Genomic DNA, 57,671 nt, shown 5'->3' on the forward strand with positions numbered 1-57,671 from the left:
TACAGCCACACAGCGTGCGCGATGATTTGAGGAGGAAATCGGTGGCGCTTGTAGCAGATTGATGATGACTTCATCGATCTCACCCAGGTCCAAATGCGTGCAAGAGCAACCGAAGGACAGTTAACGTGACAGCACCATCTCAACACCCTGAAAATGCCGCTCACTACTGGTTTTATTCTTCTGACATCAGCCGATCTGTCACAAGAGAAACCAACTCAAACATTACAGCCATTGCGACGAAAGACGTCACTTTATTTCTGTTGTCTTTGGAGGGGATTAAGCAAACGACATCGCCCCCAATCACATTCATACCACGCATTGACTGAAGAATGGTAACGACCTCTGTCATGCTCATCCCGGATTGTGTGACTTCCAGATTTGATGCTGCGGGCGCAATAGAAGGATCTAAAACATCCAAATCAAACGTAACATAGACCGGAGCATCTCCTGCACGTTCACGGATGAGGTCGATTGTACCTTGTACACCAAGTTCTCGAAATCGTTTGATGGGAACAATTTCATACCCATGCTCTTTACTCGCCTCATACCAGTCAAGAGTACCTGTGTGACCTCGCAAACCAATTTGAAGGCTTTTGGAAGGGTCGACATGACCCTCTGCCGCCAAATATCCTCCCCAATGAGCTGCTGATCGGCGAACGCCCAGCCAATGCGGCAAGTGGTCGTAAGAATCAGTGTGAGCATCAAAGTGAATCAATGCAGCTTTCTGGCCTCCGGTTGTTTTGGCATCCCGCCCGGCGATTGCTTTTAATATCGGTCCGGTAATTGAATGGTCGCCACCCATCGAAACCGGGCGCGCGCCACTTTTATCAATGCGTTTGTAAAAGGCTTCGATATGCTCAACGCAAACGTCATTTACCATTGCTTCTGGCAATGGCACATCGCCGAGGTCAACGATACGTTTTTCATTCCACGGATTAATACCGAAGTCTGTGTGTACACGCCGATAGAGGCCTGAAACATTTCTGACAGCTTGTGGTCCAAGATGTTGGTCGCGCTCTGTTGAGCCGTTTCCGGAACTATGAGGGACACCAACCAGAACAACATCCGCGCCTGAAGGATTCTCATCGTGAGGACACTTGAAGAAGGTTGGAATTCCCCACCAGTACCATTTACTGGTATCCTGCTTCGCGCGAGCCAAGTCTCCGTCATCGCTCAAATCATAAGACATCGGATTTCCCTTCTATTTACATCCATTTTCAATTTTCGAACTGCCAGAGGTGCAGATGCATAAGTGTCTGCGGCACGATACCAAAGTGTGCTATTTGCCCCCGGATAGCGGTACAAATTTCCACTGGCATCTCGCCCCTAACCAGGCCACAGATCGGCTCTTGCAAACGTTCCATCTTCTCGACTTCGTGGATTTGCTGGCGTCTTGTTGGCGCGCTTGAAAAGCTACTTTCAGGATTGATATACTAGTCGTGGGTGCAGCGTTACTGATGTCTCTTCACGTCTTTTGTTAGGATTCCTCATGAACACCAGTGTTGGCCGCCAAAGGCTGCCGTCCTTGAATGCGCTACGTGTATTTGAGGCTGCGGCAAGGCACTTGAATTTGACAAGAGCCGCAGAAGAATTGTGCGTGTCGCAAAGTGCTGTCAGCCACCAGATCAGCAATCTCGAAGCGGATCTAAACGCCAAACTATTAATTAGAACGACAAGAAAACTTGAGTTAACCACAACAGGGAAGGCTCTTGCGAGCTCTCTTGCGACAGCCTTTGACACTATAGCAATTGCTTGGGACCGCGCAAACCAAGAGCCTTCCGATCTTTCAGTTCTATCCGCGCCAACAATTGGTTTGCGTGTTCTGTTGCCGCCACTTGAACAGAAGGGCTACTGTGTCGACAGCATAAATATAAAAGTTACTTGCTCACTCGGATATCAATCGTTGGGCGCAGGCGGATTTGATGTTGGGATTTGTTTTGGCGACGATTCCACATGGCAGAATGAGCATGCCGAGTTGCTGCTTTCTGAATGGCTGATGCCATTGTGCTCTTCCGTTTACAAAGAGAAGCATGGGATACAGGGCGTCCAAGACTTTAATGGCGCAACTCTTTTGCACAGTTCCGAAGACCAGCGCGACTGGCAGATTTGGGCGGAAGCGGCAGATCTAAATTTGAGCGAAGCTACTGACCATCTTGCCTTCGAAACTTTGGACGTGGCCTTTCGGGCCGCGAATGAGGGGTACGGAATCTTGGTTGGCGACGCCTCCTTATTGGCTACCCAAGCACACAAAACTAATCTGGTTCCTGCAGTTGATTTGAAAGTTCCAAGCGGAAAGGGATATTATTTTGTATGCCACCCAGACCGCCTCAATGAACCAGCTATTGAAAAGTTTAGGAACTGGCTCATTGAACTGTTGTCAGGCGCAACGAAGAGCAACTTTGCGCCTTCCAAGCCTACAAGGACTGCCATCTAATTCAGCTGTAAACTCGGTTACTCAGGAACATATCTGTTTTTCTGTCAGTTAAGAATAAATTTGGAAAGATCGGTGGCAAATTGCTTTGGTAATTCCCACTGCAAACCGTGCCCTGCCTTCGAATATAGTACCAGCTGCGACCCCGAGATAGCCTTGTTAAGCTCGTGCTGTTCCGACAAAGGGAAATAGATGTCGTCATCGCCGCATTGGATCAAAGTGGGGACATTAATTTCCGCCAAACGATCAACGTGGTTTTCTTGCTGCATGCCAATCCAGCTCTCTACCCAAACTGATCTTGGAGACTTCAGGCTTTCGTAAACTATGGTATCTATCCAGCTGGCATCCGGCGCGAGGCGCATTCCGTCGGATTGCGCCCTAAGTACGAATTCCGAGGTTAGCGGCTCTGGAAAATTCTCAATGCCAATAGCCTCTTCATGGAAGGCAGGTTTTTTGTAGCCCGTCGTCCCCGTACCGATAAGGACCAGGTGTGACAGACGATCAGGATTTTCGACAGCAAACTGGTGCGCGATGAAACCACCCATGGAGTGACCGCCAAGAACAAACTTGTCCAAGCCAATCAGGTCAACGAATGCACGACAATCGCTGACGAAGTCTTTCATGGCATAGCCGTCGTGTGGTTTTGTCGAGTCTCCAAACCCTCTTAGAGAAGGGCAAATAATGCGTAAGCGGTCTGAGAAATAGGGGAAGGATCTTTCCCAGATCCTCCAGGAATCAGTCCATCCATGAAGCAAAACGACAGGAATTTTGTCGCTCGCGCCATGCTCAAAATAATCAATGGTTACGCCGGTAGAAAGTTTGACTCGTGGCATCGTTCAGTATTCCTTTTCTGGGTTCAGCCGGGATGCTGGCCAGCGACCACTCTCCTGGGTCGCCTACACTGTTATTTGCCCGGTTCAATTTTCATACAGAACCTTGGCCAGCTTTTTATTGTCGATGATGCCGAGAACCCTGTCATCGCCAGCCCCTTTAACACCCACAGGCCCGTCACTTGAAAGTACAGTATTTGCTGCAACATCAAGAGTATCTGTCTCCATGACAAATTGTGTTGGATGGAACGATGCTGGCGCTGGCATCAATACTTTCTGAACTGTCAATACTCGTTCTCTTGATATGCCTTGAGTGAACTCCACAACATAGTCATTGGCTGGAGATGTGAGAATATCCTCCGCTTTGCCAATCTGGACGACCTCTCCTTCATTCATGATCGCAATGCGGTCTCCTATTCTGATCGCTTCATCGAAATCATGTGTGATAAATATGATTGTTTTGTTGAGCAGAGACTGCAGCCTCAAAAACTCATCCTGCATTTCTCGACGGATCAAGGGATCAAGAGCTGAGAATGGCTCATCAAGGAACCAAAGATCTGGCCCTACCGTCAATGACCGTGCGATTCCTACCCTTTGTTGCTGCCCGCCGGACAACTCGGCTGGAAAGTACTCTTCCCGACCGGCCAGCCCGACAAGTTCGACCATTTGTGCGGCCCGCTCTGTCCTCTCTTGCTTCGAGATTCCCTGTATCTCCAATGGGAACGCTACGTTGTCAATCACAGTCCGGTGTGGCAACAGGGCAAAATGCTGAAACACCATGCCCATTTTGTGACGGCGCACATCCTGTAGTTCTCGCCGGGACATCGCCAGAAGGTCCTGCCCTTCAAAGAAGATTTCACCAATTGTTGGTCGGACCAATAGCGAAAGGCAGCGGACGAGCGTCGATTTGCCTGATCCGCTTAGGCCCATGACGACAAGTATTTCCCCTTTGTTGACCTCAAGGGACACATCACGAACTGCTCCGATGCAACCCGCTGCACGGATAATTTCCGGATCAAGCTTTCCGTTACTTTGCCGTAAAAGCGTTTCTGGAGATCCGCCGTATAGCTTCCAGAGGTTCTGGCACGACAAGACCGGCGCGCCAAATTCCAACCCTCGTTTTGTGGTGACTGACGCCATGGGACTCATTTTTTGTGTACTCATTTTGTTATCTCTCGCTCGTCATAACGGTGGAGTCGTTGTCAGCCTTCGCTTTATCCCAACCCCCATATGTCCGGGTAATAGGCGAGTCAGGTACTGGTGGAGCCGCCGTTGACTGTTTTGGGTTTGACCACGATAGGTGTAACCCGCGTGATCTACTGATCCTTCACCGCCTCCCCAATACTGGATGTTCCTATTTCTCAGACGGAACATTTTTCTAACCCACATTTGCTAGTTTGGACGTTGGGTGAGCTTGTAGAAACCGCTACTCGCTCTTTTGGCCGGACATTCGGCGGCGCATCCGATCTGCACTGGCTTTGATCAAACGGTCAGCAATGATCGCAATAAATGCCACGCAAAGACCAGCCACGAGACCACGTCCCGGATCCGCCTTTTGCAAGGCATTTAAGACTTCTTGTCCAAGGTCGCGGGTTCCCACCAGAGCAGTAATGATCAGCATGCTGAGCGCCATCATGATAGTTTGATTTACCCCGAGCATGATCTCAGGAAACGCCAAGGGCAGTTTGACTTTCAGAAATGCCTGCCAGCGCGTGCAACCCATCATGTCCGATGCTTCTACAAGATCCTTCGAGACCGAGCGAATTCCAAACTCTGTATACCGAATGGAGGGAACGATAGCGTAGGCGACAATGGCAATCAGAGCCGCGAAGTCCCCGTTTTCAAAGAGCATAACCACAGGAATTAGGTATACAAACGATGGAAGAGTCTGCAGGGTATCGATTGCCACTAGAATTGCGCCGCGAGCACGCTCCGAATAGACCGCAACAAGGCCGACCGGAAACCCCAACACAAAGGAAAGAACTACACCTACCGATACAAGGTAGACGGTTGTCATGGACTTTTCCCAATTCCCCGTCATCGCGAGGAAGAAAACAAGAGCGGCCACTGTCAGACCCAACCGCCAGCCGCTTAGGATAAATCCAAGAGCTCCAACAAAAAGAACGACCCCGCTCCAAGGCAACGAATGCATGAATTGCTTCACTGGCAGCATAACATTGATCAGGAAGCCATATTTGATTGTGCTCAGAGTGTCATAAAGGTTGATGTTGATCCAGGTGACGGCATCATCCCAAAACCTTGCAGTCGATAAGATCAATTCTTCCGGGTAGGCGGCAAAAATCGCTATCCAGTTACTGAGTATTGTTGGTAGCAGAAGAGCCGCCAAAATCGCCCAACCTGTGACCCAGATGGGCAAGCGTGGGTTTTCGTGCCGTTTGACTTGAGATTTTTGTGCCGCCGCTTGGCTAAACCGGTCCATCACGATGGCCATTAGCGTGATGGCGAGACCGGCTTCGAGCCCCTGACCAATGGAAAGCCTACGCAAGGCGGTTAACACATCATAACCCAACCCCCCGGCGCCTATCATCGACGCGATGATAACAACCGTAAGTGACAACATGATGACTTGATTGACGCCCACGAGAAGCGAAGGCAATGCAGACGGCAGCAGGACTTTCCGCAGCATCTGAGCCTCTGTGCAACCAGCCATTGTGCCGGCTTCAGATATTTCTTTGGGTACCTGCTCTAAGGCAATCCGAGTAATACGCACCATTGGCGGTAGTGCATAGACAATGGTTGCAGTCAGTGCGGCAACGGGACCAAAACCGAAAAAAAACAGAACCGGAACCAGATACGCAAATATCGGCATTGTTTGCATGATATCCAATATCGGGTTTAGGATTTTCGCAAACACCCCGTTGCGGTGGGCCAAGACGCCGATTGCAAGACCTCCAAAAACACCAAGAGGAACAGCCACGGACACCGATGCCAACGTTGTCATGGCGCTTTCCCACAATCCGAAAACAGCCATATAGAGCAGGCTCAAACCTACGCCCAAAGCTAAACCAGGTGTGCCGATCCGTAAGGCTAGCAACACACAAAAAAGCAAAACACCCATCCATGAGAGCGGTGGAACAACGACATTCTCAGAACCAAATGAAAACCCGCTAACAAGAATACCTTCGGCAAGAATAAATGGCCGGGTCAGCAACCATGAAATCCCACGGGTGAACTCCTTAAACGTGAAGAGCCCCAGGTCAAAGTCATTGACCAGCCAGTATATCCCGTTACTCGTCCATTCATTTAATGGGACGATCCACGTCGCAGGATATTCTACCAGGTTTGAAGTTGCAGCACCGAACCAACCTGGAACAAACAGCAGTGAGATTAATATAACCGAAAGTAGAATCTTCTTTGTACCAAGAGGTAAGTTTGCGCGGTAAAAGGTGTTACTTTCGGCTTTATTTGTTGATTGTGTCAGCGACATCTCTCTGGATTTCTATCTTTCGGGTTGGCATTTGTGATTTGAACCAGCCAGCCTTCACCGCCAGTTTTGAAGTAAACTTGTACCCACTAGGGCAGCCAAGCCCTCCAACGGTCTTCATTGGCGGCAATCCATTCTGCCACAACGTCGTCTGCATCCCGCCCGTCAAGATCAACGGCACCAATCATGTCGCCAATTTCGGCGTTGTTTAGTTCCATTTCCGAAATGATTGTGTGGGCATCTGGCCAGCTTTGCTTCAGCCCAGACCATGCAACCTTCCAAATTGGACCGCTTGGCTTGGCACAATCATAGGCCATGTCTGGGTTCGATCCCCAGGATGGATCGTCGTAGCAGGCGTCAGAGTAGGGCGGCAGATCGATCCAGTCACCATCAAACCTCTGTGGAGCCCAATGCGGTTCATAGAACCACGCTAGGATCGGCGCATCTCGCCGGATCGCCGACTGGACCTCCGCGTAAAGCGCCGCTTCCGATCCTGCCCGCACAATCTCGTAATTTAGTTTGAGAGCTTCAACACGTTCGTCGTCAAACCCGCCCCAAGCAGCAGGGAACAGCAGCAGTCGGCCTTTCGGGGCGGTCAATGGCGTAGAAAATAGTTCAGCGCAATCGTTTAAAGCTTGCCAGTCAGGTAAGCCAGGGCAACTCTCCTGAACATATTTTGGATACCACCATCGGTCTAATCCGGTGAGGCCAATTTCACCAAGGTTTTCTGTCTGACCGGTGGCGACAGATGCTTCCATCAGTTCGCCCGCAGATGTAGACCAAATTTCAACAGCGAGGTGAATGTCGCCGCTCTCCAGACCTGGCCACATGCCCATATATTCGGCCTGGAGCAATTCAACATTGTACCCCGCTTCCTCAAGAATAGCCTTGGCAATACCTGTAGTTACGAGATTGCCAGACCAATCATGGCGGGCTATTTTGATTGGTTCCTTAGACTTCTGCTGTTCAGCTGGGACATTCGTTCCCGCCAGTGACACAACTGCTGCTGCCATCCCTACAAATAAATGCCTACCGATCTTCATTGCGACCTCCCCTTAGTTATTTCTATATTCGCGGCGGCTTAACCATCGCGAATTGGATCGAAATGGCTTCGGGAAACACACCAGTTTCAAACGGTCTCGAGATATCGGGTTAGACCACAGCCAAATTCAAGACGAGGCTACAGGCTCTCAGAATTATTCAAAAATGACGTTTACTCAGCACAGTCATTAGGCAGTCTCACGAATGCAATAGCCAGTTTCGTTGCGCTAGCGTTATCTGAGAAGTTCAGATCCTCTGTTACGGCATGGTCAGGTTGTTGAAGACAGGATCAGATGAACGGCGCGATGGTATCCTGAACAACGGCGCTCAAATCACGCTGCCGGAGAACCCGGATGTCGGGATTCCAATCCTGGGTGCCTTAAAAACGCGCGGCGGCGACAGGACCATCTTTCTTATGGCCCTCAAAACCGTCGCCATCACTGAAGCGCCACTCTCCGCCCGAAGTGCGTGGCAGTTATGTTCGCTTGGGGTCTTCTTCGGTCTTCCCGAAAACTCGAAAAAGGCCGTCTGCAAAGACGGCCCTTCAAATCTATATTTCGATAGCTTCGGCTATGGAAAGCGCGTCTTCCAACCCAACGCCAAGGTATCGTACGGTGCTATCCATCTTTACATGCCCTAGTAGAAGCTGCACAGCACGCAAGTTCCCGTTTTTCCTGTAGATCTGCGTGACTTTGGTTCGCCACATCGAATGCGTACCATAAGGGCTCAAACTACCTGGCCTGTGCTCGCGGCCGAGAGGCCGAAACCCCATCAGGATCATGAGATCCCCTGCCCTGCGGAAATTTTCGCCTGATCAACCAGAAAGACCGGTCTGGAAGCCCTAGTCTTCAACTCAGTGCGGGTCGCGGAATACCTCTGCCAGAGACCCGGCATCCAGCACCCGGTCGGTCCAGCGGTCCAGATCTTCGGGGGTTGCGTTTTGGACCCGCTCGGACAAACCCTCCGGCAACATCCCGAAGCGGTGGGCCAGTACATGCAGAAAGCTGCGGGCCGCCCCTTCCTTGAGGCCGATCTCTTCGTCGTGCAATTCGCTCTGAGAAATGAGTGCCTCCATCGCGGCTGGCGCAGGATATCAGGATTGCCGAACCTGTGTTTGACCCCAGGTCTTAAGGTGTATCCCGAAACACCGCAGCAACTGAGCTTGCGTCAAGTACACGATCGGTCCAGCGGTCCAGATCCGCAGCCGAGGCGTTCTGAAGCCGGATGCTGACATCTTGCGGCAAATCCCCAAAGCGGCGGACCAGAAGCCGGTGCAGACTTTCGCGTTTGCCCCTGGCTTCGCCCCGCGCTTCGCCTTCGGCGATCCCGGCCTGCTTGCCCTCGGCGATCAATGTCTCTGCGATGGTGCCCACAAGTGTCTCCAATGTGCTGTGGCGCGTCTTGCGCAATTCAGCCTGCAAGGCATCCAGATCGAGGTCCGGATATGTCCTGAGAATATATTCGAACACCTGTTTTTGCAATGTGACGTCATCACCCAGCCCGCTGATCACGGCCTCCAGCAATGCCAGGGCCTCACGGCGCAATGTTATAAAACCCGCCTTCAGCGCCGCATCCCGGGACAGGTCCTCAACCGAAAGTGCCCCGAGATCGCGCAGGATGTAACGCTCACCCGGCAGGAAGATCATCTCCGGATCCGCGGGCGCGATCATATCCGCCAACCCCCCGGGAACAGTCCACCTGCGTTCCCCGTGATAGCAGACCATCGGAATAATCGGTGGGAGGGCGCGCAGACGGGACGCCCTGCCCTGCGCGTAGCGGGTCCAGATGCGCAGCATGTAACCGGCCAGTTGAAGCGGTGCGGCCGGATCGGGGACACTCTTGTGTTCCGCCAGAACGTAGAGGTAGGCCGGCGCACCGGATGTCAGCCGAACCTCGAAGAGAAGATCGGACTGGGAGCTGCGCAGCGCCTCGTCCACAAAAGTGCCATCCATCAATTTTGGCGGGGTGGCCGCAAGCCGCCCGGCAATGGCGTTGGGCAGGTGATCGCGCAGGAAAGCCGCGGCGCGATCCGGGTCCGACAACAGCGCCCGGAACAGGACGTCATGCGGTGTCGGCACATCGGATTTTGCCATCGGGAGCCTCAATACCTTGGTGTCAGACGGCGGCTGCGTGAGGCCGCCGACCGCCATCTTGTTGCCAGTTACCGGAGGCCCGGAACCAGATCAAATCTTACCTGCGGGATCTTAAAAACAGTTGCAACGAATCACAACCTATGCGGGAGTCCTCCGAATGAGTTGGGTGGGCCTGAATGACAAAGCGGCATCTCTTTTGGGATGGCCCGTGTTTTCAGGAGCGACAAACGGAAACGAGCAGGGGGTATGGATGTTGTACGATGACCCCAACGGTTCTCAACCGTCGAGCCTCACGGCTGCGCAACAGCAATAAGAACAAGGGTGGCCTGCTGCGCCCGCCCGGGCCCGGCAGACTATCTGCGGCCGGATGTTCAGGCGCTTTTTCGACGGCATTGACCGGGCTTGGAAAGAGCCCGTGTTCGCAACCCGCAACCGCGGCTCATGCTGGTGCAGGTCTTGAGCGGCCCGCAGACACTGATGTGACGGATCACACCGGGGTCTCGCTCAGGTTGTGTTCTTCGGTGCCGCCTGCGTCGCTCAAGGGTCAGGGCGTGCGGGCGGCTCTCCGTGCCACGCCATCATATTGGACTGACCTCACCGGCGGGCCCATTCCGTATACCTGCATCAAGACCATTAAAGCCACGGCGAGAGTCGGGTTGCCCTGGTCAATGAGTTTCCGGGAGCAGGATCGGTTTCAGGGGTGCAGACCGATGTTTTCGGAAAGGTCACGCAGATCCAAATCTCACAAACCCAAGATCCTGCCGGACAATCAACATAGGAGAATGACATGACCTTTAGATTCACGGATAGCTACTTTGACCCCATTGGTCTATCAGCCTCCTCACACCTTTATTCGATCTTGTTTCAGGTCGCGCCGCATAGAACCTATGACGAGGACAACAGGGTTTGGACCTTGTCATACGTTGCTGACCGGGATGGTAACCCCGAAGTTACGGAGGCCAGGACCTATGACACCGCCGGTCGGACCATGAAAGAAGTTCACCAAGACGGCTCGCTGAAATACTCAGAAACCCAACGCCTTGAAAACGGCCTTCCGCAGAGAGCAACAGTCGATAGTAACGGGGACAGTATCAATGACCGCACCGGCACTTTAACCTATGACGCCAACGACAATGTGCTGACCGAAACATGGGATCTTAGCTCAACCGATGGCCTCGACACTATTATCGCAAGGGGTGTTGTCAGACCTTGCCATGCGTTTGCTTCGGCGACTGATCCAACCCTCAAAACAACAATGGAAAAATTTAAAAGGGCGGGGGTTTCTTGGCCATTGCGCCACCCAAAAAAACCGACAAAATGGTCGCAGGAAAACTTCCTTTGAAGGATTAAAGAATGCCCTTCGCCAAACACGGTCGCTTTGTTCCGTGCGTCACTCTTTGTTTTGTCGCATCGGCCTTTATACTTACGGCTTCTGTTCAGGCGCAGACGCAGGAAGCCCAGAAACCGTCTGTCGTTGTCGCCGAGGCAACGCTCGAGGCCGTCACCTACAGCGACACCTATCTGGGCCGCGTCGAGGCAATAGCTTCGGTCGATGTCATTTCCCGGGTCGCTGGGTTCATCGAAAAAATCAATTTCCAAGACGGTGCGAAAGTGACGTCGGGCGATGTTCTGATCGAAATTGAATCCGACACCTACAAGGCGGACATAACGCAGATACAAGGTCAGATTGAATCGGCAAAAGCCGAAAAAAAGATTGCTGACATCGAGTTGGATCGTCAGCAAAAGCTGTTTGAGCGCGGCGATGCGGCAGAAGCGGTTGTACAAAGGGCACAGGCCCAAAAGGGGCAGGCCGATGGTTTGATCACGCAGTTGCAAGGCAGTTTGCAAAATGCTCAGATTCAGCTTTCGTACACCAAGATCATGGCGCCATTCGAGGGTCGGATCGGCCTGACCAATCTCAGCAAAGGTGCGTTTGTTGACCAGCAAACCGGCGCTCTTCTGACCCTAACCAGCATTGACCCTATTTATGTGACCTTTCCGGTTGCCAACGCGCAGCTCCTCGATTTTCAGAAACAGGGCGAAGACCTCGAAAGCGGTCAGGTTGCGCTGCAGCTGACGCTCGCAAATGGCGAAGTCTACAAGGAGAACGGCAAAGTCGCCGTCATCGATACCACTGTTCAGGAAAATACCGACACTGTTCTGGTCCGGGGCGTTTTCCCAAACCCCGACGGTGCCCTTTTGAACAATCAACTGGCCAAAGTTGCCGTGATCGACAAGCCGGACCAGAAGTTTCTGACCATCCCGGCTGACGCATTGCAAAGCGATCAGGACGGTTATTTTGTTCTGACTGTCGGGAGCGATGGAAAAGTTGCCAAAGCCCCGATCAAAACGCGCGAGGTGACCGGTACGCAAGCCGTGGTCACCGAAGGGCTGAAAGCAGGTGACAAAGTGATCACACAAGGCGCGCAAAAGGTACGTGTGGGCATGGAAGTCAATGCCGAACCTGCGGACGCCTCCAATCAACCGGCCAAGGAATAAGCGGATGATCTCTCGCCTTTTTATTCGCAGGCCCCGTTTTGCGATCGTCATTTCTGTACTGTTTACACTCGCCGGGCTGATCTCGCTGACGCAATTGCCTGTGCAGCAATTGCCCGACATTGTCCCTCCCACGGTTCAGGTGACCGCCTATTATCCGGGTGCCAGTGCCGAGGTTGTGGAAACCACCATTGCCCAGCCCATCGAAGAGCAGATCATCGGCGTCAGCGATATGCTCTATATGAAATCCACCAGCGGCGGCAGCGGCAGCTATACCCTGCAGGTCACGTTCGAACCGGGCACCGATCCCGATATCAATGCGGTGAACGTGCAGAACCGCGTCGCTCTGGCGACGGCATCTCTGCCGGATGAAGTGGTGCGCGCAGGTGTGGTCACGCAAAAGCAATCCACCGCGTTGCTGCAAGCGATTGCGATCACCTCTGACAACCCGGAACATGATACGCTCTACCTGTCCAACTTCGCGACCATCAATCTGCTGGACAGTATCAAGCGTTCACCAGGGGTCGGCGACGCGACCATTTTCGGCGCGCAGAACTATTCAATGCGGATCTGGCTGGATGTCGACACCATGACCGGGCTGAACGTAGCCGTGTCGGACGTCATCAACGCATTGAATTCGCAGAACGTACAGGCTGCCGTCGGTCGTGTCGGCGCGCAGCCGATGACCGATGATCCGACCTTTCAGCTGAGCATTCAGACCCAGGGGCGTTTGAGCACCGTCGAGGAGTTTGAAAGCATCGTGGTGCGTGCGCAACCCGATGGCTCTTTCATATATGTGCGCGATATCGGGCGGGTGGATCTGGGGGCTCAATCGCAGGATTCCTTTGCCCAGTTCAATGGCAGCGCGACTGCGATGATCGGTGTGTATCTGGCGCCCGGTGCCAACGCATTGGCCACAGCCGAAGACGTGCGCAAAGCGATCAAGCAGCTGGAGCCTTCGTTTCCCGACGGCGTGAAGTGGCAGATCCCTTATGACTCGGTCTATTTCGTCGAGGCCAGTATCGACGAGGTGGTCAAGACTCTGATCGAGGCCTTCGCGCTGGTCGTCATCGTGGTGTTCCTGTTCCTGGGCAGCCTGCGGATGGCGCTGATCCCGTTGATCGCCGTTCCGGTGTCGCTGATCGGCGCTCTGGCCTTCATGCTGGCATTAGGGTTTTCGATCAACACCGTAACCCTGCTGGCGCTGGTGCTGGCAATCGGGATCGTTGTGGACGACGCGATCGTTGTGCTCGAGAACGTTGAAAAGGTGATGTCAGAGCGACCAGAGCTGTCAGTGGCCGATGCTACGGCCGAAGCGATGGAACAGATTACCGCCCCCATACTGGCAATCACATTCGTGTTGCTCTCGGTCTTTGTCCCGGTCGCGTTCGTACCGGGCATTACCGGCGCGATGTTCCAGCAGTTCGCGGTGGCGGTGTCATTTTCGATGCTGATTTCCGCGCTGAACGCCCTGACGCTCAGCCCAGCCTTGTGCGCGATCCTGTTGAAGCGGCGCACCGAGCCCAAAAAGGGGCCGCTGGCCTGGTTCTCGCGCCGGATCGACAATGCCCGCGACGGCTACGCCGTTGTCGCCGGTATGTTCGCCCGGCGCGCCGTTCTGGGGCTGGTCTTTCTGGCAGCAGCGGTGTTTGGAGCCGGAACCCTGTTCAAAATCGCACCGTCCGGATTCCTGCCCACCGAAGACCAGGGGGCCTATTTTGTCGAAATCCAGCTGCCACAGGGCGCATCGGTCAATCGCACCGCCAAGGTCATGGACGAGGCTTACGAAATCCTGCTGAAAGCACCGGGTGTCGAGGATGTCATGACCGTCACCGGCTATAGCATTCTGGATGGCCTGACAGAATCGAATGCAGGTTTCATGATTGCCATCATGAAGCCATTCGAAGAGCGCACGGACCCGGCCCTGTCGGTGGATGCGTCGATTGCCCATACAAGACAGCACCTGGCCGCATTGAAATCGGCAATCGGCATCCCCTTCAACCTGCCCCCGATTTCCGGGCTGGGCACCGGTGCCGGGTTTGAATTCCAGCTTCTTGATCTGCAGGGCGGCAGCCCGGTCGAACTGGGCGCTGCGGCTAAGGGTCTGATCACGGAAGCCAACAGCGACCCGCAACTGACGGGTGTCTACACCACCTTCTCGGCCAACACGCCGAAACTGGATCTGAAACTGGACCGCGAAAGGCTTCAGACTCTGGGTGTTGATGTGAGCACCCTGTTCCAGGCCATGCAGGTGACGATGGGCGGATATTATGTCAACGACATGAACCTGTTCGGCCGAACCTGGCAAGTGAACCTTGAAGCCGAAGAGAAATACCGCCAGTCCATCGGTGACGTCAGCCGCATTCAGGTCCGCAACGACAAGGGAGAGATGGTTCCCGTCCGCGCCGTTGCGACAACTGAACTGACGACCGGCCCCGAAAAGCTGGTGCGATACAACAACTATAAATCCGTCACGATTTCGGGCACCCCTGCCCCGGGTGTATCTTCGGGTGAATCGATCGCAGCGATGCAGCAGATCGCCGCCAAATCATTGTCGAAAGGGTATAGCTACGACTGGACAGGAACCGCACAGCAGGAGATCGCGGCGGCGGGCAAAACCCCCATTGTTCTGGGGCTGGCCGTCCTGTTTGCCTACCTGTTCCTGGTGGCGCTGTATGAAAGCTGGACGATCCCCCTGATCGTGCTGCTCTCTGTGTCCTTCGCGGTCTGCGGGGCCCTTACCGCCTTGCTGATCGCCGGACTGGCCAACAACCTCTATGCGCAGATCGGGCTTGTGGTTCTGATTGCCCTTGCGGCCAAGAACGCGATCCTGATCGTGGAATTCGCCATGGACCGGCGCGCAAAAGGTGTGAGCATCGTTGAGGCCGCCATCGACGGCGGGCGCTTGCGGTTCCGAGCCGTGATGATGACCAGCTTTGCGTTTATTGCCGGCCTCTTCCCGCTGGTCGTTGCCACCGGGGCGTCAATGCTGGCGCGTCAAGGGGTTGGAACCCCGGTTTTCGGCGGGATGATCGCGGCCTCGTTTGTTGGGGTTTTCTTCATTCCTGCGCTTTACGTGGCCGCGCAATGGTTCCGGGAAAAGGTGCATGGCAGCCCCGAGCAACCCGCCCCGGGACACAGCCCCGAATAGGGTGTTGCCACGTTAACATCCAGTCCACAAAGAAGTGCTGATGCAGAGATTTGAGCCGAAAGTTTGCGACACATCTGCCGCCATATCCGTGACAAGCATCACATTTCGAGCGCCATCGATATAGCCCGATTACGGAATTCGCCTGTCATCTCTTCTAAATGCCTGCGCCCGAGTGATCTGGTTTCAATAATTGTAGTAGATTGACTGAGTCCCGGAGGGATGACAACCTCAGGTTGTAAAATTCAAAGGTTTTCCTGGTTGAGTAGTTTCAAGATTCTAGCAAAACTCTAGCGCGTCAAAACCATCTCACATTTGACCGCGCGACGGACCGAGGAGTGAATTTATGGATTTGATTATCGAACAGCTTCGAACTTACCCCATTATGGCGTTGTTTTTGTGCCTAGGCCTTGGATACGGCGCCGGAAAGTTCAAAGTCGGAAAATTCGAACTGGGTGGAATTGCGGGAACTTTGATCGTCGCTGTGATTGTCGGTCAGGTGGGCGGCATAAATCTAAGTACCGACGTACAAAACGTTTTCTTTTCTTTGTTCATTTTTATGGTCGGGTACAACGGAGGGCCGCAATTCTTCGCGGCTTTGAACCGGACCGCGCTAACAAAACTTCTAGCGGCCGTCATGATGACGTTATGGGGTTTGTTCTTTGTTGTAATTGTTGCCACGTGGGCCGGTTTCGACAAGGGCCTGGCCGCAGGATTGGCGGCCGGAGGGTTGACTCAATCAGCGATCATTGGAACGGCCGGAAATGCTATAGATTTGCTGGGGCTCGCGTCCGAGGAAGCTGAAAAGCTAAAAACCAACATAGCTGTAGGTTACTCTGTTACCTACATCTTTGGCTCAATTGGCCCAATTTTGGCTGTCAGTGTAATCCCAATCCTCATGCGCTGGGATTTGCGAAAGGAGGCGATTAAGCTTGCTCAAAAACTCAGCGGGGGTGAACACATACTCGCTGAAGGAGAATTCATACCGCTGAATCGGTTCGACGCCCGTGCTTATGAGGTTCAGAACGGAGCCAAAGTAGCTGGTCAGTCCATAAAAGAAACTGAGGAAGGATTCGACGGTGATGTGTTGGTTGAGCGCATATTGCGAAACGGGGCACCTTTGGAAGCGAAACCGGATATTGTTATCGAAGACGGTGACGTAGTTGTTGTCTCAGGGCTAGTTTCCGCTCTAGCACGTTTTGAGGAGTTTTCTGGGAGCGAAGTGGGAGAGTACCCGTCGGAGCTTACCATCGTGGAAGAACGCCGAAATGTCGTGATCACCAACCCCAAACTGGCAGGAAATACGTTGGCGGAGTTGCGTGTAGCTCTCACGCCGGATCAGCGTCGAGGCATTCACGTTTCAAAGATAACCCGCATGGGACACGATATACCGGTATTGCGTAATACTGAAATTCTCGCTGGAGATGAGGTGAGTATTGTCGGGCACAAATCTGACTTGGACCGTATTGCGAAAGTCGCTGGTTACGTGCCTCCGTCCGCTTCGGTCACAAACTTCATAGCCTTGGGTATTGGCATCGCGATCGGCTACCTGATCGGAGAAATCAGCTTTGTCATTGCTGGAACAAAGGTTGCACTAGGTTCTGGTTTGGGGTGCCTCGTGATGGGCTTGATTATCGGTTTTCTGCGCACTCGCCGCCCAAAAATCGGAGGGATTAACCGAGGGGCAGCCAATTTCCTACAGAGCTTCGGTCTGGCTGTATTCGTCGGTGTAGTCGGGCTTAACGCCGGACAACCCGCGTTAGAAGCAATCCAAGAACACGGGATCACCTTGCTACTCCTGGGAGTGGTCGTAACATTGATGCCAATGATTGTGCAGTTCCCAATCAACTACTTCGCGCTGCGCATTCGGAACCCGATTGAAGCTTGCGCGGTCGTTACCGGATCGCGTTCGGGCAACCCAGGGTTTGTGACACTGCTGGAAAAAGCAGGCAATTCAACACCCACGCCGGCATTCACCATGACATACGCTGTCGCGAATATATTCCTGACCTTGTGGGGGCCACTGGTTGTCGCTTTCGTTCCGTTGAGTTTTTAAACCAAAACTAGCACAACCACCGAGCCCCAAAGGGCGAGCAGGACGTTTCCAACTGCATAACCCAACCCGTAGCCAAGTGTCGGTATCTGGCTCTGTGCCGCCTCTTGAACGGCGGCCAGAGCGGGTGCGGACGTCCCTGCCCCACAACACGTACCGGCCAGGACACCTTCGTTGATCTTAAACACTTTGCGACCCACAAAGACTGCTGAACCATGAGCTAGAAAAACGATCGCCAGCGCACCAAAAATTAGGGACGGGCCGCTTTCCAGTACACCGGCCACAAAACTTGTTCCCGACGTGATCCCCACGCAGGCCACGAAAACGCACAGACCGACGGAATCGAATATCCATAACGTCGCTTCGGGAACAAATCCGAATGTGCGACGAACCGAACGCAACCAGCCGGCAACAAGCCCTCCCAAAAGCACGCCCACCGAAGTGCCCAGACCAAGCTCCACTGCGCCATAGTGCAGGGCTGGAATCCCAATCAAGCCTCCTACCAGGATGAAAAACGCAACAAAAACCATATCCGTCTTACTTGTTTCCCGGTCCAGGTAGCCCAATTTGCTTGCCGCGTCCTGGATATGGCTGCGCGTACCGGAGACCGTTATTACATCGCCCATGTGCAATGCGACACCGCGAAAAACCGGCAGTCGTTCGCCGCTTCGCATTATCCCACGTAGAAAGATAGTTCGGGCTTCAGGGCGGGCGGAAAGTTCACCAAGGGTTTTGTTGACCAGTTCCTTGTTCGTCACAACGATGTCGCTGGTTTCAACAGGAAGATCCAAGAGCTCGGGATCTTCGACTTCTTCGCCTAGCACGTCGCCATGGTCAATGAGATAAGACCGCATTCCGGCGATTGCCGCGATGTCCCCCTGCTGCAAAATCATATCCCGTGACGTTGGCAAGATTTTATTGCCTCGGCGTATGCGGTCAAAATAAGCCCGCACGTGTCTTGGCACACGTGCCTCCAATTCGGCGACGGTATGCCCCGCAAATTCCGGGTTTATGCGATATGCCCGAGCTTCGAAGTCGCGATGCTCCGAAGCCAATGGAGCATCGTCATCTTGCAGTTCCGACTCATATTCAGCACAGGCTTCTCGCAGGGATCGTCCGTAAAAGCGCGGCGCAAATTGGGTGTGGAACACGATCGTCGCGATGACACCAACAAAATACGCAACCGCAAACCCTGTCGCAATCTCGGCTTCAAATATCTGCTGGCTTGCTGTGTCAGCACCCGTTTTTGCAAAGGCATCAATAGCTACGCCCAAAGTTGCACTTTCGGTCGCCCCGCCAGCCAAAAGCCCTGCTGCAACACCGACAGACAGCCCCATCAGCGGTGCCAGTAAAACCACAACAAGCAATGCGACTCCGCATAAGAGAACGGTAATCCCGATCTGAGGCAACGCACCAAGGTTCAGAGACCGAAAGAACTGAGGTCCGGTGCGATATCCTATTGAAAACAGAAACAGCAAGAAAAACGCCTGCTTGAGATCATCCGACACGACCACTCCGGTCTGCCCTACCAAAACACCAGCAAGCAGGCATCCAGCAACTGAACCTACAGTGAAAGAACCGATCGAGATTTTTCCAATCGCATAGCCAAGCGCTAGGCTGCAAAACAGCGCCAACTCAGGGTGAGTTTTGAAGATCGAGACGATTATTTCCATGAAAACAGCAGTCTCTCGAACCTATCCAGCGTTGTTAGTTCAACCGTGAATCGGCAAACCTTTTGAAGCGCGGTACGATTGCACGTATCCCATCGCAACCGCGCGCACCGCACGTCCGATCTGCCGATACGCATCATCATCAAGATTTGCGAATGACACACGCGCTGACCAGTTGGGCGCGTCAAAACCAGACCCATTCAAAAGGACAATCCCATGATCCTGTGCAAGTTTGAACGAAATATCGAGTGGGTGGACGTTCTCCTTAATCCAACCCACGACCTCTTCGCCTACATATTTCCGAAGCCAGAACTCAAAATCGATAATTCCGTAGTATCGGTCATACAAGGGATTTTCAGGTACTTCGATTCCCATACCTTCAACCAATTCTGTAAAGCGATGCTCCAGGATGCTTCTGCATAGGGCTTGATACGCCTTTTCTTCATCCATCATCTCGACAAGGGAGAATAAGGTCATCATCACTTGCTGAGGAAGTGAAAGGCCAGCCGTGTGATTCAGGGCGACATCCCTGCTGTCTGCAACAATTCTATCGATGAACTTCAAGGCGGAAGGATCGGGCGTCAGGGTTTTGTAGCGCGCTTCGACGACCGCTTTTGTCTCGGCAGGTGCCTCGCTAATCATTTTGTCGAAAATGTTGTTCTCGGCCACGAGAATGGTGCCCAATCTCCAGCCTGTGCAGCCGAAATACTTGGAATACGAGTAGACCCCGATTGTGTTTTCAGGCAGGTGAGCCATCACAGATTCAAAGTTAGGCACGAAGGTCCCGTACACGTCATCCGTCAAAATGATCAGGTCTGGCCGCCGGGTTTTTACAAAACTGACCAATCGCTTCAATACGTCAGGGCTTATTGCGACTGACGAAGGATTTCCGGGGTTTACCAGAAACAGCGCTTTGACCTCCGGGTCTGCCAATGCCTCCAGATCTTCATCAGTCAACTGAAAATGGTCTTCCTCCTCGGATGAGACATGCACTACATTCAATGCGTAGTCTTCAAGCTCTGGCATTTCGAGGTAGGGTGTAAATATTGGTGTCCCTAACGCGATCGTATCGCCCGCGTTCAAAAGGCGTTGGTTCTTCAATGCTTTGAAGATGTAACACATTGCGGCGGTTCCACCTTCGACCGCATAGATGTCAAACTTGGCATCGGGGCGATGGCCCGCGCACATTGCCCACATCAAGTATTCATGAACAATTTGTTCATTGTGAACGAGACAACGGTCCGGCATAGGATAGTGATCGCCAATGATGCCGTCGGTCAGTTCCAGAACAAAGTCATCCGCATTAAAATCGAACTTCTGAATTGCAAAGTCCACGACGCTAGCCAGGGTAGCTGCAGCAGGATTGGTACTTTCCGCATTGGTGCAATATGCCATCAAACGATTATATGACCCCGGCCCTTGTGGCATTCCGGCCAAACCAACTTGTGGTTCATTCCGGTCGCGCTGCGCCTCGGTGATCGCGAATTGCCCCAAAAAGAAAAAGACTTCTCTCGCTTTGGTTGCAATCCAATTCGGGTTTCCCCGACCGGCATTCAGATACGGTAGGGTCGAGGCACGTGACTCTTTCTGAGCCAATTTGATGAGCTCATCTTTGATCTCAAATGGGCTAAGATCTTCGAACTTGTGTAAGTCGAGAGTTTCGGACATTGGTTCTTATCCACGCTTAATGATTTCAGTAAATGCCATTCGATAGTAAAATCGGATCGCAGCATCTGTAAACAAAAACTCTAAAACGATAGTCACTTACGTTCGGCATTCAGAGCTGGGGAGGCTTGATTTCCAAAGCGTTATATGGTGCAAACCCCGCAATTGGTCTAAGCCGCTCAGATGAACATTAGACGCATCCCTCTCGTCGCATAAACAAAAGAGGGGCGACAAATCTCGTTTGAACTCAAAATTTAATCGGTGGCGCATGTCCAAGCTGGAATAGATCAAATTCAGGCCACGTGTCAAAATCGCTAAGGTCAAGTTATCCCGCAAAGCAAAGTAACCGTAGCGGTGTTTGGTAAATTTAAACCCGTTCCTATTCTCGAAATCTGCAAGAAAGTCTTTCCAGTTCTCACTGCCAAACAGTTCGAGTTTTTCCACTTAAACGAGTATTTCTCCCTAATGTGAAACTACCCAATGGACAAAGTATGCTGCGACCATTGAGCTGATCAGAATCCCAACCGCTAATATTGACCAATCACCACCGCCCATATTGCGGCAAACCTGCCGACCGGCAATCACCGCTTCGGGCTCATTCCACCTCGCCTGTGGTCGCGGCCGAGAGGCCGAAACCCCATCGGGATCATGAGATCCCCTGCCCTGCGGAAATTTTATTCTGATCAACCGGAGGTTTGTTGAAATCACAGATTGCGCAACACAATGGCCATTTGCACTCACATCTTTATGCCTGTGTCGTAAGCCTTAGCCCAACTGCACCAATCAAAATCAGAAGGATGAAACCATATTGGTATGCAGCCAGTCTGTCTCCAAATAAAAAGACCCCAAGAGCACTTGCTCCGATGATCCCGACACCGGCCCAAATTGCATAAACCACCCCTACAGGTAAGTCCTTGAGTGCTGGTGCAAGCGCCCAGAAAAACAAAGAATAACACAGTATCGAAAGTGAACCCCACTGCCACTTAGCAAACCCATCTGATAGTTTTAGCAAGTAGGTCCCCGCAATCTCAAGACTGATCGCGACCAAAAGATAGCCCCATGCGTTCAATCGAAAACCCTCCGGGCGGTGCGCCACTGCTTTGTTGCCAGTTTCCGGAGGCCCGGAACCAGATCAAATCTTACCTGCGGGATCTTAAAAACAGTTGCAACGAATCACAACCTATGCGGGAATTCGCTGAATGGGAAAAGGGACCTGGATGACAATGCGGGATTTCATTTGGGATGTCGCATTGTCAGGAGCGACGAACGGAAACGAGCAGGGGGTATGGATGATGTCCGATGACCCCAACGGTTCTCAACCGTCAAGCCTCACGGTTGCACAATAGCAATAAGCACAGTGGTGGCCTGCTGCGCCCGCCCGGGCTCGTCAGGCTATCTGCGACCGGATGTTCAGGCGCTTTTTCGACGGCATTGACCGGGCTTGGAAAGAGCCCGTGTTCGCAACCCGCAACCGCAGCTCATGCTGGTGCAGGCCTGAAACCACCCGTAGATACTGATGTGACGGATCACACCGGGGTCTCTCCCAGGTTGTGTTTTCCGGTGCCGCCTGCATCTCACGGGGACCACGGCGAGGGTCGGGTTGCGCCGGTCAATGAGTTTCCGGGCTGCAGACCCAAGCTTTCGGAAAGGTCACCAGATCCAAGTCTCACAAACCCAAGGTCCTGCCGGACAATCAACATAGGAGAATGACATGACCGCTGCAAATTCCAATCGCACCATCACTCGCATTGATCCTGACACGGGGGCCAGGATTACAGAAACCTATGACGCCAATGGCTATGTGCAGACCGAAGCATGGGATTTTGATTGGGATGAGAAGCCCGACGAAATCTTCACTTTTACCCATGATGCCAACGGCAATCTGCTGAATTCGGCACACGATAGTAACGGGGACGGCAAACCCGAACACATCTCCACTATTGCCTATGATGCCCGCGGCAACCTGCAGACCGGGAAACTAGATAATAACGGGAATGGCGAAACCGACGAAATCTTAACTTTTACCCTTGGCCCCGCCTACAACCAACTAACCGCAGCGTTGGATAGTGACGCAGATGGCAATCCTGACCAGAAAGAGATCTGGACCTTTGACGCGGGGGGCGAGAATAAAATCAGTGAAGTCATTTTGAGAGATACTGATGATGACGGCACATTCGACCGAGTCGAGTACCGCAACTTTGACACTGAAGTTGATACCATAGAGCCTACAGCGCAGAGCGCACAGGATCTGGCAGGCGTGCAAACGATTACTCTTTCCGATGGTGCAACGAACCTGGTCATCAGTGATTCAGTTTTGAGTGTACTTGCGGGTGGTGATGACAGTTATCGGGTTCAGATCGAAGGTGATGAGCACGACAGCGTTCACTTGGGTCAAGGTATCCGGGACTCCGGACAAGACGTAGAGATCAATGGTGAGCAGTACGATCTCTACACGGGAACGGCCGGAAGCGTCCTCGTCGATCCCGATGTGGCGGTTGAACTCGCTGTTGCCTGAAACAAGGGCTGGCCTGAACGATGCGCCGTTCAGGCCAGCTATGCCACACGTGGTTGGTGCGGCATCCAGTACCTGCCACTGTTTCTGCTGAAGCTCCCGTCCGGCCAACGGGTCAGACGAGATGTATCTCAGGGTTCTGCCGGGGCAGGGCGAACGCCCCTGCCCTGCCCCGCGGGACTTCGGGATCGCCGCGATCGACAGGCTTGTGCCGCTCGGCATCCATCCCTCGGCCTGGGGAGACGCCGTAGACCAGATGGGAGACTTCGCAGCCGCCCTGTGCGTCCTCATCATCGACAACAATGTCGATCACCCCGATACCCCCATCCAATCCCCCGGCGGGGTCCTGCGCGCCATGACCGCGCGGCATCAAGCCGGACAGCTCAGGCTCAACCAAAGCCTCATCGCCATCAGGAAAAGGAAGAGAAAACGGGTTGAGTAAACCAAGATGGCGCCGCCGATCACCCAGATACGTGGGTTCGCAATAGGTCGACCCTGTCATCCTTTGTATTCGCAGGCGGCTGCAAGTTTCGGAAGAACGCCACATTGCCGCCGTTCGCTGCGGATGCAGCCTAGCCAACCCAACCTGTCCGTTTTGCGCAGGTTTGTGACCTTTGCAACATCCTCCCAGCGGCCTTGTTGGACTGCTGCATACGGTGCAGCAGCACAGCTTGGCCTTCCGCCGAACCGACGGCCAGTACGGCGGCAATTTCAAATATTATCGCATAAATGACGAAATTACGTTGAAAACGGAAAAATAGGCAGTATCTTTACTTTGAATTGGAGTGTTTCATGCTGTTCAAGGTAGAAATAGAGAATTTCCTATCAATTGCGGAGCCTGTTTCAATTGATCTTCGAGCCAGAAAGGGTGTCGATGACGTTCTCGGGCGGCTTTCACCCATCTATGAAGGATCTGAGGAACGATCCCCAAATGTCGTAGCGTTATTTGGACCCAACGCTGCTGGCAAAACAAATGTTCTCCGGTCGATTACGTTCGCCGCTTGGTTCACAACCAGCAGCTTCGATTGGAGGCCCGATCTCCCGCTGCCCTACGAAAAGTTTGGGTCGAACGAGAAGATTGGGCAACCAACCCGTTTGGCGTTCAGCTTCGCTGGACTTGTTGATTTCTTAAGGCCAACGGAAGGTGGGGCTCAATGCCCATTTACCTACGAACTAGTTTTAGGACCTCGTAGGACACGGGGCGGTGATGGACACGAAGATGTCGTTCTAGTTGAAAAGATCAGTTATCAGCCCAAAGGCCGCGGCAAGCCGACAACGATATTAGAGCGGAACGGCCGTGACTTAATTAAGTCTGCTCCGGGGCTCATCGATAAAGGCACACGGACTGCTCTCGAGTCAGTGTTACATCCGAGAGCGAGCATAATCTCAACGCTTGCAAGACTGAACAATCCTGTGGCGAACAATTTCGTCGCATCAGTTTCGACAATCTACTCGGATATTTTCATCGACAAAGTGCTGATCGACGACAAAGAAGTTGCGAAGTTTTACCAGCAGAAACCGGGAGCGTTCGACCTACTGAAAGACATTTCGGGACGGATAGATTTGGGCATCGAAGACATCAAGGTGGTAGAATATCCTGATGACCTGTCTCTTCACTTTCAGCATTCTGGCCTAAACCAAATCATCCCCCTGCGTCGGGAGAGCGAGGGGACAAAGAACTTTGTCAAGGTGTTCCCACATATTTTTCAGGCTCTAACTGTTGGCGGCATCGCCATTGTCGACGAACTCGACACAACAATTCACCCGATGTTGTTGCCAGAGATCTTGCGTTGGTTCGGAGATGACAAACGGAACCCGCATGGCGCTCAGCTGTGGATGACTTGCCACTCGGCAAGTCTGCTCTCGGAGCTTACCAAGGAAGAAGTCTTATTCTGCGAAAAGGATCGGGCGGGAACCACAACCGTGTTCAAATTGTCAGATATCGACGGCGTTCGTAGGACTGAGAATTTCTATGGGAAATACATGAGTGGCGAGTATGGAGCCGTTCCCGTGATTGGATGATGGACCATGGCAATTAGGGGACGTCGGAAATCAATATTTATCGCCTGCGAGGGCGAAAGCGAGCAAGGTTACGCGGCGATGTTGCAAAGCTTCGCAAATGACGTTGGCCTGCGTGTTCACCTCGACTTGAAGGTGCCCGGGAAGACGGGCAGTGCGCAGAAACTTGTATCAAAGTCCATCGCAATCGCTCAGGCGAAACAGCGGGGCAGCGGCAATAAGTACGCGTCGAAATACATAATTCTCGACACTGATTGGTTGAGTCCTGTCAGAGCAGAAAACACGAGGGTGAAACAGCAGGCCGAGCGGGCCGGGTTCATACTCGTTTTCCAGGATTGCTGTTTTGAAGCGTTTCTGCTTCGGCACTTTGAGGCATCCAGAAACGCCACACCTCCTAATGCCGACGATGCACTCAGACAATTGTCCAGAGTCTGGGAAGGCTATCGAAAGGGTTTGGCGGCCAAGCATCTACTGAAAAAACTCAGTTCCGACATGGTAAGAGCAGCCGCCATGAGGCCGCAAAACCAAGATTTCGAAGAGCTTTTGCGCGATATTGGCCTCCTGTAAACGAAGGGCATACCGCCTCGGCAAAGTGTTAAAACCACACTAGTGCGCCCGCCGCTACCGGATCACTCGGCAATGACCAGTCAGGGCTCTCAGCCCCAACCGGTGCAAACCGAAGGGAATGTTCTGATCGAGCCCAAAGTGACGGATGCTGTGATCAGCACAGATGGCTGCAAAGCCAAGCAAAATGGAGGTGAAACTGATGAATGATTTTGCGGTTGGGATTTCCTATCAAGACGACTTTCCCAACGAACTTATCGCGGAATTGGAGATACAACTAAAGCGAACTGGGTTGACAGTTGAGGTGCGCCCTCGTGAAGGTACCATTTTTGCATCCCTTGAATGGACTGTTCCCACTCTTATCGTTGCTTACCTGGCCAAACCCTATTTCGAAGCATTTCTCAGTGAAGCGGGAAAAGATCATTACATTTCGCTAAAATCGGGGCTCTTGAAACTTGTCTCGCATTTGTTCGGGGAGCAACCAGAAAACCGCGAGCGACGCCGCTCACTATTGTTTTCACTCGTGACTACCGACAAATCCGGTCAATCGATAAAGTGCATCTTCCCAGAAGGCGCAAGCATGGAGCAGTACGATCTAATGATTGAAAAAATACACGAATTGCTGATTGAAGATTTGGTGACCAGCGAGCAGAGCGAGTTGTCAACGATCTTAGGTTCTGTGGCGCCCACAGGTGGTACACAGTACATTGAATACTCAATTGACGATGAAAGCTGGTTGGTAATTGATCTCCACAAGGAGATCTCGGCTCAGGCCGTTCGATCGAGCAAAAAAAATGAAACACAGTGAAATTGCGAGACCACTTGCGAAGGCCGATCGTAGCGCCGCTGCGAGTATCGGCTCTCGTCATACCGGGTTCATCAACGTTGCTCAAAGGGGCAATGATTGCTCTTGGAGCCAATTTGCAAACTGTTCTTCGGAAACATCCCCGGTGGCCAACTCTTCCATCATTCTGACACCCTGAACAGGGTCTGGGTGGAAAGAGAACCCGTTCAGGCGCAGAAATGTAGCTGCGGTTACAAAGGCAGTACGTTTGTTTCCGTCCACAAAAGCGTGCGCTTTCGCAATTCCAAACGCGTAAGCGGCAGCAATATCTGACAGGTCCGCATCAGTGTATGCGGCCAAGTTCATCGCTCGAGCGCAACCCATTTCGAGAAGAGCTACGTCTCGTAATCCTGGTGCTCCACCATGCCGCGCGATTTGACGGTCGTGGATTACGTTTATTGCGGCGAGCGGGACCCAGTTTAGGTTCTTCACGCAAGTGCCTTCAAAAGATCTCTGTTTTCATCCATGACTATCTCTGCGGCAGCAAGCGCTTGAGCGACAGAGGGATCATGTGCCATGATTTTTAACGCGCCATCGTCGCTTCGCACCACGAAAAGAGAGTCGCCCTCCTTGACGTCCAAAATAGTCAACATTTCAGTTGTCAATGTCATGACCGCTGAATTGCCTACTTTACGAATCTTGGTTTCAATCATGGCAGGTCTCTCCGTATATTCATATGTATATACCACAAGACTTGATCATTCAAGCTTTGCCGCGTTCAAAAATTGCTAACCTCGGCTTTCGCAAACAACTTACAGTGGTTTAAAGTTTCTGATGAATACTGACGGGATGAAATAGAGGTACGGGTGAACTGTATGGCGCTGGCCACAGGCTATTGAACTTCAAAAGGTTGGACGTCCAGCGAGACAGAGAAAAGGTCTATCTTAAGTGTATGCTCCAAACAATGAAGGCAAGGTATGCGATGCCGTAGTCAGAGTTCTTGAAAGATGGACGCAAGAGACGCGAGCGGATGTCCGATATCCTGACAAGCAGGGCGGCATCCCTCCTGTTGACATGCGCTTTCAACTTGGCACCCAAGAATATGCAATTGAACACACGAGAATTGAATCTGTTACAAACCAGATCAAGAGCGTCACGGAAGCAAACCGAATAGTCAAACACGTCAAAAAAGCCTTCCCGGACCCTTTCCCAGGCGTTGCTTATTATGAATTGCATTTTCCTTCAGACGTTTGCGTGCCGAAAGGCAGAAGCCGACTTGCGCTTTCATCTCTTGTCGAATGGACCCGCGCAAGACCTCAGTTATGGAGAAGAATTCCTCTAAACTGCGTCTATGGTTAGCCTGAACGGGGCTTTGGTGAATCCTTTCGCCACGGACCTTTTTCTTGGTTTCTTAAGCAACTCGGGATTGGCAATGCTCCGTTGGGAACGTCCGGTTTGGGCCAAGACTGTTCAAAAACAACCATTTAACCTACGGCAACTTTGTCCGCATTGTGGCCACTGATGCACTGCGCAGCGAACGACTGCTTCGAGCCCACTTTGACCGATGCAGCGCGATGCCCCAATCGCAGCAGTGCGCAGAAAAGTGACTTTGCAATGTCTTGGGTACAGGTCGTAACAGAAGTCTATTTTTTTCAGTATTCCAGGCCTAGCCGTCTTCAACCCAACCGTTTCTTGAATCTTAGAGTCGCCGCCAGCAACCCGAATGCCGCAAATCCGATCATCCAGAGAATTCCCCAGCGCAACTCGTATAGCGAGGCGTCACGCAGGACCACGCCGCGGATCATGTCCATGAAGTGGGTTGCCGGCAGGACCTGTGCGATCATTTGGACGGGTTGTGGCATACCGTCGAAGGGGAACATGAAGCCCGACATTAGGATCGAGGGCAGCAGGACAAAGATTGTCATTTGCATCGACTGCAATTGGTTCTGCGCAAGCGTGGAAATCACCAGCCCAAGCGACAGGCTGGCGATGATGAACAACAAGGTCACCACAAGCAAAGTGCCCAATCCGCCGTTTATCGGGACATCGAACAGAACGTGCCCGAGGCCGAGGATGATCGCGACCTGTATTAGGCCCAGAAAAATGTAGGGGATGATCTTGCCGATCATCAGTTCGATCGATTTGATCGGGGTGTTGATCAGCATCTCCATATTGCCCCGCTCGCGTTCGCGAACGATGGCGGCTGAGGTGAACAGGATCATCGTCATGGTCAGGATAACGCCGACAAGACCCGGCACGATATTGACCGCCGACCGCTGCTCGGGGTTGAAGTAAAGCGTCACCTCGAACGTCGGCACCTGCCGGTTTGGTGCTTGTTTCAGCAGTTCTGTTAAAGGCATCGTGCGCAGGGATTTGATTGCGCTGGCCACCATCGTGTCCGAGCCATCGACGATCCAATGTGCAACCGGTCGGCTGCTTGTTTGGTCGGTTGTGTTGGCCAAGCCCAGCCCGACGGACGGGCTGCGGGCAAGGCGTTGGCTGACGTCCCTAGGGATGATCAGCGCGGCACGCACGCGGGACTCGGTGATCGCGCGCTCGGCCTCCTGCGGGGTGGTCAGCTCTTCGGTGATGGTAACAACCTGTGTGGCTTGAACGATCTGTGCCAGCGTACGCGACAGCTCGGTTCTGGACTGATCCACCAGCGCGACGGGCACGTGTCGCAGGTTTGTGTTGATCGCGTAACCAAACAGCAACAGCTGGATCAGCGGGATCATTATGACCATGGCAAAGGTCATCCTGTCCCGCCGCAGTTGGAGCAGCTCTTTCTTCAGGACAGCAGCGATGCGGCGTGGCGAGATCACTGTTCTGGCCCCCGAGTGGCGCTGACGAACACGTCTTCCAGATTTGGCCGCTGCGGAGTCAGGGACAGGTCGGCAAACGCAGCAAGTTGGCCGCGCAACATGTCCACCGGTTGAGGTTCGGATTTGTCCACCAGCACACGCAGCCGCGACCCGACTTGCGCGGTCGACAGGATCTTGGGCTGGCCGTCCAACGCGTGTTTGACCTTGCGCAAGTCCGGGCCTTCAACCTCGACAACATCGGCTTGTAAATCATCCATCAACTGGCGCGGAGACCCGTCTGCCTTTTTCACACCGTGTTGTAGGATCGCCAGTCGGTGACAGCGCTCGGCCTCGTCCATGAAATGGGTCGACACGATCATTGTTGCACCCTGATCTACGAGATCAAACAGCTGCTCCCAGAACGTTCGACGGGTTTCGGGATCTACAGCCGAGGTCGGTTCGTCCAGAAACAGCAGTTTCGGCCGGTGCAGGACCGTCGCCGCAAGGGCGAGTTTTTGTCGTTGTCCGCCGCTCATGCTGCCACTGAGCTGATGCACGTTGGCCGTCAGGTCGTAAGTATGAAGCAGCTCGTCGATCCGGCCTGCTGCCGATTTCGCTGGAATGCCATAGATATCCGCCGCGAACCGGAGGTTTTCCAGCACTGTCAGGTCGCGGTAGTACGAGAAGATTTGAGTCATATACCCGATCTCGTTCTTTAGCGGCTCAGCCGCCTCGGGCATCGACCGATCCAAAACCGTGATCGCTCCGCTGCTGGGGGTCAGCAGGCCGGTCAGCATGCGCATGGTCGTTGTCTTGCCGCAGCCGTTGGGGCCGAGAAACCCGTAAATCTGGCCCGTTCTGATCTCAAGGTCCAAATTGTTGACGGCGGTGTTTTCTCCGAACCGGCGGGTCAGACCCTGCGTCGAGACGACGATATCACTCATGGCATGGGGACCTGCACGGGTACTCCGGCGGGCAGGTCCGGGGACGCGGTGGGCAGGTCAATCTCAGCCAAGTAGACAAGCCGGGTTCGGTCGTCCTTGTTCAGCCCGTAATAGGGGGTGAAGGACGAGTCGTCGCTGATCCACCGGATCACGCCGTCCAACGGATCGGCCAGCCCATCAACGCGCACTTCCAGCGTGTCGCCGGGCTTCAGATTGACGCGATGCGGCTCAGGCACATAGACGCGCGCGTAAGGCGTCTGGCCCGTGACCATCACGGCAACCGGGCTGCCGGATGTTACTCGTTCACCCAAATTCCACGGCAGGGAATCCAGCACGCCGTCGCGGGTGGCCGTAACCGTCAAGTCGTCCAAAACGGTTTGCTCCGCGGAAACCAACGCTTCGGCGGCCCGTACGTTGGCTTCGGCAACCGCAAGGTCTTCGGGGCGGGTTCCGTTTTGCAGTTCTTTTAATGACTCTTTAGCGCTGGCCAACTCGGCACGCGCAGAATCGCGCAAGGCCAGGTCATTCGCCACCTGAGCTTCGGCGACGACTGAGTTCTCGACCAGTCTGGCGTTTCGGTCATAGATGGCTTCGGCGTCAGCCAGCCGGGCAACAGCACCTGCGACCTTGGCCTCGGCAATCGCGATCTCTTCCTCTCGCGGTCCCACCTGCAGTTTCAGAAGCGTGGCCTGCGCCTTTTCCAGTTCAGCCTGCGCCAGTGCCAGCTTTGCGCTTTGCAGAGTGGGATCAAGCTGAACCAGCGTGTCGCCTGCCTTGATCACGGTGCCTTCGGCAATCGGTAGATCGACAACGATTTCGCTGGCCGTCGCGGTCAAGGCTACCCGGTCGCGCGCCAATACGCCCAAAGCGACGCTGGTATCGGACCCAGAGCACCGGTCCAGAAAGGCGGGCAGCACAGCCGCCAGGATCAAAGGTATTGGGATCGTCAGATTCAACAGGGCCTCCTGCCGGTGATTGGTCTTTAAACGCGTTGGATAATAGTCAAAGCATACAATCAGGAAATCTGATTTATGTATACGGCTCATCCGTTACACGTGGCAGCACGGGTTCATGCAGGCAGTCGCCCCAACCACTCCTCCAGCTTTTCTCCGATCAGATGGGGATTATCTTCCTGCAGGAAATGAATGCCTTTGCCGATATCCACCACTTCGAGGTTCTGGATGGTCTGATGGCACCAGGCGACCTCTTTCGGCCCGATGGTGCCTCCGGGCGTGGCGTAGAACATCAGCATCGGGGTTTGTGATTTTCCCAGCCAACGGCTGTAGGTGCTGACGATCTCATGAACGTCCGAAGGTGTGCCGTCGATCGGTATTTCACAAGGCCACACCCGAACTGGCTTGCGACTTCGCGCTGTGGGAAAGGGCGCACGATACTGCGACATTTCTTGCGGGGTCAAATCACGCACTATGGCATTTGGCAGGATTTTTTCGACGAACATATTCAGCCCCGAGATCATCATCCACCCCAGACCGGGTGTTCGCATCATGCGAAACCCGGCGCGGAAATCCGGTGGAAATCCAGCCCAGATCATTGGACGCACGACACCTTCCATAAATGCGATGCCTCGTATGTTCTTAGGATGCCGGTACGCATAGTGGAACCCCAATGCGGAGCCCCAATCATGAATGACCAGTGTCACGTCCTCTAACCCCAGCGCCTTGATAAAGCCGTCAACATAGGGAACATGGTCGACAAAGCGGTAGGGAATATCCGGCTTATCCGACTTGCCCATACCGATCAGATCCATTGCGATAGCGCGGTTCTGCCGGGCAGCATAGGGGATGATGTTGCGCCAAAGATAGGATGAGGTCGGATTGCCGTGGAGAAACAAAACCGGCGCGCCTTCGCCTTCGTCGACATAGTGGATGCGCTGCCCATTCACCTCGACATACTTCGAGTCAAACGGGAAGTCGGGTGAGATCTCTTGTTCGGTGCTCATTGTGCCGCCCTTTCAGCTTTGTGCGTTTCTTCGATCAAACCCAGCGCCTCATCATACCATGCGGGGCGGGACGGCCAGCCGACAATCGCGTTAACGGGTTGGGGCGGCGGGCGTGATAGGCTGCCAACGGGGACAACCAGAAACTTGCCGTTCCGTGTCTCGAATGGCAGCGTCGTCCCGCAGTTTTGGCAAAACACCCGACGAACTTGGGAATTGGGCACGTCAAAGGTGGTCAGCATGTCTTTGCCTTTCAGCCACTCGATCTGATCGGGCGTGGTGAACGCATTCGCAACATGGGCCGAGCCCGAGGCCCTTTGGCAAAAGCTGCAATAGCAGAGTTTGAAGGCAGCCATGTTGTCCTGCACCCGATAGCGCACTGCGCCGCAGATACATTGCTCCTCGATCTTGTTCGGGTGAACCATCGGAGCGCTCATCTTAGCCGCGATGCGCAAAATACGCGCGGACAGATGTGGTGAAGGTCAGGCCCATGCTGATGATCGCGATGACAAATCCGATGACCGCGGTGGCCGGGATCGAGACCAGAAAATCAATGGCAATCGCAGCGCGGATACCGATCAGGCTGCGTTTGAGGATGGACGCAACGATGCAGGAAAACGTCACCATATACCCCAGCATCGTATAGAGCATCAGGTTGGCGGCCTGCGGGCCGACCAGCTCTCCGACCTGTAGCCCGTAGAACTTGAACGCGGCGAAGAAGCCAAAGGCCAGCAGGATCTTCAACGCGTTCAGAATGAAGATCACGCGCAGAGTGATGGGCTTTGAGGCCCCGGTTGTTGGGTCTATGGCGGTCATATCTGGTCTCCGTTTCAGTTGGGCCAAGCGGCGTTTGCAGCCGCGCGCCCACAATGCTATCCATGTGGATAGGAATTTATTACTATCCATGCGGATAGAAAATGCAAGGAGAAGTCTGTGGCGCGAAAACGCAAGACGGATCACGACAGTGCCGTGGCAGGTGCGCTGGACCTGTTCTGGCGGCGCGGATACCACGGTGCCAGCACGCGGGAGCTTGAGCAGGAGACGGGGCTGACCCGGTTTACATTGCAAACCACCTATGGCGGGAAAGAAAAGTTTTTCCTAAAGACTTTGGATACTTATCTGGACAATGCCGAGGCCCGACACTTTCCCGACCCCGACACCTATTCGCTGGATGATCTGGCTGGTTGGTTCCTGGGTATCGCGTCAACAGAGCGGATGCCAAAGATTGAGGATGCTGGTTGTCTTGCCTTTAATTCGATTAGTTCATTCGACCGCTCTGATCCCGAGGTTAACGCACGAATCGAGCGGTACCTGACCGCACTGGAGGGGCGGTTTGCGGCGATACTGAGCCGGGCAAAGGATGACGGGGCGATCCGTTCCGAGGCCGATCCGGATGAGGCCGCACGGGTGCTGATCGGTTTTTTGCTGGGTCTTCATACGATCATGAAAGCTCGAACTTCAGATCAGTTTCCGCGGAGCTACGCCGAGGCGGCGGTCGGGCTGATTGAAGGATGGAAAAACCAGTAAGTTATCCAACGTACAGGCGCGCCTAACCTCTTGCAGCGTAAGAACTGCGCGCCTGCAGCGAATTTCTGGATGGTGGACTGCCCCTGCTGTATTCCGGTTGGCTGTTGAGTGACCGCTTTGGTGAAGCCGTAGTGCAGCGCGCGCAGCTTGCTCAACGGCAGGTTTGGGCCGTCATCACAAAAAATCTAACGAACTGACTTATCGGAAGCTTTGTCCCGCGTTGCTGCCATTGGTGAAGATAGGTGCTGCGCTCGCAGCGAAGGTCTGCTTGTGGCCCCTTTTAAACCTAACAGATCTTTCAAAGACCGAGAAGCTCTGGGCATGCCAGCTTGAACCCAACTACCAGAATCGCGGATCTTCAGGTATGGAGTCTCATGTTGATTTCTTTTTTGAGGTATTGCCATGACTATTGTCCGCACTCTGACCGAGTACCGCGCTGCGCTCCGTGAGATTGAGTACCTATGGGGATCTGAGCCGAACACGGAAGAGGGTCGGAAACTGGAAGAATACCTGTCGGCGGTCGATCAATACGAGCAGCTGTCAAATGTAGCGCCTGAGACACTGACACATGTTTGACTCTTCGGCGTTGTGCATGCGTGGAGGCTGCCAACCGTCTTGGGAGAACGGGAATGAATAGAAACTTTATGGTAATCGCTGCGGTGCTGGTTGTTTTACTTTTGGGCCTCACAATGATGACGTCAGTTGAGGAGGGTGTGGGAAGTGAAGAAACCGCCCCAGCTGCAGAAACGGAAGCAACAACTGCTACGGAATAAGCTCCCCTCTGGACCTTAAAGGCGTGTAACGGCGTAGCGAGCGTCCGAACCAGACCAATGTGTCAATAGTAGTAGTGACGATAGAAAAAGGGGGCCTGCGGGAAGTCAGCGTATTGGCCGGTTTCTCGAAGGTCTTTTGCGACTTGGGCATCGACCTCCCTTTGCTTCTTACGCGCGTGTTCCTTTCTTTTACGTCTCGCAAGCCTTCTTTCTGGCGAGGCGAAGAGGGCGCGCAGAAAGCTCATGCGAGTTTCCTTGTCTGTAAAAGCCATTTTAGTTCCTCCCGCGGTCCGCAGTGAATCCATGACTTTTAACTGGTACCTAAAAGTTGGTTGTTCTCTTCTAAATCATTAAGAAAAGTACATCGAACAAACCGCTTTGGGATCATTTCGGTAAGGCCGGGTTTTCAGATGCATCACTTCGCAGATAACTTCGAAAGTCTTGTTGAGAACTACGGACTTTTCGTACTTTTCCCCACGATTTTTTTTGAGACCTTTGGACTACCTCTTCCTGGAGAAAGCGCCTTAGTGGCTACATCGGTGCTTGCAGCAAAAGGAACTCTGAACATTTTCGCGGTTGCAGCAGTTGCCAGTCTTGCAGCTATAGCTGGCGACAATGTTGCATACCTGATTGGGCGAAGGTATGGCCGCGCTATCATCCTGGCGTATGGTTCGCGTTTCGGCATTACCGAGACGAAGTACAAAGCTGTAGAACGCGCAACAAACAAGTATGGTGCCTATGTAGTGGTCTGGGCGCGCTTTTTTGTATTGCTGCGGCAGTTAAACGGTTTGGTCGCCGGATCAGCTAATATGCCATGGGTAAAGTTCTTTTTGGCAAATGTTGCGGGCTCTGTGCTGTGGGTGGTGTTCTGGACATCTATTGCATACCAGTTCGGACATCGCGTCTCGCTATTACCCGATGTCCTGCATCATGTTTTACCGATGGGTGCCGTCTTGGCTCCTATAGCCTTGGTGCTGGTGTTTGTGTTTGGCCGTAGGGCTCTACTAAAACGAAAAGCGGTGGCAAAGAAACGACCCGGCGCAAGTTGAGCACAGCTTGCTCGTGGCATTGTCTTTGGCTTGAAGCGGCAACATGTCCCGCTTTTCGGACCTCCGTCCGTCTTCCAGCTTCGCTCGCGCAGCGAATGTCTCCTTTGACGGGCCGCGCCGCAGCGACGAAACCCACCGATCAACGGCAGCTAAGGGCCGCCAAAGAAAGCGGCCCTAGTAATCAGATTTCAGTGTTATGATGCCGACTGGTTCCGAGGGGCGTTGAAAGACAAAAGGATGCGCGTCTGCATATCCAAGCTAGCTTTTGATTTACTACCTAGGATTGTTCAAAAAGAAATACTTTCAATCAAAAATATCAATTTATGCTAGTTTGTTTGGCGTTAAGCAAAGAATTTTGGGAGAAAGAAAATGAAATACAGAATTAAATCCTGTATCGCGGCAGCCCTGTTTGCCGCAACGGCTACAGCCGTTTACGCGCAAGATGAGCCGCCTATGAACTTCCTGATTATTTGGGGGGATGACATCGGTTATTGGAACATTAGTGCCTACAACCACGGCATGATGGGCTACCAGACACCCAATATCGACCGCATAGCTAAAGAAGGTGCGCTTTTTACTGATTGGTACGGGGAGCAGTCTTGCACTGCCGGTCGCGCAGCTTTCATCACAGGACAATCACCCATCCGTACGGGACTGACAAAAGTCGGCCTGCCGGGTGCGCCAGAGGGCATGCCCGTTGAAGATCCCACCATCGCCGGGCTTTTGAAAAACCACGGCTACATGACGGGCCAATTTGGTAAAAACCATCTGGGTGACCGGGACGAGCACCTACCCACAAATCACGGTTTCGATGAGTTTTTTGGAAACCTCTACCACCTCAACGCAGAAGAAGAGCCCGAAAACCCGGATTATCCGAAGGATGAAACCTTTAGGAAGAATTTCGGCCCGCGTGGGGTCATCAAATCGACCGCAGATGGCTCGATTGAGGACACTGGGCCGCTTACAAAAAAGCGCATGGAAACTGTTGATGAGGAAGTCACAGCAAGCGCTCTGGACTTCATGGATAGAGCTGTCGAACAGGACAAGCCTTTCTTCCTTTGGTGGAATTCCACGCGCATGCACATTTTTACGCATCTTAAAGAGGAATCTGATGGGGTAACCGGCCTTGGGGTCTATCCCGATGGCATGGTGGAGCATGATAGGCATGTTGGTGTGCTCCTTGATAAACTTGATGAACTCGGAATCTCCGAAAATACCGTTGTTATGTATTCCACGGACAACGGTGCCGAAACGTTCACCTGGCCAGATGGCGGTACAACGCCTTTCCGCGGCGAGAAGAACACCCAATGGGAAGGTGGCTATCGTGTCCCAACAGTTATCAAATGGCCGGGCGTTATTGAGCCAGGTTCCAAGATCAATGGTGCGGCATCGCATACGGACATGTTGCCAACAATAATGGCTTCTGTTGGTGAACCCGATATCAAGCAGAAGCTTCTAGCAGGTGATGTTGACGCCATCGGCCGTCAATACAAGGCACATCTGGACGGCTACAACCTTCTTCCGTCTTTCTCAGGTGAAACCGATGAGTGGCCGCGCAGTGAATTCATCTATTGGACCGACGATGGCAGTGTCGCCGCCCTGCGCTACGAACAATACAAGGTGACATTCCTCAAGCAGAACGCGCATGGTCTTGATGTCTGGCTATCGCCTTTCGAAGTTCTGCGCGCTCCAATGCTTTCGAATTTGCGCAGCGACCCGTTTGAAAGGGCCGAAGAAGAAAACGCGATGGGCTATCAACGCTGGTTCCTGGAGCATATGTTCGCCATAGCCCCAGCCGCCGCATATGTTGGGCAGTGGTTGCAAAGTTTCGAAGAGTTTCCACCACGGCAAAAACCGGGCAGCTTTAACCTCGACAACGTTATGGAAGAGCTCACCACCCGTGCGGGCAACCAATAGCTCTTTTGGAACGGAGAAAGGAGAGTTTGGCAGTTTGAACGCGACGATACTAATCTTTCAAAACAAGACTTTCCCCCTTGGAATGAAAATCAAGTCAATTCAAGGGGGAGCAAGATGACTGCTTGGTCCGTTTGCCTGCCAATTGCCATCTGGTGTTGAACGTCAGGAATGTGCAGTTCGCGACGTGCCGCACAAAGCACAAAAGCTTGGTTGACGGCAGCTGACCGCTTCGTAGAGCTTCCCTGCCTTTCCAGAGTGGCATGTCCCCCTGATGTGCTGGCAGATTTGACTATTAGGCAGATGAAACCCTGACGTTCTTCAGATGACCGGGTATTCGCGGTCTGCGATTTCGTCGAATTGTAACCGCCACTGATGGGCCAGTGCCGCACCACCGCCGGTCTTGATACGCCGCAATGCATCGGCAACACCTAACACAGATGACTGCACGTCCGGCTCTTTTCGGGTTTTCGCCCAGGCGGACAAAATGCTCAACAGAACTTCAGCCCGCTCGACATCTCCGCGTCCTGCAGCAGAAACCAGCATCATCCAGGCGTGATGGGACTGGTTGTTTTCGATAAACCGGAGCCAGGCAGCTTGCGGAATGGTCAACTCTGAATACTGCACTTTGGATCTCCGTTGTGACGAAAGCCGTTAAGCCGGATTCAAAACCACCCCACAACGTAAATGCAACAGACAAAGATTGTTGGCCTCAGGAAGCTCAGGCTGCGCTGTTCTACTCCCTGGTGGAACACGTCACGCACGATCGGTATTGTTGCAAAGATTTGAGCCCGTTGAGTCGTTTCAGCAATCGCTTGTGAGTCAGGCGGCGAGCTCAGCGAACTGCTGAAATGGACAGAGGCCGGGCGTGAGTGGGCAGGGGTCTCTGCTAGCTTCTGGATAGCGAAACCGACAACGATCAGATGTCGCGAAAGATTTGGATCGCTATCGGTGCCAAGGACTGGAAACCCGAAGTCAAATATCCCCCGCTCCGCTTTGTGAGGTTCCGAGTGTCCGTCATCAGGGGTTTTGGGACAGAAGGCGGCCTGAGCTAAGAAACGGTTTGGCCCCTGACTATGCGACGGATTTGCGGTGAAGCCAGCGCCGGGTTTCGAGCCCAAAGCGACGGCGTTGGGCAGGTGATCGCGCAGGAACGCCGCCGTCCGATGCGGGGCCGACAACAGCGCCCGGAACAGGACGTCATGCGGTGTGGGAATATCCGATGGTGCCATAGGGCCTTCCAATGCGGTCCGCCACTGCTTTGGTGCCAGTTTCCGGAGCCCGGAACCAGATCAAATCTTACCTGCGGGATCTTAAAAACACTTGCAACGAATCACAACCTATGAGGGAATCTGCCGCATAGGCTGAGTGGGCCTGGATGAGAATGTGGGATTTCATTTGGGATGTCGCATTTTCAGGAACAACAAACAGAAACGAGCAGGGGGTACGGATGAAGTCCGATGACCTCTGTGGCTCTCGACTCTCAAATCTCACGGCTGCGCAACAGCAATATGCACAAGGGTGGCCTGCTGCGCCCGCCCGGGTCCGGCAGGCTATCTGCGGCCGGATGTTCAGGCACTCTTTCGACGGCATTGATCGGGCTTGGAAAGAGCCCGTGCTCGCAACCCGCAACCGCGGCTCATGCTGGTGCAGGTCTGAAACCACCCGCAGGTACTGATGTGACGGATCACACCGGGGTCTCGCTCAGGTTGTATTTTTCGGTGCCGCCTGCCTCTCACGGGAACCAAGGCGTGCGGGCAGCTCTCCGCACCACGCCAGTATATTGCACTGACCTCACCGGCGGGCCCATTCCGCTTTACCTGCATCAAGACCATGACGAGGGTCGAGTTGCCCCAGCCAACGAGTTTCCGGGGGCAGGAGCGGTTCCCGGGTTGCAGACCCAAGCTTTCGGAAAGGTCACGCAGATCCAAATCTCACAACCCCTATGTCCCGCCGGACAATCAACGTAGGAGAATGACATGACCGCTGCAAATTCCAATCGCACCATCACTCGCATTGATCCTTATACGGGTAGTAGGATTACAGAAACCTTTGACGCCAACGGCAATCTGCTGGCCTACGCATACGATTTGGACGCGGACGGCACCATCGACCGTGAGTATGCCAACACCTATGACGCGGCCGGTCGGCAGATAGAACAGGTCATTTCGAAGGATTTTGATGATGACGGTACCTTCAACCGCGTCGAGGCCAATACCTATGATGCAGCCGGTCGGCCTATAAAACAGGTCGTTTCGAGAGATATTGATGATGATGGCACCTTCGACCGCATCGAGACCAGGACCTATGACACCAACGGTAATGTGCTGATCGGAGCATACGATTTTGACGCGGACGGCACCACCGACCGTAAGTACGACAATACCTATGACGCGGATGGTCGGCGCATAGAACAAGTGATTTCGTTCAATACTGATGATGACGGCCGCTTCGACCGCATCACCACCAATACCCTCAATGCCAATGGCAAGGTGCTGACCGGAGAAGACGATTTGGACGCGGATGGCATCATCGACCGTAAGTACGAAAATACCTATGACGCGGATGGTCGGCGCATAAAACAGGTCATTTCGACGGATTTTGACGATGACGGCACCTTCAACCGCGTCGAGGCCAATACCTATGATGCGGATGGTCGGCGCATAAAACAGGTCATTTCGAAGGATTTTGATGATGACGGCATCTTCAACCGCATCGAGGCCAATACCTATGATGCAGCGGGGCGACATGTTAAACAGGTTGTTTCGAGAGATATTGATGATGACAATACCTTCGACCGCATCGAGACCAGGACCTATGACACCAACGGCAAGGTGCTGACCGGGGCATTCGATTTTGACGCGGACGGCACCACCGACCGCAAGTACGACAATACCTATGACGCGGATGGTCGGCGCATAGAACAAGTCATTTCGTACAATACCGATGATCAGGGCGGCTTCGACCGCATCACCACCAATACCCTCAATGCCAACGGCAAGGTGCTGACCGGCGAAGACGATTTGGACGCGGATGGCATCATCGACCGTAAGTACGAAAATACCTATGGTGCGGATGGTCGGCGCATAGAACAGGTGATTTCAAAGGATTTTGATGATGACGGCACCTTCAACCGCGTCGAGGCCAGGACCTATGATGCAGCCGGTCGGCGCATAGAACAGGTGATTTCGAAGGATTTTGATGATGACGGCATCTTCGACCACGTCGAGGCCCGCACCTATGACGCGGCCGGTCGGCGCATAAAACAGGTCATTTCGGAAGATGATGATGATGACGGTCGCTTCGACGTCATCACGACTTATACCTATGACGCTGACGGCAATATGCTGACCGAAACTATCGATAATGAAGGTTATGAAGATGATTATGACGGGTACCGTATTCCAGGTTCTTTGGATATTTTTACCTATGATGCTTACGGAAATGTGCTGACCTACGCATGGGATGATGACAAGAATGGTAAACCTGAGGCGGTTTTCACCTATACCTACGACACCGCCGGCAATGTGCTGACCCTAACATGGGACCAATATACCTATGACGCGGACGGTCAGGTCATTAGAAGCTTCCGTGCGTATGATACTGACTATGACGGCGGCTTCGGCACCTTCGAACATATCGAGTATCACAGCTTTGGCACTGCAGTTGATACCATTGAGAAAATGGATTCACATTATACCTTTGCTCGTTTGGAAACGATAACCCTTTCCGAAGGTGCATCGCGTCTGGTCCTTAGTGATTCAGTTTTGAGCCAGCTTGCGGGTGGTGATGACAGTTATCGGGTTCGGATTGATGGTGATGAGCACGACAGCGTTCACTTTGGTCAAGGTATCCGGGACTCCGGGCAAGACGTGGAGATCAACGGTGAGCAGTACGATCTCTACACGGGAACGATCGGAAGCGTCCTCGTCGATCCCGATGTGACGGTTGAACTTGTCGCTGTCTGAAACAGGGCTGCCCTGAACGATGCGCCGCCCAAGCCCCAGCTATGCCACACGTGGTTGGTGCGGCGTGGGTTGCCTACCACGGGTTCTCAGTGAAAACCCCGACCGGCCAACGGATCAGACGAAATGCAATTCAGGGTTCTGCTGGCGCAGGGCGAACGCCCCTACCCTGCCCCGCGGGACTTCGTAATCGCCGCGATCGACAGGCTTGTGCCCCTTGGCATTGGCTCAACCAGAGCCTCGTCGCTATCAGAAAGCGGATGGGCATACGGGTCGAGTGATCCAAGATGGTACCGCCCATCACCCAGATACGGGGGGTCGCAATAAGACGGCCCTGTCATCCTTTGCATTCGCAGGTGGTTGTAAATTTCGGGAAAGAGCCGCTTCTATGCTCTTTCGTCTGGTATCTGGACGAATACTCAGAGAAGGGGTGTAGCCAATCCACACATCCTTGACGCCTTGGCGAGGTGGGTTCGACCCGGTGTCGACTTGGCGCAGGCTGCATTTGTTCTGGTTGAGCCGAGCTTGGACGATGTAGGCAATCCATTGCCAGTGCCCGCGCCGAACAAGATCACCGCCTATGTCAGTAAAGATCCGGTGTCGTTGCTTCATCGGTTAGATTTATCGCGCATCCAGGAGCGGGATTGCCTGACAAGTGTTCTGCGATTGGAACAAAAAATGATCTAATTCGCCCGGCTGCTCAGGCCGGGCTTTTTCTTTTTCTGCTCTAAAGTTTACTGCGGTATTCCAACTCTCTCAGAGCTAAATCGGACAGTTTCGCAGTGCGTTGATCTACTCCCCGGCCAAGCAGAAACTGCTTATATTCTGGAGATGTCTCTAGAAACTCTTGGCAAAGTTTATCTTCCAACCGCATTGCGTATTGCAGGTGCCTGCGATCTTCCTGGGGAAAAGGGATCGGGTCCGGAACGCGCTTCATGCAGGCAAAGATATTGGGCCCTTCACCGACGTTTACATCAGTGACTTCGAACTCAATTGCACCAATTTCCAGAAGATCCCGCATCAGAAACAAGAAACTGCTTGGGGTAAACACCCATCTGTGCATGTCAATGTACTCGGGGGGCGAAACCGCTTTTGCGCGCGTTTCGGATAATTCTGCCCACTCCCGGCGTGGGTCGGGGTAATGAAAATCGAAACTCGATATCTCGTGATCAACAACCCATTCCGAATGACCGTTGTTTGTGCATATGAGATTTGAACTGTCGTATAGCACGTCAGCAGGGTGCACCTTGTCATTTGCCCAGTATGAGCGGAGTACGTCGCCGGTTGTTGTGATCGGTCGGAAGAAATCAAACGAGAACCGTTTGTCTGGTATCGCGATCAGGACTTGGCCTTTCTCGTGCAAAACCTCCTGACAATCTTTGAAAAATCGGATGATGTCGACAAGATGCTCAAGGGCGTGGGACAGGGCAATAAAGCCAAACTGACCCTTCTGTTTTTCCGGGACCGATGACGCGAACGATGATCCCTCCACGATGTAGTCAACGTCCTCTATTCGGTCGACATCTTCGCCTTTAGTGCCATACTTGTCGATTAGTCCCTGTTTATCCAAGTAGTCGAGTGTTTTGACGTTCCATCCGTCCGTCTTTGGAAAAATGGGATTGTAGCTTGGGCCAATCTCCATCCCAGCTTCTTCTTTGCCGACAAACGAACTCAAATAGGTGTCACGGTTCTGCATAGAAATCCTTTGGCGGTGTCGTCTTAGATTGCTTCCGGGTATTTTACTCAAGCACTGGCTGCCTTTAATGGGTCACGTAAACACCAGCAGCAGATAAGCTGCCAGCGCCGCGGTTATGGAAAAAAGGACCACTGGTGGCGGGTTATCCTCACCTTTAAGTTCCCGCTGGAATTCACCTGCCTGATACGCAAGATACAGGGCCGCAACCAGCAGGAAGAAGGCAATGGCGTTTGTGGTTATCGTAATCATGGCGTCCTTGTTCGCACCTTTCAGGTTAGCCTGCGCATCCTTCTATCCTTGGAAGGCCTTGAAAGGACGTCGCTCAACTGCGCACCGGCGGAGATCGTCTCGCATTGAGCTGTGAACTGCTCGGCTCAAGAACACTCTCCATCTGTTCTTCCGACTCTCCGACACACAGATTGCCCGACATAATGCGTGCAAGAGCGTGTCGCGGGAATTTGCGAGGGTTTTATTTTCAGAGACCCTCGCCATAATTTTCTCGTGCCAAGGCCGAACAGTGGCAGAAATCTCTTCGACCGCTTCAAGCGCTCGTTTTTCATCTTTGGCAGATGTCCGCACAACATACTCATTGTAGTCGTTTTCCCGGCGATAATGATAGGTTCCGAACAGGACGGAAGTTCCGAATTTTGAATTTGGCGATATCCAAGCCTATTCACCCTCTGAAAAACCAAGACAATTGATTTGATGCATATTGGATGACATACAAACGACGCACAAGTTTAAGTTGTATTGCGGTATAACGGGAATATACAAGAGGTCTGCGTCACAACGGTTCGAGATTGTGGTTTCGACTTGGCGTCTCACTGCACGATAGCCTTCGATCAAGGCAGAGTTTTTCAACAAAATATCCCGAGTCCCACCATTCGCTACCGGGCACTGAACGTCTGGAATGAGCAGTTCGTGACTTGCTGCACTGGCGAAAGTCTGAAGCAAGCTAAATGTCCGCTAGGTCCTCCTTTCAGACATTCTCCGCACGCAGGACCAATGGCTGCTTCCGGGTTGATTACAGGAATGGCGCAGTTGATCCGAAAATGAGTTGAGCACTCTAACTGAGATCGTTTCACAGAACACCCATACTGCGACGTTCCTGTTTCGTTGGCCCTGATGTGCTAGGATAACAAACAGTTTACGGCAAAAAATGCCTTGCAAGTGTTGCGGATGTCGGTCGGGCTGGAACCGACCTGGGGACGCGCTCAGGCGGAGAGTTCCATTGCTGCAGATATCAATAGAGATGGGTTGGTTAGTGCAGCTGATGCACTCGATGTCCCACGTATCGCGGTCGGATTGCCGGGATGCCCTGATGCTGAGTGGGTTTTTCTGGATGCGAACGCTGGTCTTTCAGAAATTGCACTTAACAACACAGGCTATGAAACTGGCATGACTATGAAAACCCAGGGTGGGCTTTTTCAATTGATATGACCTCAATCCTCTTGGGGAATATTGAGCAAGTCTAATCCGGAACGGTTCCGGCTTTAGCTTTGGCAAAAGACGGGATATCCCCATTGGTTTGATCGCCTTCGGGAAAGTACTCACCAGGCCGTATTCTTCCCCCATTCGAAAGTCTCTTAATCTCATCTCTAATCGACTTGATCACACTTAGAATGCTTCTTTCAACATTTGATTGCCAGGAATGCTCACCAATAGAATTCTTCCCAAAAGAGTACTGCTTTAGAAAACAACTTATGTCACCGAAAAGAATGACTAGCTGTTGGTCGCAGAATAGTTCATAAAAATCGAGTCGTGCCATTATACAAGCAACTTCATCAGCGACCTCCATGGAAAAATCTGAAATCAAATCGACTTCAACGGGGGACGTCAGCAGAGCGATCAGTGTACTTATGGCGACCACATCAAAAAAATTTGCTGAAGCTTCGACCCGGCCACAGCCGAACGTTAGTTGCGTTCCAAAATGGGGCTTTAGGACTGCCCATGCGATGCTCACACATGCAGGGGATTGGCCGAGTATCAGTGCGACGTCTTTCTTTTCGAATGGTGTAGTTGTTGTGCAGAACACGGATTGAAAACTCCTCTAGGTTGATTCATTTTTTAGACAAAACCTTTAAAATCGATTTAAGGGCAGCGTTCCGGATAACTTAAACTTTCCAAACGGCTCGAACGGACTCTTGGCGGTTTGAACCAGCGGGGTAGCAGTGCTCAAGATATGCCTCAAAGCCTCTCAACACCGTTCGCACATAGATTGAATGGGACCTTTGCCACTTTACCTGGTAAATCTGGTGTTCAGTCTTTCACATGTCGCATTTAGTGATAATGCCAACCGCGCCTGGGCATGGTTGGCACATGAAACGAAGCGAATTCGAGGCCGTGTTCAGCGTTACCCTTGAGCGATTGCTGGTTCCCGCCAAGTGTTTCAGATCGGCGTTGACCCCGGATTGGAAACAACAACCAGCATATTTTTGAACCAAAGAGTTCCAAATGCTACATATTGCGCCGACAACTCATTGTTTACATACGAATGACGGCCAAGTGATGCACAATTTACCAATCGTTAAGAGTTTCAATACAGTTTAGGCAAAACTTACCGTATAGGAGAGGTGACGTCATGAAGACGCATATTGGTTTCTTGACTAAAGCGAAAGAAATGAAGCTTCGCCTTGAAGCAGAAGGTATGCACTCGACCGCGGAAGCGTTGGATCAGATTATAAACACTTACATTAAAGACCATTCAGACGAGCTGCTTCTTCAAAAAGAGCCTAATGTCCCAAAAGCATACTTATGGTTAACTCGCCATTAACCACCTGGCCCCGACATTGCAAAAAACACAAAACTTCAGGGGCTCCAACGGCATGGATCATTGGTTTATCGACGCTATAGCAGAACTGGTCAGCGAGGCAGACAATGACCTTACCTCAAACGCTTTGGCTGGATTGAGCACAGTTATTGAAGTTTTTTGTGCGGAATCCAATTTTGACGAAGAACAAATTCAGACCATTCGTGATTTGATCGCACATAAGTGCGATCAGGGTCGACGAGCCAACAGGCCCAAGACGATTTCGCAGCGCGCGCTTCCATACCGTTTACATTCTTGAGAGAGTGCATTGCTCTCTGAGCAATGCTGCGAGGGCACCGATATGATACAGCTCCGGGCCATTGCAGCATAGTTGGCTCAGCCGTATTTGGGCTTAATCTTTAGGGGATCCACTATGGGACAAGTGGCAACCAGGTGTTATGGCGCTTCTGGTGTCCAGTTCGGAATTGCTGGCGCAGCAGAGTGTAGTTGACACCGAACCCGCCAAAAAACCAGCGGTTACGACACAGACGTTCTGGACGCTGCCCGACAATGAGTATCAAGGAAAAATCAATAACGCCGCCTGCTGCAAAATCTGTAGAAGCCGCGATCCACAAATGATGGCCAGACTTTTTACCTGACGACGCCTCTCAAACGATTCTTTTGGCAAAATGGCCCGGCGCTTATGCCGGGCAGTTTACGAGGGAAGTCTGAGTGTTTTTCCAAAGTCGGGTATTTCTACCACTCCTTTGGCCGTAGAATCACAGCGCCTGACACACATCATAAATTCGGATCACATCAGATCATTCCGACTATCATGGATTAGAGAACGGCCGGCTTCAATCCCGGATGTTTGCGAACCCGTTCTGCACAGCATTTAAAATGGCCGGAGTTTCTTCGCAGGCACCGATTGCCACTGCGCCAGTACGGGCCAGACGGTAGATGTTTTCTGGATCGCAATAGGACTTGATACCGATACGATAGGCCTGAAAGTATGCCTGTTTGTCAGGAGTGCGGGATCTTCGCGCGCATAGTTTTTCGTAAACTCCAAAATAGCTTCGTTCCACTCCAAGCCTGCCATCAGACAGACCCACTTCTGACCAGTCGATTTTTGCAGTGCAGGTTTCAGGTTGAAAGAGGCGCGAAAACAAACCGGGCGGCCCTTCACCAGCGCTTGCCGAATGCCCCGAAGAAAGACAAATGGCAATCAAACTCATAAGCAATGCAGAAGACCGGATGCTTATACCAAGTTTGAGCGGTTGTTTCCTGGTGGTCGTCAGTGAATGTTTGTTTTTCATTTCGGTCCCCGGTTGAGGTGCAAAATGCGCATCGATAGAGCACAGGTGGCGCCGTTTAAGTTTCGCAACTACTGGTAAGCACGGTAGAAAAAGTCTCTTGATAAATTCTTAATTTAGGTGCTCAAAAAGGAAATTCGAAAGACAGAACACCAATAGTTTGATCTTCGTACTGGGTCTCGAACTCTTTTGTGAAATACGTCAAACCAAAGAAGACTGATGCGACGGAGACTTGGGATTGAAGCCCAACACGAACCCGAGCCCGACCGCTTGTCATCTCGACGTCGGACCAGGTCGGAAAAAACTCGCTACGCGTAATGTACGTGTAGTCCGCACCAATGAGAAAGGATAAGTCTTCCATTCTGATGGAGCGATTGGGAGAGGATGGTTGCAAAAAACCCGAAACCGGATCCCGCACATAGCGCTCACTCCCGGAATATCCGCCCACAATAAGGTCAAAACCCATTCTGCCGAAGGTTTCGTATCCCGCCTGTAGACCCAAGAAAGGTCGGAAATCAACGCTATCAGAGAGGTTTAGGCTTCGAGCAAATTCGGCTGAAGCCATGCCTGTTACTTTGTTACCAACATGTTTGTGAGGCATATCTCTTGGTAGATATCCGGCAATACCAGTTACTTCGTGAAAACTCTGCTGGAAGTCAGCAATGTATGTTTGGTCGCCAACAAAAAGAACCTCTGCTCCAATATTATACTCCAAGGTTTGGTACCGGTCATTGGCGAAGACACCAAACCCCAACATCCCTACATACGGACGATCATCGTTGTTCAATTGTGCCTTTGAACCCCACGGAGAAATGATCTCGGCTCTGGCGCGAAAATCATGGGAGATTCCCGCAGTTTTCTCACCTCCGAAACCGAGGAACAACGTATAGCTCGCAGAACGCCATCGATCTCGGCCATCGCCAAAGAAGTCATTTGTAAAAAAGCTAGACTTGGTAGGCTCCGCAATACCTGCCGTCGCCGAGAAAAGCGCAAAAATCGCGGCCAAGTGGGTCTTCATTAGGTGTACCTCACTTCGAAGAGTTCAGAGACTGATCTCCAAATTGCTACTGGGTGAGAGTTAAAAATCGCCTAAGACTGTGCCTTGGCATGGGATTCGAACCAGCTTGTTTTTCAAATCGAGAACAGGATGCGCCGGTCAGACAAAAGTACTCAAGTGGCCGAGAGAGCTGGAATTTCCAGAGAATTATCTCGTCTTTGGTTAAGTTCTTCTTTGCATCGTTTTGGCGAGAAACAACCACGGCTACTGCGCTTTGCATAAGCGATTAACCCAGCTAATGCACAATCACACCTGACCCTCTATAAGCGCCTTTATGAACCGGAGATGATGTGGGGGGGGGCCGAAAGGCTTTGACGGTCGGGGCACCTTGATTCAAAGAAGGATAAAATGAACCTCACGAAGATTTCCTGTGCTGAAACTTCAATTTAATAAACAAAGCTTGCTCTTGAAACCGTTTTCTGCTTTGTCGCATTAGAACGAACGTTATCGGGGAATGAAATGACGATAGACATTAGCGGCCTTAACGCAGCGGAATTAAAAAAACTGGCAGCGAAAATCGAAAAGCGCACTGTGGAAGTGGAAAAAGAAACGCTTCAGACGGCGCTGAAAGAAATGCGCGCGATTGCGGATAAGCTGGGCGTGACATTTGAAGATGTTATTGCTTTGCATAGCGGCAAGGGCAAGAAAACTGCCACCAAAGCCGCCCCGAAGTATGCCAACCCAGATGATCCATCCCAGACATGGACCGGGCGTGGCCGCAAACCTGCATGGCTTAAGGCTGCTCTCGAAGCTGGAAAATCCATAGATGATTTGATGATTTAAAGTCGCCCATCGGTGTCATACGTCTGGAGCCTGTCCAGCTGATGGGCAGGTTTTTTAGAAAATAACTACGCTTTCGCAAATTGCTCGCCGATTGCCCGAATTTATTGACCTAATTTTATTTGCCCAAGTAGAATGTCTTAAAGCGTTCAATCGCTTTTTCTGAAAGACCGGCAGAAAACACCCGCTCAAGTGAGCCCAATCAAAAAGACCAGACATGTTCACCGCCCGTTTTTTTGAACCGTGAAGCATGCAGGCATACGAAAATCAATAACACGTGAACCTAACGCCTCAAATCAGCCTGCGATAATACAGAAATTGAATGCCTATAGGGCTATGACCCGGAAGCCAAGCGAATTCACACATGAATCCCTCGATCAAATCAACCAGGATATAAAACATCGGCCGGAATGCATCCGGAAATGATACAACCAATGTTTGAGCTGACTGCCAGTATTGAAACTGATCCGGATGATCCCTAATCCCCCTGACCGTCAGATTATTTCAATGGACCACCGTTGCCCTAAGCTTAGCAACTTATTTTGGACTTTATCCTCGCTCAATGATCTGCTCTCAATTGAGGAGAGCGAGGACGGCTCCCCACTCGATCTCTGAACAAAACGAATACTTTTTCTGAAGATGCTTGCCTGGAAGGCCAGGCTAAGCCACAAACCCATGGACTGCACCTATGAAACTTTAGTGCCCAGCGTCTGGTGTCTGGGTAGCTTGAACTGCCGAACAGCACTAATTCGTATGGCTCCAGGTCGATCTGGCTATACCTCATAGTGTCAAGCATTACGAGTTCCAGATCCCGTTTAACGCTTAGCGTGCTATGCTCGAAGTCTAAGTACTGTCGAAGGTCCACGACGCGGTCCTTGCCAAGCCCCGGTGTCGGTGCGGAATGGAAAATCGTCTCGGTAGCGCGACTTTGTTCAGGAACTGCGGGATTTCATGAGCAATCCTGAGGCCTCTGAAATGGGAGGTACTGTAAAACCTTATACAGAAGGGGCCGGTTTGCCCGAAGAAATGTGGGCAGATTTTGGGCCGCTATTTTTCGACAGGGAGGATTTCATTCCACCTCAACTCTGGCTGGGAGCGGTTCCCACTCACATACCGACATCCAGTCTTCACCGTGATCCCCATTGCGGTTTTCTACTACAGGTGATCGGAAGAAAGCGACTGGTTCTCTATTCTGCGGACCAAGAAGGATTGTTGTATCCACATAAGGCCTACAACAACTACCAACCTTGCTGGTTCAAACCGGAAAACCCGGATTACGTGATCTATCCCAAGGCAAAAGCAGCAAGGTGCATATCAGTAACCCTTAACCCGGGGGAGTTGATGGTACAGCCTGCCGGCTGGTTTCACCAGGTACATGCATTGGATAGCCCGAACATGAGCGTGAGTTATTTCTGGAGATATTAAAGAAATGTCCTGAATTCCAGGTTACGGGCGCAACTCTCAACAGGGAAACGACCGTAAAATGGGCGGTAGGTCCTCAAGCACCCCATCGCCCAATCGAGCCGCCGGTTTACCACCCGGCAACTGTCAGTAGGCAGCTTATGACATGTTTGGCTGCAAATGTGTTGGAGGAACACACAAAATGATCATCAAAGACATTCTTCAATCAAATGACATCAAGGCACCTGTCAGTTTCGGCGGTGGCGGTGGCGGTGGGGGCGGAGGTAGCAATCGCCTTCGCGCGACTCGCGGTGCACTCACCAGTTCCGCCAAAGTACTGAATCAGATATCTGAAAACCATCCAGGGTATTCCGACGTGGATATTTGGAATTTATCAGAGAACAACGAAGCACACTCGGCGGGGCATCCACACGGCGACTCATACTCGGGGTACCCAGGTGGAGACTGGGATGGAAGATAAGCGACTGCAGGCCAACCTTGCTATGGGCGAGGTTGGCCTATCTTAATGAATGAATGGCGTAAAAGTTCTCGACTGATAGATTAAAGGAGCGCTCGAAACAATTTTGCCATTGTTCGTTTTCGCCAATACACTTGTAAAATAAAAAAAATGAGCTCTTACCACTCCTTCGCAGTAAAAACTCAGCTGCGACGAACCCTTTTTGGTAGTGTAATTTGTTGTACTGGAGCCTGTCTTCAAAACGTTCCAATTCAGAAATTTTCATCGACCCCGGGGGGATTTTTTCGCGTGTCAACCGAACCAGATGCTCTAGTTTTTCCTCACTTAATCTTGACAAGTAAGCAAAAAGAACCGCCACCCCTTCAAACAACCAGGCTGGTCCAACCACTTCAGATAAAGATTGTCCCGGTCTGCGGAAACCGCCGCCCACCAATTCGTTCTGAATGATGTGAACCAGTTCATGTGCAACATAAGGGCAAAACTCTCCCCGATCGATTACACTGCGCCAGAATTCTTTGTTAACCATACAGAAGCTTATCGTATCACTCGACACAAAGAGGTTGCCATCGCTGTTTGGGCCGCACGCGATATCCTTAATTAGGCCATCTTCGATAAAGGTAATCTCTCCCGCAAAACGCTTGTCCAGGGCATCGTCCAACTGTTGATAGTCAGGTGCTACAAAAAAGGGAATTCTGTTCACGCCTTCTCGAAACTTCAAGACATCTGTTGCTTGTGCACAAGCGTCAAGGTCCTGACGTAAGGCACGCGCAAGGGAACCATCCAACCCGTCGAAAACAGTGACCTCAAAATATTCTGTGTGAAACTCAGTGGAAGATTCATCGGCTTTCTGGGCCATGGCGGAGTGACAGGAAAAAGCGGAGGCCAGCAACACATTTAACAGTGTTAATCTTTTGCATATTTGCATTGAACAACTCAGCTTAAGTCGTGCAGTTTTTGTTTTTCAGACGACGATGTCTCCGCGAATGTTTCAAATATCCGATCCGCCGGGCCCGTTGTCCAAATGATCCGGTCTCGACGCTCCGCCGGTTTGCCGCCAAAGCTTATGTTGCGGTGAATCTAATGGGGACCTCAAAAAGATAAGCTTTCTTGCGTTCCAGATAAGTATACAAACAATTCCCAAGACTATGTATCCGAATATCCCTAAGGATTGAAAAAACTCCAACATTTTTCGAGTACCCCTATCGCTTAGCAAAAGCAGACTGAACTGTCTCAAAAATAGAATATGAAAAAGATTCCATCAACCTTAGATTGCAGAACATAATATCAATACCAGGCGCCAGGCTCATTAAATTTTTGCGCAGGATCGGACGGTAATCGCGAGGGAGAAAGTCAAAATGAACACCTTGGGACCTCTTTCGTACCGGACAGGTTTGTCCCGTGATAGCCAGTCCGGGATGCCGAGCTTTATTTCCATTCAATAAGGGCCTTGCGGAACCAGCCCGCGTTACATCAACGAACCCCCGGCAGCCAATAAGCTGATAGACGGCTGATCAGCCGGCTCAAGCCCCATTTTTCAACCGTAGGCTGGGCTCCCTACGATGTGCTGCGCGGCAAGCACATCAATCATGACCGTCTTGTGATCCATCGCTTCAGCACTTCACCCTCCCGCGACCCGCGCAAACACACCCACCATCATATTGCTCCATTGCTTCCACAGGCTGTAGGGGGTTTTGGCCACCCGTGTTCACAAGGTGCGCCAAGTTTTCGCAGCCCGTTGCTATTAATGATGACAATCCCACTCAATACGCGCCTGCCATCAACTCTCCGCCAAGCATGAATCTTCGAAAAGTAAAGCTGAAGCCGGGTCCTTTATTCGTTGGCAAACCAGAAAAATTACGCATTCGGCGCCCCTGAAACTCAGGGATTGGACTCACTCAACCCGGATGACCGCAACATAAATGATGGCTCCTGAGGCTGGGCGGTGAATTGGTGGCGACGAACTATCTACGATTCGGACATTTTTTACTTTTATTGCAGGACTATGGGAGCCGACTGCGGTCACGAGCAATTGCTCCGAGATCAAATATTCCGGAATACTTGATCAGCAAAATTATGTGCCAGGAGTTTCCGGCGGGGTCGGAAAACCGCACTGCAGGTTGGCCCGGCAGAAAACAGGAGCAACACCTATAGTGGTGTCATTCGACACATTAGCTGTCCTTTCGAGGACAGCGGAGTTGCAATCAGGTTTCTGCAGGGACTCTGTAACCTATGCCCTGAGCGCTTGTTCTGCCTTTGGTCGAAACTGGTTCTTCATAACCGCAAACAACCGTCGCTCATTCGCCAGTAACCCATTGCTTTTGCGACGGAAGATTTTCGTTTCAACCGAGAAACCAGATCCGTTGCCCGCCGTATTGGCAACATTGCCGCCTAACGTGACCACTGCGCGGTCCCTTACGGCAATGACGATACCGGTGTGGCTTTCAAATTTGCTTTTGACTTCAGCTTCGTCGTATGTGGTTTCGTTGGTGCCGCGCCATTGGCATAAAAGGTCACCAACCTGGGGTTCGGCTTCATCAATCCGGTATCCCCAGAAGTCACGATCCCGCCCAAGAACCTTATTCTGAATAGATTCATGAATATAAGTTGAGTGCCTGATGTCGAATTCTGTTCGTTCATACCCCGCATTTTCCAGGATCCACGAGATAAATGCCGCAGACCAAAACCACTCACGGTCCTTTCCGGCCAAACCAGCGTAACCGCGGGCGGTCCACATCTCGCTGATGTGGCCGTGATATGGCGACTTGTTTTCAAACCCGCCCCCCTTGTCGAAACGAAGCCATTCGCTGACCGCCTCCTGTATTGCCAGTTCAACTTTTGGCGCCTCGTTTGGTCTGAGGTATTTGGCGAACAGGTATCCCTCTGCATCCTTTCCATCCAACGTCACCATTGCTTTCGCGTAGCCGTTGTCTGTCTGCGGCCCCAGAATCAATGCGCTGGACCCGTAGTCCAATTCCTCCCGGACATTGTCATCTGAACTATTATCGGGGCTCGACCGGAACTTCAGGCCTTCAACCGCTACCCAACGCAGGTTCGCTGCACATGCGGTCACAGCTTTCAGACCATTTTCCGGCAGACAGTCGTAATTGTCGCATGCTCGCTCCGCAACCAGGATGCCAATATCTGCGGCCTCAATAGGGTCTGCCCTGACAGGTGACATGGCTTTGCCAGCTCCAAAGCTCCCCCAGTCGAAACCAGCAAGAGACTTTTTCTCACCAAATTCTTTCAGAATGCCGCGAAGCTTTTCCGCAGCCCCGGCCTGTGTCCGGGTCGGGTGCTCGCCCCAACAGGTCCGCCCCTTAACCACGGGGCGTTTGCAAACTGCTTTTTTCCAATAAGGGACGCAGGTACGTGAATATTCTGCCGGGTTCTTCAAGCGCAGGCCGGAAATCTGGGCCTGGTTCAGGAGTTTCTGATAGAGGTGCCAGAACCAATAGGCCTGCGGGGCGAAGAAATCCGCATAAACTTCTGGCTCAGACATGACTTCTTTGTCATGCCAGCAAATGCACCCAAAAGAAGAGGTAAAGGGCGTGCCTGCCAAAAGTGTCTGAACACTCGGACCAAATGGATATGCTTTTGCGACAGTCCGGCCTGAACCGCTTACGTCATGGTCCATGTCAGCGATATAGCAATCCGGATCAAATTGCTTAATCGCAAAGTTTATGATCCGGATGTTGCGATCAACACTATTTCCATCACTCCGGGTCCAGACGCCGATCGTGGTGTTCTCAATTCGAGCAGGGTCGACACGTCTTTGATTGGACCTGACTTTCCACACGTCGTTTATTGAGTGACCACGTATCCGGGCCTGTGTCATCCCTAAATCGTTCAGAGCAGGTGCGGTCTTCTGACCGGAACCAAATTTACTTAGTACGCAATTTGGATTGTAGATAAATGAACCATGACCAAACATAATATAGCTCCGAACAGATCGAAAAACTGCCCTACCGGGCAATAAATGAATTCCGCAAGCAAGGATCTCGTCGACTAAACTACCTTACGGGTCGCAGTGGTTCGTAGCAGAATTTGCCGCTGCGCCTGAACTGGAGGCTCATCGTTCACACCCAATAGGGTCTTGGTTAAGCCGATGCGCCACCGCAGATAGTCTACGAGGCTGCACCCCTGTGGGTGATACCGCAGCCGTCATCTTGCCATACCTTCGTTTGAAAGACCTGTTGTCTGTTTGTTGCTAAAAACACTCCTGCTCATCATCCAAACCTTCGCCATAGAGAAAGTCTCTCAGGATCTCATCAAATGGAGGAGCCAGATGATCGACGTGTAGACGCGCGCGCGGTCCACTACCCTGCGCTTGCTCGCTCATCCAAGCATTCAAATCAGGTCCGTTATTCCGATTATGTCTAATGTCATTCGATATTTTTTCAACTTTTGCAGGTGAGAAGCTTCATGTCAATCCATCTTGTCGATCAGCACAGGTTCATCCAGAGCACGGTCAGAAACCGACGGGACGTTCGGGCCTTGATCCTTCCGCGTATCTCAAGCCGTATCTGGCTTCGGCCAAACCGGCTCGCGAAGCTGTGGAATGTCGCGGTCAGAGGGGACTGCGGCGGGTCGAGTCTAAAAACAGTTGCATCGAATCACAACCTATGCGGGAATACGCCGGATGAGTTGGGTGAGGCTGGATGAAAACGCGGCATCTCTTTTGGGATGCCGCGTTTTCAGGAAACGCAAACAGAAATGAGCGGGGGGGATGGATAATGTTCGATGATCCCAATGGTTCTCAAACCTCAAGCCAAATGGCTGCGCAACAGCAATAATCAAAAGGACGGAGTGCCGCACCCGCCCGAACCCAAGAGTGTATCCGCGGCCGGATGTTCAGGCACTCTTCCGCCAGCGCTGACCGGGCTTGGACAGAGCCCGTTGTCGCGACACGCCCACGCCGAACGAGCTGTTGCAGGCCTGAAACCACTCGCTGATACTGATGTGTCGGAACACCAGACACTCTCGCTGCCGTTGTGCTCTCCCATGCCGCGTGCGCTTTATATGACCGCTTCCAGGCGCTCTTCCCTGGGCCGGTTTTCGGATTCGCAAGCCAGGGCCACCGCTTACGGGCGCAATATGGCCGTGGCCGGAGGATCATCCGCCAAAATCCCCCGATTTAGAGAATGGCAAGGCCTCCCGGCGCGCAGATAGCAGAGGCGCTTTCCAAACATCCCGTTTCCAACCTTGAAACCCACAGGAGTGGACATGAATGATGAGTGATCGGTTGCGCATTCCGGATTTGTTCGGTGATCCGGGCAAGCAGACGGGTTTTGCGCATTGCGGCCCCGCAAAGGATCCGGGCCTTTGCCGTGTACGGAAACGGGGAATGTCATGTCCGCAGCTTTCGATTCACGTCATCACATTTCATCCCCCGGAACGTGAGAGGGCCCGGGAAAGCTGTCTGCCGCGGGCGCCTCCCCGCACCACGCCTTTCTAGTGGGTCGGCCTCGTCGGCGGCCCATTTGGTTTACCTGCAGCAAAGCCATGGTGAGGGACGGGTTACCCCGGCCAACAAACATCCGCGGCCAGGATCGGTTTGCGGGATGCAGGGCCATGCTTTCGGAGAGTTCACACATCTTAAAACCTCACAAACCCCACAAACCCAATGTCCTGCCGGACAATCAACGTAGGAGAATGACATGACCGCTTCAAATTCCAATCGCACCACCTCTGGTTTATCGTTCAACAGCCAGGGCATCCAGTGGAGGCTTCCACCTGTCTCAGGCCCGAACGGCAGCTACGATTTTTCTTACGTTACGCAATGGGGCTGGGGGCTAAATCCTCAACGGACTACCCAGCTAGAAGCGACCTTTTATAGGGCCGCCGGCTCGAACGTCCGAGTCACCGAAACCTTTACCAACGACAACGCCCCCTCCACCGCGTTCACTTTCTTACGAGACGACAACAGCGCGTTTGCACAAATTGTCAAAGTTGGCAACGTCACCAAAAAATTCTCGGTCTTTGGTACCGAGGACAGTAACTTAAAAGAGTATAGTCTGAGCCACACTAACGGAGATAGCCTGTACGACCAATTGGAGGTCGTACGGTTTTCTTCCAATGAGGTCCCTCGCATCACCTACACTTATGACCTGGATTATCTCGTTGTTGCCGCTTACGCTGCTTACAGTGGTGGCGACATTAACTATAACCTTGTTGAGCGTGACCTTGTTAAACAGGTCATCTGGAAGAATACTGACAGTGACGCCGCAATCGAAGAGGTCGAATTCAGAAACCTTGGCTCTGAAGTTGATACAATACGTCTCAGTTCGCAACCACTCAATGAACTTAAAGGACTGGAAAAAATAACCCTTTCCGGCCCGGCTGGATCCAACCTGAAAATCGATTTAACCACCCTTCATTCACTACAGGCGGCGCGCAACACCAGGCTTCGTGTCGAAGGGGATGAGAATGACCGTGTGGAGCTTGCAAGGGGTTTCGTGAGCCGAGGGCAAGAGCAGGTTGGTGATGAGACCTACAATGCGTATTCCGCGGGTCCCG

At 52.4% G+C, this 57,671-nt stretch carries 54 protein-coding genes and 1 pseudogene (1 of these 55 running past the window's edge); 26 read left to right on the forward strand and 29 right to left on the reverse strand.

The features are described from left to right. Positions 1–172: 172 nt before the first annotated feature. Positions 173–1,189 carry an arginase family protein gene (locus GOW92_RS22495; RefSeq protein ID WP_170565305.1) on the reverse strand — a complete coding sequence of 339 codons (1,017 nt, stop codon included), beginning with the start codon at positions 1,187–1,189 and terminating at the stop codon, positions 173–175. Positions 1,190–1,489: 300 nt separating this feature from the next. On the opposite strand from GOW92_RS22495, the gene GOW92_RS22500 reads away from it, so the two are divergent. Next, entirely contained in the window at positions 1,490–2,434 is a 945-nt protein-coding gene (locus GOW92_RS22500; RefSeq protein WP_170565308.1) for a LysR family transcriptional regulator, read from the forward strand. Positions 2,435–2,478: 44 nt separating this feature from the next. On the opposite strand, the gene GOW92_RS22505 is transcribed toward GOW92_RS22500, so the two are convergent. From GOW92_RS22505 to GOW92_RS22535, 7 genes and pseudogenes are all read right to left on the reverse strand, one after another. Further along, positions 2,479–3,264 (reverse strand): alpha/beta fold hydrolase, encoded by a 786-nt coding sequence (locus GOW92_RS22505; RefSeq protein ID WP_170565311.1) that lies wholly within the window; start codon positions 3,262–3,264, stop codon positions 2,479–2,481. An 84-nt stretch (positions 3,265–3,348) separates the two neighbouring features. Further along, a complete protein-coding gene (locus GOW92_RS22510) occupies positions 3,349–4,425 on the reverse strand; it encodes a quaternary amine ABC transporter ATP-binding protein (protein ID WP_438826369.1) in 1,077 nt (358 codons plus the stop codon). A gap of 262 nt (positions 4,426–4,687) precedes the next feature. Next, positions 4,688–6,709: an ABC transporter permease gene (locus GOW92_RS22515; protein ID WP_170565314.1), complete on the reverse strand. Its 2,022-nt coding sequence runs from the start codon at positions 6,707–6,709 to the stop codon at positions 4,688–4,690. A gap of 86 nt (positions 6,710–6,795) precedes the next feature. Further along, the gene (locus GOW92_RS22520) at positions 6,796–7,749 is read right to left on the reverse strand and encodes an ABC transporter substrate-binding protein (RefSeq protein ID WP_254453118.1); all 954 of its coding nucleotides are present in this window, start codon (positions 7,747–7,749) and stop codon (positions 6,796–6,798) included. A gap of 548 nt (positions 7,750–8,297) precedes the next feature. Continuing rightward, positions 8,298–8,474 (reverse strand): annotated as a pseudogene (locus tag GOW92_RS25010) (integrase); the annotation flags it as partial. A gap of 126 nt (positions 8,475–8,600) precedes the next feature. Beyond that, entirely contained in the window at positions 8,601–8,822 is a 222-nt protein-coding gene (locus GOW92_RS22530; RefSeq protein ID WP_170565320.1) for a DUF4351 domain-containing protein, read from the reverse strand. Positions 8,823–8,874: 52 nt separating this feature from the next. Continuing rightward, positions 8,875–9,840, reverse strand: a complete 966-nt coding sequence (locus GOW92_RS22535) for an Rpn family recombination-promoting nuclease/putative transposase (protein WP_170565323.1) — start codon at positions 9,838–9,840, stop codon at positions 8,875–8,877. A gap of 988 nt (positions 9,841–10,828) precedes the next feature. On the opposite strand from GOW92_RS22535, the gene GOW92_RS22540 reads away from it, so the two are divergent. From GOW92_RS22540 to aspT, 4 genes are all read left to right on the forward strand, one after another. Further along, complete coding sequence (locus tag GOW92_RS22540; RefSeq protein ID WP_170565326.1) at positions 10,829–11,182, forward strand: hypothetical protein; 354 nt, start codon at positions 10,829–10,831, stop codon at positions 11,180–11,182. A gap of 11 nt (positions 11,183–11,193) precedes the next feature. Further along, complete coding sequence (locus GOW92_RS22545) at positions 11,194–12,339, forward strand: efflux RND transporter periplasmic adaptor subunit (protein WP_170565329.1); 1,146 nt, start codon at positions 11,194–11,196, stop codon at positions 12,337–12,339. 4 nt (positions 12,340–12,343) lie between these two features. After that, a complete protein-coding gene (locus GOW92_RS22550) occupies positions 12,344–15,487 on the forward strand; it encodes an efflux RND transporter permease subunit (protein WP_170565332.1) in 3,144 nt (1,047 codons plus the stop codon). 343 nt (positions 15,488–15,830) lie between these two features. Beyond that, positions 15,831–17,540: an aspartate-alanine antiporter gene (gene aspT / locus GOW92_RS22555; RefSeq protein ID WP_170565335.1), complete on the forward strand. Its 1,710-nt coding sequence runs from the start codon at positions 15,831–15,833 to the stop codon at positions 17,538–17,540. On the opposite strand, the gene GOW92_RS22560 is transcribed toward aspT, so the two are convergent. From GOW92_RS22560 to GOW92_RS22570, 3 genes are all read right to left on the reverse strand, one after another. Further along, positions 17,537–19,210: an aspartate:alanine exchanger family transporter gene (locus GOW92_RS22560; protein WP_170565338.1), complete on the reverse strand. Its 1,674-nt coding sequence runs from the start codon at positions 19,208–19,210 to the stop codon at positions 17,537–17,539. The two genes, aspT and GOW92_RS22560, sit on opposite strands and share 4 nt — an antisense overlap. Before the next feature lie 39 nt (positions 19,211–19,249). Continuing rightward, positions 19,250–20,875, reverse strand: a complete 1,626-nt coding sequence (locus GOW92_RS22565) for a bifunctional aspartate transaminase/aspartate 4-decarboxylase (RefSeq protein ID WP_170565341.1) — start codon at positions 20,873–20,875, stop codon at positions 19,250–19,252. Between the two features lie 742 nt (positions 20,876–21,617). Then, the gene (locus GOW92_RS22570) at positions 21,618–21,941 is read right to left on the reverse strand and encodes a DMT family transporter (RefSeq protein WP_170565345.1); all 324 of its coding nucleotides are present in this window, start codon (positions 21,939–21,941) and stop codon (positions 21,618–21,620) included. A gap of 642 nt (positions 21,942–22,583) precedes the next feature. On the opposite strand from GOW92_RS22570, the gene GOW92_RS22575 reads away from it, so the two are divergent. From GOW92_RS22575 to GOW92_RS22595, 6 genes are all read left to right on the forward strand, one after another. After that, on the forward strand, positions 22,584–23,387 hold the full coding sequence (locus GOW92_RS22575) for a hypothetical protein (protein ID WP_170565347.1): 804 nt from the start codon (positions 22,584–22,586) through the stop codon (positions 23,385–23,387). Positions 23,388–23,640: 253 nt separating this feature from the next. Further along, on the forward strand, positions 23,641–23,826 hold the full coding sequence (locus GOW92_RS25390) for a hypothetical protein (protein ID WP_368040317.1): 186 nt from the start codon (positions 23,641–23,643) through the stop codon (positions 23,824–23,826). A 350-nt stretch (positions 23,827–24,176) separates the two neighbouring features. Further along, complete coding sequence (locus GOW92_RS22585; RefSeq protein WP_170565353.1) at positions 24,177–25,406, forward strand: AAA family ATPase; 1,230 nt, start codon at positions 24,177–24,179, stop codon at positions 25,404–25,406. A 6-nt stretch (positions 25,407–25,412) separates the two neighbouring features. Further along, on the forward strand, positions 25,413–25,970 hold the full coding sequence (locus GOW92_RS22590) for an RloB domain-containing protein (RefSeq protein ID WP_170565356.1): 558 nt from the start codon (positions 25,413–25,415) through the stop codon (positions 25,968–25,970). 42 nt (positions 25,971–26,012) lie between these two features. Further along, a complete protein-coding gene (locus GOW92_RS24790; RefSeq protein ID WP_217356571.1) occupies positions 26,013–26,177 on the forward strand; it encodes a hypothetical protein in 165 nt (54 codons plus the stop codon). After that, on the forward strand, positions 26,170–26,775 hold the full coding sequence (locus tag GOW92_RS22595) for a hypothetical protein (RefSeq protein WP_170565359.1): 606 nt from the start codon (positions 26,170–26,172) through the stop codon (positions 26,773–26,775). The genes GOW92_RS24790 and GOW92_RS22595 overlap by 8 nt, the downstream gene beginning before the upstream one ends. Before the next feature lie 81 nt (positions 26,776–26,856). On the opposite strand, the gene GOW92_RS22600 is transcribed toward GOW92_RS22595, so the two are convergent. From GOW92_RS22600 to GOW92_RS22635, 8 genes are all read right to left on the reverse strand, one after another. Continuing rightward, positions 26,857–27,243, reverse strand: coding sequence for a type II toxin-antitoxin system death-on-curing family toxin (locus tag GOW92_RS22600; RefSeq protein WP_170565363.1), 387 nt, complete (start codon positions 27,241–27,243; stop codon positions 26,857–26,859). Next, positions 27,240–27,464 (reverse strand): AbrB/MazE/SpoVT family DNA-binding domain-containing protein, encoded by a 225-nt coding sequence (locus GOW92_RS22605; protein WP_170565367.1) that lies wholly within the window; start codon positions 27,462–27,464, stop codon positions 27,240–27,242. Before GOW92_RS22605 ends, GOW92_RS22600 begins: the two co-directional genes overlap by 4 nt. A gap of 963 nt (positions 27,465–28,427) precedes the next feature. Continuing rightward, positions 28,428–29,573, reverse strand: coding sequence for an ABC transporter permease (locus tag GOW92_RS22610; RefSeq protein WP_170565369.1), 1,146 nt, complete (start codon positions 29,571–29,573; stop codon positions 28,428–28,430). Further along, on the reverse strand, positions 29,570–30,496 hold the full coding sequence (locus GOW92_RS22615) for an ABC transporter ATP-binding protein (protein ID WP_170565372.1): 927 nt from the start codon (positions 30,494–30,496) through the stop codon (positions 29,570–29,572). The genes GOW92_RS22610 and GOW92_RS22615 overlap by 4 nt, the downstream gene beginning before the upstream one ends. Continuing rightward, positions 30,493–31,452 carry an HlyD family secretion protein gene (locus tag GOW92_RS22620; RefSeq protein WP_254453120.1) on the reverse strand — a complete coding sequence of 320 codons (960 nt, stop codon included), beginning with the start codon at positions 31,450–31,452 and terminating at the stop codon, positions 30,493–30,495. The genes GOW92_RS22615 and GOW92_RS22620 overlap by 4 nt, the downstream gene beginning before the upstream one ends. Positions 31,453–31,565: 113 nt before the next feature. Then, entirely contained in the window at positions 31,566–32,456 is an 891-nt protein-coding gene (locus GOW92_RS22625) for a haloalkane dehalogenase (RefSeq protein ID WP_170565375.1), read from the reverse strand. Then, on the reverse strand, positions 32,453–32,890 hold the full coding sequence (locus tag GOW92_RS22630; RefSeq protein WP_170565378.1) for a GFA family protein: 438 nt from the start codon (positions 32,888–32,890) through the stop codon (positions 32,453–32,455). The genes GOW92_RS22625 and GOW92_RS22630 overlap by 4 nt, the downstream gene beginning before the upstream one ends. A gap of 1 nt (position 32,891) precedes the next feature. Continuing rightward, entirely contained in the window at positions 32,892–33,269 is a 378-nt protein-coding gene (locus GOW92_RS22635; RefSeq protein ID WP_170565381.1) for a hypothetical protein, read from the reverse strand. A gap of 117 nt (positions 33,270–33,386) precedes the next feature. On the opposite strand from GOW92_RS22635, the gene GOW92_RS22640 reads away from it, so the two are divergent. The 3 genes from GOW92_RS22640 (at position 33,387) to GOW92_RS22650 (ending at position 34,753) form a co-directional block, all read left to right on the forward strand. Next, positions 33,387–33,980 carry a TetR/AcrR family transcriptional regulator gene (locus GOW92_RS22640; protein WP_170565385.1) on the forward strand — a complete coding sequence of 198 codons (594 nt, stop codon included), beginning with the start codon at positions 33,387–33,389 and terminating at the stop codon, positions 33,978–33,980. A 402-nt stretch (positions 33,981–34,382) separates the two neighbouring features. Next, on the forward strand, positions 34,383–34,556 hold the full coding sequence (locus GOW92_RS22645; RefSeq protein WP_170565388.1) for a hypothetical protein: 174 nt from the start codon (positions 34,383–34,385) through the stop codon (positions 34,554–34,556). Between the two features lie 53 nt (positions 34,557–34,609). Next, the gene (locus GOW92_RS22650; RefSeq protein ID WP_170565391.1) at positions 34,610–34,753 is read left to right on the forward strand and encodes a hypothetical protein; all 144 of its coding nucleotides are present in this window, start codon (positions 34,610–34,612) and stop codon (positions 34,751–34,753) included. A 62-nt stretch (positions 34,754–34,815) separates the two neighbouring features. On the opposite strand, the gene GOW92_RS22655 is transcribed toward GOW92_RS22650, so the two are convergent. Next, positions 34,816–35,025, reverse strand: a complete 210-nt coding sequence (locus GOW92_RS22655; RefSeq protein WP_170565394.1) for a hypothetical protein — start codon at positions 35,023–35,025, stop codon at positions 34,816–34,818. A gap of 138 nt (positions 35,026–35,163) precedes the next feature. On the opposite strand from GOW92_RS22655, the gene GOW92_RS22660 reads away from it, so the two are divergent. Together GOW92_RS22660 and GOW92_RS22665 are read left to right on the forward strand one after the other, a co-directional pair. Continuing rightward, positions 35,164–35,802 (forward strand): DedA family protein, encoded by a 639-nt coding sequence (locus GOW92_RS22660; protein ID WP_170565397.1) that lies wholly within the window; start codon positions 35,164–35,166, stop codon positions 35,800–35,802. A 369-nt stretch (positions 35,803–36,171) separates the two neighbouring features. Continuing rightward, on the forward strand, positions 36,172–37,719 hold the full coding sequence (locus tag GOW92_RS22665; RefSeq protein ID WP_170565401.1) for an arylsulfatase: 1,548 nt from the start codon (positions 36,172–36,174) through the stop codon (positions 37,717–37,719). Between the two features lie 318 nt (positions 37,720–38,037). Here GOW92_RS22665 and GOW92_RS22670 read toward each other — a convergent pair whose 3' ends face one another. Together GOW92_RS22670 and GOW92_RS22675 are read right to left on the reverse strand one after the other, a co-directional pair. Continuing rightward, entirely contained in the window at positions 38,038–38,343 is a 306-nt protein-coding gene (locus tag GOW92_RS22670; RefSeq protein WP_170565404.1) for a hypothetical protein, read from the reverse strand. Positions 38,344–38,381: 38 nt separating this feature from the next. After that, a complete protein-coding gene (locus tag GOW92_RS22675) occupies positions 38,382–38,948 on the reverse strand; it encodes a hypothetical protein (RefSeq protein WP_170565407.1) in 567 nt (188 codons plus the stop codon). Positions 38,949–39,695: 747 nt separating this feature from the next. Between GOW92_RS22675 and GOW92_RS22680 the strand changes: the two genes are divergently transcribed. Both GOW92_RS22680 and GOW92_RS22685 read left to right on the forward strand, forming a co-directional pair. Then, a complete protein-coding gene (locus tag GOW92_RS22680; protein ID WP_170565410.1) occupies positions 39,696–41,684 on the forward strand; it encodes a hypothetical protein in 1,989 nt (662 codons plus the stop codon). A 486-nt stretch (positions 41,685–42,170) separates the two neighbouring features. Continuing rightward, positions 42,171–42,368 (forward strand): hypothetical protein, encoded by a 198-nt coding sequence (locus tag GOW92_RS22685; protein ID WP_170565413.1) that lies wholly within the window; start codon positions 42,171–42,173, stop codon positions 42,366–42,368. Positions 42,369–42,408: 40 nt separating this feature from the next. Here the strand turns inward: GOW92_RS22685 and GOW92_RS22690 are convergent, their stop codons facing one another. Both GOW92_RS22690 and GOW92_RS22695 read right to left on the reverse strand, forming a co-directional pair. Next, positions 42,409–43,377 (reverse strand): hypothetical protein, encoded by a 969-nt coding sequence (locus GOW92_RS22690; RefSeq protein WP_170565416.1) that lies wholly within the window; start codon positions 43,375–43,377, stop codon positions 42,409–42,411. A 72-nt stretch (positions 43,378–43,449) separates the two neighbouring features. Further along, positions 43,450–43,626: a hypothetical protein gene (locus GOW92_RS22695; RefSeq protein WP_170565419.1), complete on the reverse strand. Its 177-nt coding sequence runs from the start codon at positions 43,624–43,626 to the stop codon at positions 43,450–43,452. Positions 43,627–44,556: 930 nt separating this feature from the next. On the opposite strand from GOW92_RS22695, the gene GOW92_RS22700 reads away from it, so the two are divergent. Then, positions 44,557–44,817: a hypothetical protein gene (locus tag GOW92_RS22700; RefSeq protein ID WP_170565422.1), complete on the forward strand. Its 261-nt coding sequence runs from the start codon at positions 44,557–44,559 to the stop codon at positions 44,815–44,817. A gap of 31 nt (positions 44,818–44,848) precedes the next feature. Here the strand turns inward: GOW92_RS22700 and GOW92_RS22705 are convergent, their stop codons facing one another. Then, positions 44,849–45,340, reverse strand: a complete 492-nt coding sequence (locus tag GOW92_RS22705; RefSeq protein WP_170565425.1) for a hypothetical protein — start codon at positions 45,338–45,340, stop codon at positions 44,849–44,851. A 618-nt stretch (positions 45,341–45,958) separates the two neighbouring features. Between GOW92_RS22705 and GOW92_RS22710 the strand changes: the two genes are divergently transcribed. From GOW92_RS22710 to GOW92_RS22720, 3 genes are all read left to right on the forward strand, one after another. Further along, positions 45,959–46,150, forward strand: a complete 192-nt coding sequence (locus tag GOW92_RS22710; protein WP_170565428.1) for a hypothetical protein — start codon at positions 45,959–45,961, stop codon at positions 46,148–46,150. A 52-nt stretch (positions 46,151–46,202) separates the two neighbouring features. Continuing rightward, the gene (locus GOW92_RS22715) at positions 46,203–46,445 is read left to right on the forward strand and encodes a hypothetical protein (protein WP_170565431.1); all 243 of its coding nucleotides are present in this window, start codon (positions 46,203–46,205) and stop codon (positions 46,443–46,445) included. A 139-nt stretch (positions 46,446–46,584) separates the two neighbouring features. Continuing rightward, positions 46,585–46,785: a hypothetical protein gene (locus GOW92_RS22720; RefSeq protein ID WP_170565434.1), complete on the forward strand. Its 201-nt coding sequence runs from the start codon at positions 46,585–46,587 to the stop codon at positions 46,783–46,785. A 198-nt stretch (positions 46,786–46,983) separates the two neighbouring features. Here the strand turns inward: GOW92_RS22720 and GOW92_RS22725 are convergent, their stop codons facing one another. Continuing rightward, the gene (locus tag GOW92_RS22725; RefSeq protein ID WP_170565438.1) at positions 46,984–47,442 is read right to left on the reverse strand and encodes a DUF2799 domain-containing protein; all 459 of its coding nucleotides are present in this window, start codon (positions 47,440–47,442) and stop codon (positions 46,984–46,986) included. A gap of 121 nt (positions 47,443–47,563) precedes the next feature. Further along, positions 47,564–48,457, reverse strand: a complete 894-nt coding sequence (locus GOW92_RS22730) for a lipid A-modifier LpxR family protein (RefSeq protein ID WP_170565441.1) — start codon at positions 48,455–48,457, stop codon at positions 47,564–47,566. Between the two features lie 498 nt (positions 48,458–48,955). Here GOW92_RS22730 and GOW92_RS22735 point away from each other — a divergent pair, with 498 nt between their 5' ends. From GOW92_RS22735 to GOW92_RS22750, 3 genes are all read left to right on the forward strand, one after another. After that, complete coding sequence (locus GOW92_RS22735; RefSeq protein ID WP_170565444.1) at positions 48,956–49,279, forward strand: H-NS histone family protein; 324 nt, start codon at positions 48,956–48,958, stop codon at positions 49,277–49,279. 948 nt (positions 49,280–50,227) lie between these two features. Continuing rightward, on the forward strand, positions 50,228–50,701 hold the full coding sequence (locus tag GOW92_RS22745; protein ID WP_170565447.1) for a cupin-like domain-containing protein: 474 nt from the start codon (positions 50,228–50,230) through the stop codon (positions 50,699–50,701). Between the two features lie 178 nt (positions 50,702–50,879). Continuing rightward, on the forward strand, positions 50,880–51,158 hold the full coding sequence (locus GOW92_RS22750) for a hypothetical protein (protein ID WP_170565450.1): 279 nt from the start codon (positions 50,880–50,882) through the stop codon (positions 51,156–51,158). Between the two features lie 37 nt (positions 51,159–51,195). Here the strand turns inward: GOW92_RS22750 and GOW92_RS22755 are convergent, their stop codons facing one another. Both GOW92_RS22755 and GOW92_RS22760 read right to left on the reverse strand, forming a co-directional pair. Further along, a complete protein-coding gene (locus tag GOW92_RS22755) occupies positions 51,196–52,011 on the reverse strand; it encodes a hypothetical protein (protein WP_217356572.1) in 816 nt (271 codons plus the stop codon). Positions 52,012–53,382: 1,371 nt separating this feature from the next. Further along, complete coding sequence (locus tag GOW92_RS22760) at positions 53,383–54,654, reverse strand: DUF2272 domain-containing protein (RefSeq protein ID WP_170565457.1); 1,272 nt, start codon at positions 54,652–54,654, stop codon at positions 53,383–53,385. Between the two features lie 2,158 nt (positions 54,655–56,812). Between GOW92_RS22760 and GOW92_RS22765 the strand changes: the two genes are divergently transcribed. Next, positions 56,813–57,671: the 5' portion of a hypothetical protein gene (locus GOW92_RS22765; protein ID WP_170565460.1), read on the forward strand. Its footprint extends 74 nt past the window's final position; 859 of the gene's 933 nt are visible here — the first part of the coding sequence; the start codon lies at positions 56,813–56,815; its stop codon lies off the right edge, out of view.

It is taken from the genome of Ruegeria atlantica, from assembly GCF_013032505.1.
Lineage (GTDB): Bacteria > Pseudomonadota > Alphaproteobacteria > Rhodobacterales > Rhodobacteraceae > Ruegeria > Ruegeria atlantica_F.

Excerpts from the sequence above, each read along its gene's own strand:
- GOW92_RS22605 (WP_170565367.1), bottom strand. The coding sequence starts at position 27,464 with ATGATTGAAACCAAGATTCGTAAAGTAGGCAATTCAGCGGTCATGACA.
- GOW92_RS22535 (WP_170565323.1), bottom strand. The coding sequence starts at position 9,840 with ATGGCAAAATCCGATGTGCCGACACCGCATGACGTCCTGTTCCGGGCG.
- GOW92_RS22745 (WP_170565447.1), top strand. The coding sequence starts at position 50,228 with ATGAGCAATCCTGAGGCCTCTGAAATGGGAGGTACTGTAAAACCTTAT.
- GOW92_RS22615 (WP_170565372.1), bottom strand. The coding sequence starts at position 30,496 with ATGAGTGATATCGTCGTCTCGACGCAGGGTCTGACCCGCCGGTTCGGA.
- GOW92_RS22710 (WP_170565428.1), top strand. The coding sequence starts at position 45,959 with ATGAAGACGCATATTGGTTTCTTGACTAAAGCGAAAGAAATGAAGCTT.
- GOW92_RS22520 (WP_254453118.1), bottom strand. The coding sequence starts at position 7,749 with ATGAAGATCGGTAGGCATTTATTTGTAGGGATGGCAGCAGCAGTTGTG.
- GOW92_RS22665 (WP_170565401.1), top strand. The coding sequence starts at position 36,172 with ATGAAATACAGAATTAAATCCTGTATCGCGGCAGCCCTGTTTGCCGCA.
- GOW92_RS22725 (WP_170565438.1), bottom strand. The coding sequence starts at position 47,442 with ATGAAAAACAAACATTCACTGACGACCACCAGGAAACAACCGCTCAAA.
- GOW92_RS22500 (WP_170565308.1), top strand. The coding sequence starts at position 1,490 with ATGAACACCAGTGTTGGCCGCCAAAGGCTGCCGTCCTTGAATGCGCTA.
- GOW92_RS22630 (WP_170565378.1), bottom strand. The coding sequence starts at position 32,890 with ATGAGCGCTCCGATGGTTCACCCGAACAAGATCGAGGAGCAATGTATC.
- GOW92_RS22635 (WP_170565381.1), bottom strand. The coding sequence starts at position 33,269 with ATGACCGCCATAGACCCAACAACCGGGGCCTCAAAGCCCATCACTCTG.
- GOW92_RS22660 (WP_170565397.1), top strand. The coding sequence starts at position 35,164 with ATGCATCACTTCGCAGATAACTTCGAAAGTCTTGTTGAGAACTACGGA.
- GOW92_RS22495 (WP_170565305.1), bottom strand. The coding sequence starts at position 1,189 with ATGTCTTATGATTTGAGCGATGACGGAGACTTGGCTCGCGCGAAGCAG.
- GOW92_RS22510 (WP_438826369.1), bottom strand. The coding sequence starts at position 4,425 with ATGAGTACACAAAAAATGAGTCCCATGGCGTCAGTCACCACAAAACGA.
- GOW92_RS22650 (WP_170565391.1), top strand. The coding sequence starts at position 34,610 with ATGAATAGAAACTTTATGGTAATCGCTGCGGTGCTGGTTGTTTTACTT.
- GOW92_RS22715 (WP_170565431.1), top strand. The coding sequence starts at position 46,203 with ATGGATCATTGGTTTATCGACGCTATAGCAGAACTGGTCAGCGAGGCA.
- GOW92_RS22735 (WP_170565444.1), top strand. The coding sequence starts at position 48,956 with ATGACGATAGACATTAGCGGCCTTAACGCAGCGGAATTAAAAAAACTG.
- GOW92_RS22675 (WP_170565407.1), bottom strand. The coding sequence starts at position 38,948 with ATGGCACCATCGGATATTCCCACACCGCATGACGTCCTGTTCCGGGCG.
- GOW92_RS22625 (WP_170565375.1), bottom strand. The coding sequence starts at position 32,456 with ATGAGCACCGAACAAGAGATCTCACCCGACTTCCCGTTTGACTCGAAG.
- GOW92_RS22585 (WP_170565353.1), top strand. The coding sequence starts at position 24,177 with ATGCTGTTCAAGGTAGAAATAGAGAATTTCCTATCAATTGCGGAGCCT.
- GOW92_RS22720 (WP_170565434.1), top strand. The coding sequence starts at position 46,585 with ATGGCGCTTCTGGTGTCCAGTTCGGAATTGCTGGCGCAGCAGAGTGTA.
- GOW92_RS22760 (WP_170565457.1), bottom strand. The coding sequence starts at position 54,654 with ATGTCTGAGCCAGAAGTTTATGCGGATTTCTTCGCCCCGCAGGCCTAT.
- GOW92_RS22690 (WP_170565416.1), bottom strand. The coding sequence starts at position 43,377 with ATGCAGAACCGTGACACCTATTTGAGTTCGTTTGTCGGCAAAGAAGAA.
- GOW92_RS22590 (WP_170565356.1), top strand. The coding sequence starts at position 25,413 with ATGGCAATTAGGGGACGTCGGAAATCAATATTTATCGCCTGCGAGGGC.
- GOW92_RS22540 (WP_170565326.1), top strand. The coding sequence starts at position 10,829 with ATGAAAGAAGTTCACCAAGACGGCTCGCTGAAATACTCAGAAACCCAA.
- GOW92_RS22695 (WP_170565419.1), bottom strand. The coding sequence starts at position 43,626 with ATGATTACGATAACCACAAACGCCATTGCCTTCTTCCTGCTGGTTGCG.
- GOW92_RS22645 (WP_170565388.1), top strand. The coding sequence starts at position 34,383 with ATGACTATTGTCCGCACTCTGACCGAGTACCGCGCTGCGCTCCGTGAG.
- GOW92_RS22700 (WP_170565422.1), top strand. The coding sequence starts at position 44,557 with ATGTCGGTCGGGCTGGAACCGACCTGGGGACGCGCTCAGGCGGAGAGT.
- GOW92_RS22545 (WP_170565329.1), top strand. The coding sequence starts at position 11,194 with ATGCCCTTCGCCAAACACGGTCGCTTTGTTCCGTGCGTCACTCTTTGT.
- GOW92_RS22655 (WP_170565394.1), bottom strand. The coding sequence starts at position 35,025 with ATGGCTTTTACAGACAAGGAAACTCGCATGAGCTTTCTGCGCGCCCTC.
- GOW92_RS22680 (WP_170565410.1), top strand. The coding sequence starts at position 39,696 with ATGACCGCTGCAAATTCCAATCGCACCATCACTCGCATTGATCCTTAT.
- GOW92_RS22505 (WP_170565311.1), bottom strand. The coding sequence starts at position 3,264 with ATGCCACGAGTCAAACTTTCTACCGGCGTAACCATTGATTATTTTGAG.
- aspT (WP_170565335.1), top strand. The coding sequence starts at position 15,831 with ATGGATTTGATTATCGAACAGCTTCGAACTTACCCCATTATGGCGTTG.
- GOW92_RS22560 (WP_170565338.1), bottom strand. The coding sequence starts at position 19,210 with ATGGAAATAATCGTCTCGATCTTCAAAACTCACCCTGAGTTGGCGCTG.
- GOW92_RS22530 (WP_170565320.1), bottom strand. The coding sequence starts at position 8,822 with ATGGAGGCACTCATTTCTCAGAGCGAATTGCACGACGAAGAGATCGGC.
- GOW92_RS22595 (WP_170565359.1), top strand. The coding sequence starts at position 26,170 with ATGAATGATTTTGCGGTTGGGATTTCCTATCAAGACGACTTTCCCAAC.
- GOW92_RS25390 (WP_368040317.1), top strand. The coding sequence starts at position 23,641 with ATGGGAGACTTCGCAGCCGCCCTGTGCGTCCTCATCATCGACAACAAT.
- GOW92_RS22730 (WP_170565441.1), bottom strand. The coding sequence starts at position 48,457 with ATGAAGACCCACTTGGCCGCGATTTTTGCGCTTTTCTCGGCGACGGCA.
- GOW92_RS22565 (WP_170565341.1), bottom strand. The coding sequence starts at position 20,875 with ATGTCCGAAACTCTCGACTTACACAAGTTCGAAGATCTTAGCCCATTT.
- GOW92_RS22750 (WP_170565450.1), top strand. The coding sequence starts at position 50,880 with ATGATCATCAAAGACATTCTTCAATCAAATGACATCAAGGCACCTGTC.
- GOW92_RS22550 (WP_170565332.1), top strand. The coding sequence starts at position 12,344 with ATGATCTCTCGCCTTTTTATTCGCAGGCCCCGTTTTGCGATCGTCATT.
- GOW92_RS22575 (WP_170565347.1), top strand. The coding sequence starts at position 22,584 with ATGACCGCTGCAAATTCCAATCGCACCATCACTCGCATTGATCCTGAC.
- GOW92_RS22515 (WP_170565314.1), bottom strand. The coding sequence starts at position 6,709 with ATGTCGCTGACACAATCAACAAATAAAGCCGAAAGTAACACCTTTTAC.
- GOW92_RS22755 (WP_217356572.1), bottom strand. The coding sequence starts at position 52,011 with ATGGCCCAGAAAGCCGATGAATCTTCCACTGAGTTTCACACAGAATAT.